We start from the raw sequence: 56,031 nt of genomic DNA on the forward strand, positions 1-56,031 counted from the left end.
CGCAAGCTCGACACCGCAACCCGATTGCAATCGATCCGATGTAAGTCCCTGCTCCCCATTCCTGTTGAAGCTCCCAACGAAGCAACCAGCTTTCTCGCTCACACTTTGCGCAATGCGCGCCAAGTGTCTGCCATTCTCGAATGTCTATTGAAGAAAAGCTGGTTGCTGCTGAGACAAATGCAGAGGCCAAAACCGTGAAGGGCGAAGCTGCTGTTGAGGAGGTCGCTGCGGCGACAGCCTGCCGCCGCGATATCGGCAAGGTTGAGTTTGATGACGCCCGATTTGCCGGCGACGAGCTTCGAGGGTGAGACGGAAGTCAGCTTATAGGTTGCCAAATCGTGCAAAAACCCCGCCCAATCAGTCATTCTGTCTCATCGGCCGTACGTCCACTTTCAGAGAATTTGGAATAAGACTGGACGACAAAATCGAGGGCACGGTCCAGCCAATAGGGCTGTTGGAACAGATAGGAAGTCCACATTCGGCCCTGCCGACTGAATATGAACTGCGGAAGGCACCTCCCGCAATTCAACTCAAGGCACGATGTCATCGCAGGCGCAAACTTTCCGCGTAAGCCATCATCAACGGCCCCACGCCTTTTGCATCGTCAGAGACAACCGGCTCAGTCAGATAATATTCCGGAGTACCGCTCCGGTAGTTGCCTTCGAAACCGCCTAGGCCAGCTACGTGCACGATGCCGGACAGCCTTGTGATGCCGTCCTCATCCTGCACCAGCTTCGTGTTGAGGAGTGCGTCGAGTGCACGTCGGCCAGCAACGATTACCGATTTCGCCTCGTCCCCATCGACAAGATCGAGACGGGCCGCTCTTAACAAGGCGTATGAGAACATCGCAGATGCAGAGGTCTCTTCATAGTTTCCGACCAAATCAGGCGCGTCGAGCACCTGCATCCAGAGACCATTACTCGTCTGCCGCGCCACGATATCCGCAAGAAGGTGACGTGTACGCTTGCGCAGGGACGCCGTTCCCGTATCGTCAGGCAAAATGGCAAGTACGTCGACAAGCGCCATCGACAGCCAGCCAACGGCACGTGCCCACAAAGCCGGAGAATGCCCGGTGATGGGGTCAGCCCAGCGCTGATCGCGGCTCTCGTCGTAGCCATGCACATAAAGCCCAGCGGGATTAGCGGTCAGGACGAGCGCTGTCGAGAACTGCTGCAAGGCATCAACGATGAGTTCGGGCCGGCCGGTCGCCTGGGCATATTCGATCTGGAATGGAAGCCCCATATAAAGCCCATCCAGCCAGACCTGATGCGGATAGCGCTTTTTGTGCCAGTAATTTCCCGAGCGGATACGCGGATGATTTGCCAGCTGTCCCGCCAGGTGCTCGGCAGCTGCGAGATAGCGTGGATCCTTTGTTTCTTCCGCCAATGCGAAGAGCACCCGACCGGCGAGAATATGGTCAATGTTGAACTCCTCCGGCGAATATCCCGTAAGCGTTCCGTCTTCGGCTATCTGCGCGTCTGCGAGGCGATGCAGGTGGCTCCTCCAGCGTGCCTCGCCCGTCGCATCGGCGAGAAACTGGAGACCGCGATAAACGCATCCGTCCTCGTAACACCAGCTCCCACCTTTGTAATGCTGGTAGCGATTGGCAAACTTGTCAAAATAATCAGTTGGTTTCATATCTTTGCTCAATCATTTTCTGATGTAACGGTGGCCGAACTTAGCAATGCGGGATCATCGCACCTGACCTCCGCCTGTTCGAAGACGATTGCCTCATGCTGCATTGGACGGATCCGGTCCGCCATGATGGGGGGCGTTGGTACAGCGGATGGGTCACGAGACAGAATGGTGAGGCCGCGAATATCGACGTTGCGAATGGGGGCTTCCGGAAGCCCGAGAAACGCACCCGCAGCGTGAGCGAGCTTTAGGATTTTGACATCCTCGATGACAATTCCGTCAATGACCGGCGTTCCCTTGCTGACTGCAGCCGGTTCTCTGGACTGTACCCAATCATCATGCCCGTCAGCATCGCAATGGTAATGCGCATTGGCCGACAGGGCAGTTTGCACACCGTTCAAGAGTACACGCCGCATGGCAATATTGGTAACAGAACCACCTCGCCCACGCCGTGTCTTGAGACGCAGGCCCCGATCAGTCCCGATCATTTCACAGTCCTCAATTGTCACGTCGTGGACACCGCCCGACATTTCCGAGCCAATCACGAGCCCGCCATGGCCACGCTCCATCAGGCAGTGCTTGACGTGCACACCGCGCGTCTCGGCCAGATGATCATCTTCGCCATTTGGCCCTCGCTTGCCTGCCTTAACGGCAATGCAATCGTCACCGACCGAGAAGCGAACGCCGGCAATCGTGACGTTACGGCAGCTCTCGGGGTTGAAACCATCCGTGTTGGGGCTGTCGTGAGGTGCCATAATGGACAGACCGGCCGCGGTAAGATCGTTGCACCCTTGGGGATGGATCGTCCACGAGGCTGCGTTGCGAATGGAAAATCCGAAAAGCTTTACGTTACGGCAGGAAACAAGGTGCAGTCCGCGTGGGCGGCGCGCGCCGTTGCGCGTTTCCTTTGGCCATTGCCACCAGTCTCCCTTATCGCCGGAGCCGTCGAGAACACCATGGCCTTCAATCGTAAGGTTCTCTGCGGCGATGGCATGAACGGGTGCGGCAAAACAGGCATCAGGAAGCCCTTCCCAGCTTCCAAGCATCCTGCCGTGTTCGTCGCGTGCCGCCAGAATTGGCCACCCGTCACGGAGAGACGGTGCGCGAAGCACGGCATCCTTTTCGAGCCGCAAGGTCATGTTGTTTTTCAGCCGGATGGGAAAGGCCGTCCAGTTTCCTGGGCCAAGGCAGAGTGTGCCTTGAGCGGGGACATTGGAGAGCGCCTCCTGAAAAGCTACTGTGTTTTTTCGAGCACCCTCAAGGTCATCGAGCGCGATATCGGATAGAATTCCAAAGTCTGTCGCATTGACAAGACCGGCGCAGGCCGATGTCGAAAAATCGAACGGCTCTAGCCCTTCCGCTTCGAACAGATATTGCGTCGACGGTTCAAGGTCATGCAGCAGTGTGATGACCGTGTCCGCCTCACCCAGCCGCTCCTCACTTTCTCGACCCGGCACGCTAAGCCGCCACGCCATTTTTGAAGGCAGGGTGTAGAGTGCACCAGGTACCGGTAGACATAGAGCTGCCGTTCGCGCGGAATGCGCGATTAAAGTAGGTCGAAGCATGATTTGGTCTCGTGTTTTCCCTTATGGGCTTCCACAGTCCCGCCACGGCTTCCCGTGGCGGGAGTGTTCTGCCTGTGTCAGTCGAACTTCGCCAGAACGTCGTTGACCGTATCGATGATCTGTTCAGCTGCCTCGTCAGCCGGAATCTGGCCGTATGCGTACTCCTCGAGCGTATCGATGAATGCGGACCGGATTTCCGGATGCTCGTTGAACGGTGAGACGGTTGGACCAGACGCTGCCATAACGATCGCATTTGCTGCGCGCACTTCCGGCTCGCCCTTGTCTCCGAGACGTGCAGCCGCAGCCTTGGAGGCTGGAAGGCCACGCGACGTCCCGAGTGCATCAATGCCCTCTGGTTCATTCAGCAGGCAGTTGAGGATCTGGGCCGCTGCTTCCTGGTTCTTCGAGTTTTTCGAAATCGAGAAGACCATGGATGGCTTGCGGTAGACGCCTTCCGTGACACCGTCTGTGAGTTTCAGCATTTTAACCGGCTTCAGCACCTGACCGTCCTTCAACGGGTCGGCATATTTCGAATAGGTCGAATCCCATTCATAGGATCCGGCGATCTTGCCCTCCGACCATGAGGGTTTTTCAAAGAGGTTGACGTTGCCGTCAGCGGCCTCTTCCTTTTGTGACCGGATCGCGCCGGTTTCGACCAGCTTGCCAAGGAAGGAAATGCCTTCTGCCAGCTCCTCAGGTGTCCAGGCAACACGGTTGGTCTTTGCGTCCACCAGATCCTTACCGGTCTTCTGGACGACTGCCAGCGTCACCAGAAGTTGCGCCGTTTCCTTCACGGCATTGAAGGTATAGTGGTCCTTGCCCAGCTTCTCTTTGATGGTCTTCGTTGCTTCAAAAAACTCGTCCCAGGTGGATGGTACGGCAACACCCGCTTTTTCAAAGGTTGTCGCGTTGAAGAAGAACACGCGACCCGTTGTCGAAACGGATACGCCCTGCAGGACGCCGTTCATCGATCCTGCGTCAAGATCGGAAGCATCCCACTGCGATAGATCCAGCGGTTTCAGCTGACGCAGATCGGCAAATCCTTCGCCATTCTTCGAAAAAAGCGGTAGCCATGGCCAGTTGACCTGCACAATGTCCGCCTCGGTCTTGCCTGCCATCTGTGTAGTCAGCTTTTCAAGGTAACCATCAAAACCCGTAAACTCACCTTTGACGGTATGACCGTATTTTTCGCCGCAAGCGGCTATCGCCTTCTGCGTCGCGACGTGGCGACTTTCGCCACCCCACCAGGACATGCGCAGCTCAGCTGCAGAGACGGGGCTGGACGCAGCCATTGCCGCATAGGCTACACCCGCAAGCATTGCCATCGTTTTTGCTATTTTCATTGTGTTTCTCCTCCACGAAATATCAGGCACGCAAGTCTCTTCCTCACAGCGAGACATTGCGGCCGTCGGCCTTGTCAAAAATATGCAGTTTCTCCGGGTCGGGTCGAAGGTGGACGACGCCGTCCGAGCCAAGCGCCTCGAATTCCGCTGCCCCGACGACGCTCACGAGCTTCTGGCCCTGTAGATCGGCATGCAGATAGACCTCATGGCCCATGAACTCTGCATTGGTCAGCTTAGCGCTGAGGACGGGACCATCGCCTTTTGCAGCAAGCGAAAAATGCTGCGGACGGATTCCGATGACGGCATTCGCCGGTCGACGCGACAATCGCTTTTCGAGGTGGTCCCCAATAGGCAGGCGTTGACCGGCAATAACGAATTCTCCGCCTTCGATCCCAATGTCGATGAGGTTCATTTCGGGGCTACCGATGAAACCTGCGACGAAGAGATTGGCCGGATGATTGTAGAGCTCTTTCGGCGTTGCGACCTGCATGATGCGCCCCGTCTGCATAACGCAGATACGGTCACCCATCGTCATGGCTTCGGTCTGATCGTGCGTCACATAGATGACCGTCGATGAAAGCCCTTCCGCCTTCAATTGACGATGCAGGTCGGTGATCCGCACCCGCATGGAGGCGCGGAGTTTCGCATCGAGGTTGGAAAGAGGTTCGTCGAAAAGGAAGACGCCGGGCTTCTTGATAAGCGCACGACCGAGAGCGACGCGCTGTGCCTGACCACCGGAGAGTTGCTTTGGTAACCGGTCAAGCAGCGGTTCAATCTCTAGAATGCGGGCAACATTGTCGATTGCCTTTTCTATGTCCGGCTTGGCAACGCCTGCGATCCTCAGGCCGAAAGCGAGATTTCCGCGCACCTTCATGTGCGGATAAAGTGCGTAATTCTGGAAGACCATGGCAATGGATCGCTTGCCTGGTGGCAGGTCGTTGACCCGCTGGTCACCGATGACGATATCCCCGCCGCTGATCTCTTCGAGGCCCGCGACCATGCGCAGTGTGGTAGACTTCGCACAACCGGATGGACCGACGAACACCATGAATTCGCCGTCCTCGATATTGAGATTTATGCCATGCACGGCCTTGAAGCTGTTGCCGTAGGTCTTTTCTAGGTTTTTGAGTTGAACGCGTGCCATTTTAACCTTTGACCCCGCCAGACGAGATCCCTTCAATGAAATACCGTTGGGCTGCGAAGAAGACGATCAGCGCAGGTGCGATCGTCAGGACCGACATCGCCAGGATGCGGTTCCACTCGAACGCCTCGGTGGTATCGATGGAGAGTTTGAGCGCGAGGCTCACCGGATATTTGTCGACCGAAGACAGGTAGATCAGCGGCCCCAGGAAGTCGTTCATCGTCCACATAAATTGGAACAGGCATACTGAAATCAGCGCCGGCGCCAGCATTGGCACGACAATGTAGACGAGGGTCTGCAGACTGTTTGCTCCGTCCACGCGAGCCGCCTCTTCCATGTCGGACGGGAGAGAACGGAGAAATTGCACCAGCATGAAGACAAAGAACGCGTCACCGGCCATTGCCGAGGGAACCCAAAGCGGAAGGAAACTGTCCAGCCAGCCGAGATCACGGAAGAGGATGTATTGCGGGATACGGGTGACGACATTCGGCAGAAGCAGAATGGCGATGACCGAACCGAACAGGATCTTCTTCAATGGAAAATCGAAACGGGCGAAAGCATATGCTGCCATCGTGCACGAAATCGCCGTTCCGATAACCTTCGGCAAGATGATCAGGAACGAGTTCCAGAAGAACCTGCCGAACGTATAGGGCGTCGAGGTTTCCCAGCCACGGATATAACCGTCGAGGGTCGGATTTTCAGGGATGAAGCCGGCTCCGGAGAAGATCTCCGAATTGGTCTTGAAGCTTGCTCCCACCAGCCAGATGAGCGGGTAGAGCATCAAAAGTCCGACCGCAAACAACAGCACATAGCGAATACTGGTGGAAATCAGGTTCAGCTTGGCGCGGCGGGCGGCCTGGACTTCGTTGAGGGTTAAAACATCCGTCATGAGATCAGTTCCGCTTGTCGCCGGCGTAATAGACCCACTTCTTCGAAGACCAGAAGGCAACGAGGGTCAGCACGGTGATGATGGTAAAGAGGACCCATGCGATGGCAGAGGCATAGCCCATGTTGAACTTCTTGAACGCCTCGTCATAGATGTAGAGGGGTAGAAGATAAGTGGACTTCAAGGGTCCGCCCTGGGTGATGATGTAGGGCCCGTTGAACTCCTGGAACGCCTGAACCATCTGCATGATGAGGTTGAAGAAGATCACCGGCGTCAGAAGAGGCAAGGTTATGAAGATGAATGTCCTGATCTTCCCGGCACCGTCGATCGCCGCCGCCTCATAGAGCGACTTGTCGATGGATTGCAGCGCCGCCAAAAAGATCACCATTGCCGAGCCGAACTGCCAGCAACGTAGAAGTGTGATGGTAAAGAGCGCGTTTGTCGGGTCACCGAACCAGTCGACCGGACCCAGTCCGACATAACCGAGCGCCATGTTGACGAGGCCTTCTGAGGCAAACATGTAGCGCCACAACACGGCAATCGCGATCGAGCCGCCGAGGATCGACGGGACGTAGAAGGCAGTGCGAAAGAAATTGATGAACTGCAATCTGTAATTGAGGATCGCAGCAATGAAGAGCGCAAAGGCAAGCTTGAGCGGCACGGTCAGAAAGACGTAGAACAATGTCACGTTCAACGACTTCATGAAGGTGCGGTCACGGGTAAACAGGCGCTCGTAATTGGCAAGCCCCGCCCAGGTCGGGTCGCTCATCAGATCGTAACGCGTGAAGCTGAGATAGAGAGAGCCGAGAAACGGAATTGCGGTAAAGACCAGCAGTCCGATGATATAAGGCGCGAGATACCCCAGCCCCAGAAGGCGTTGAGATTTCATAACGCTCCCCCCCGCGCCTCGAACAGGCACGTATTCCTGAATACAATTTCGTACAAGTGATTCTCCCGAAGAGGCCAGCGAAGCGCATGCCAATGCGCGGTTCGCCGCACTCCATCTCCTCCCGGATCGATGCAGCGCTGATAGGCGGTTTATGTTGTATAAAAACCAAAATTCGCTAGGAAGGTGAATTAACAAAGAGGAGGAAAAAGATGGACGAAATCGAAGGTGGAATTCTATCCACCATTCCGCCTGCCGCTCTCACGCTCAACCTGACGCGTGCCACGATCAAGATGGAACATTCACGTACCTGGCAAATCGACAAATCCAATCAGGTCGATGACCTCATCATCTGCCTTGAAGGACAGGGACATTATCTGGTGGACGGAGACCCGCGTGTGCTCGAGCCAGGTGACGCAATGTTGATTTCCAGAGGACAACGTTTTGTCGGCTGGAATGAAAAGACAACGACCTATCGGGGTATCGCCCAGCATTTCACGCTGGACATTTATGGCCGGCACAACCTGATCGCGCAGATGGATCTGAAGCCAAAGCTTCACCTCAGTCGCTGGCCACTGCTCGAACCACTTGCCCGCCATTATCGCCAAAGCGCACCGCCGTCCTCCGTCACCCTTCTCCAGCACCATCTGTTCATGGTGCTGTTGATCGCATTCATAGATGATGCGTTTCTCGGCTGGATCGACCGCCCGAGCTTTCAGCCGGAAGGGGCGGAAGCACTTGATCTCGCCGTCATGAAAGCTGTCACGATGATCTCGGCCAACCCTCTCGATCCGGACATCGCTTTAACTGCGACCGAGGCTGCACCCTACAACAGGGATTATTTCCTGCGGGAATTCCAGAAGCGAGTCGGGAGGACCCCGAGAAAATATCAGGAGTTCAAACGTATGGAACGTGCCATGCATTTCCTCGAAGCGGGGCTTTCAGTTGCTTCGGCGGGAGTGGAGGTCGGCTACACCGATCCCTATTATTTTTCACGTATGTTCAAGAGAACACTTGGGCTCAGCCCACGCGACCACATGAACAAGATCAGACGAAGCAGGCACGGTAACCTTTTGCAACTCGACGAGCGCGAACAGCAGGAAGCGCTGGCCCAACAAACCGAAAAAGCCCCGCTGGTTTAGCGAGGCTTCTGATTTGAAGAGGATAATGGCTTACCGGAAAAGTGAGGGAAGCCAGAGCGAAAGCGCGGGGATATAGGTGACGGCAAGAAGAACCACGATACTTGCCCCGAAGAACGGCCAGATGGTGCGCATCGCCTCGCGGATTGAAATGCCCCCCACGGCACATCCGACAAACAGAACCGTCCCAACGGGCGGTGTGTTAAGGCCAATACCGGCATTCAAGATCATGACGACGCCGAAATGAACCGGGTCAATGCCAAAGGCTTTGACGACCGGCAATAGAACCGGCGTCGAAATAATCACCATCGGTGCCATGTCCATGAACGTCCCCAGCAAAAGCAGGATCACGTTTATGACCAGGAGAACGATGATTGGATTGTCGGAGATCGCACTGATTGCCGCAATCATCAGTGTCTGCACCTGGAGGAACGCCATCAGCCAGCCGAAGGATGCAGCCGTGCCGATGACAAGCAACACCATCGCAGTTGTGCGCACGGCCCCCATGACGGCTTCGACAAAACCGTGCCAGTCCAACTCGCGGTACACAAGCATCGCGACGAGAAAAGCATAAAGCACGGCAATGCATGAACTTTCCGTCGCAGTGAAGACGCCGGAGCGTACACCACCGAAGATGATGCCAATCAGAAGGATTCCTGGGAAAGACGCCAGGAGATAATACATCAGCTTCGAAAAGCCCGGGAACGGCTCAGACGGATACCCCTTGCGACGCGCAACGATATAAGCCGTGACCATGAGCGCCAAAGCCAGGAGAAGCCCCGGAATGATGCCTGCCGTGAAAAGATCGGCAACGGAGACGTTACCGCCCGCGGCAATCGAATAGAGGATCATGTTGTGGGATGGAGGGATCATCAAGGCAATGATGGCGGCGTTAACAGTGACGTTGACGGCATAGTCGCGATCATAACCACGCTTGGCCATTTGGGGGATCATCAACCCACCAACGGCCGATGCATCGGCAACGGCTGATCCCGAGATACCGCCAAAAAGCGTCGAGGCCACGATGTTGACCTGACCAAGTCCACCTCGAAGATGGCCGACGAGCCCGGCTGCAAACCGTATCAGCCGGTGGGCGATACCGCCACGAACCATCAGGTCGCCTGCGAAGATGAAAAACGGGATCGCCATCATGGCAAAGACATTCATCCCGGAATTCATCTGCTGGAACACCACGATGGGTGGCAGCCCGAGATATAGGACCGTGGCAAAGGAGGCGATACCCAGGCAAAATGCGATCGGAGTCCCGATCAGCATCAGCAAGGTAAAGACACCGAAAAGGATAGCGTAGGCCATTATGCCGCCTCCTGCACGAGAACGTCAGCTGCAATATCTTCACCGATGGCGAGATCGACGAAACGTTCTGCCGCGAACAGCGCAATCAGGAAGCCACCGCCAACCAGGGGGAAGAAATCAACTCCTCCCGGCCAGCCCAGAACCGGGATCGTCGCCGTCCAGGTCCCCATGGAAAGCGACGTGCCGTACCACGCCATGCCGACGCCAAAAAAGAAGATCAGCGCCAGGCTTGTCATGTCCATGCCGACCTGCACGCGTGGCGGCATCAGATACCGGACGATATCCAGCCCCAGATGGACGCTCTCACGAACGCCGACAGCGGCACCCAGCATGATGAACCATGACATCAGATGCAGGGAGAGTGGTTCTGACCAGCTTGGAGAGTCATTCAGGATGTAACGCGCAAAGACCTGCCATCCGACGATCAGCGTCATGGCGATCATGCCGATCCCGGCAATATAAAGGGATGCTCGGCTAAGGACACCAAGCACCGGGCGTATCGCCCTCATAAAATGTCGCATTGTGTTTTTCCTCCTCTATTGAGGCACGCCAAGAAAAAACCGGCCCTGTCCCCAGAGCCGGCTTTTCTGTGATCACTTGACCGCTTTGACGCGTTCCAGAAGATCTTTCATCTTCGGATCGGTGACGAACTTGTCGTAGACCGGCGCCATCGCGGCGGCGAACTCCTCCTTGTTCACCTTGATGACGTTGGCGCCGCCGGCACGAACCTTCTCCTCGGACGCCTTTTCGCGGGCGCTCCACAATTCGCGCATTTTGCCGACAGAATCCTTGGCAGCCTGACGAACAAGCGCCTGGTCTTCCGGCGTCAGCTTGTCCCAGGTGACCTTGGAGATGACGAGAATTTCCGGATTAAGCGAATGTTCGGTCAGCGTGTAATTCTTGGCGACTTCATAGTGACGTGCGGACTCGTAGGACGGCCAGTTGTTTTCAGCACCGTCGACGACACCTGTCTCAAGCGAAGAATAAACCTCACCCATCGGCATCGGCGTCGGGTTGGCACCAAAAGCCTGCATCATCGAGATCCAGAGGTCTGACTGCTGGACCCGGATTTTCAGGCCCTTGAGGTCTGCCAGTTTCTCGATCGGCTTTTTCGTGGTGTAGAACGAGCGCGCACCGGAATCATAAAACGCAAGACCGATAAGGCCATGCGGTTCGAACGCTGCAAGGACCTCGTCACCGATCGGACCATCTACTGTGTTGTGCATGTGCTCGGTCGAGCGGAACAGGAACGGCAGACCGAGGACGGTTGTTTCCTTGACCAGGTTGTTGAAGGGCGCTGCATTGACACGGTTCATATCGATGACGCCGAAACGGGTCTGTTCGATCGTGTCCTTTTCACCACCAAGGACGGAGTTGTTCATGACCTGAACCTTGACGCGTCCCTTGGATCGCTCGGCAAGGAGCTCACCCATGTATTTCACCGCTTCGACGGTTGGATAACCGTCAGGGTGAATGTCGGCGGAGCGCAAGGTAATTTCCTGCGCCTGTGCCGAAATGCCGGAAAGCGCCATCCCCATGGCGACACAAAGCATGCCTGCTATCTTTTTCATTTTCTTCCTCCTCCGTTGTACGGCCAGACCCTCCCCAGGGTCAGTGACCGAATTTTCCCGCCCGTCCGGGCCGGTATGCAAAACCTTTCATAAAAATTCGCCGGTGGAATCCATTCCCCTTCCACCGGTATCAAAATCCATCAAACCGCCGAAAACGGCGGCAACTTGAACAACGCTTCTGGGTTCTCCACCAGTGCCAGATGTCGCGCCTTTTCATCCGGCAGCCATCCGAGGACGAGATCTGCCAAGCGCGCGTCATCAGGATAGAGCGTCGTCTCCCTGATCGAATTATGTGGCCAGTTGGTCCCCCAGACGATCCGCTCTGGTGCGTGGCGGGCGAGCCGGCGCGAAAACGCCGCGACATCGTCATAGGGCCAGGCCTGGCGTGCGCTCTCGTAAACGCCGGCGAACTTGAACCAGACATTTCCGCGGTCGATCAGCTTCAGAAGCGCTGCAACCTCCGGGCCATCCGGGTCGATCCCCTTGAAGAACTTGCCATGGTGATCGAACACCCAACGTGCACGCACTTTCTCCAGCCGCGGCAGATGTTCGAGAAGATTGTTGCCGTCGAACTGGATCGCAATCATCCAGTCGGCCGAAACCGCCCGTGCATCGACGGTTTCCAGATAGGAAAGATCTACCGCTCCTCCCGGCAGATCCATGATCCGGGCACCAACTGCGCCGGCAGCCGAAAGACGCTCGATATCGGTATCCGTCGTCGTGTCATCGATGATCACCACGCCCCGTGCAACATCCCCCATGGCCGCAACGCAAGCCAGAGTGTTGTCGTTGTTGCGCTGATGGGCGTTGCCCTGCGTGATAATCACCCGGTCAACACCGAGCCATGACATCAGCTTGCGATAATCGTCCGGCTGCGGTAACGCGCCCGGCGGGAGGCCTGGACCACCGGCAAGCGCCGGATATCCGGGAAGATACATATGCATCTGTGCGTCGACCGCCCCCCTTGGAAAGGCAGGGGACGGTGCGACGCCAGAGAGTTTGCGTTCGAGCGCGCTCATGCGTCAGGCATCCTGAACTGTTGAAGTGCCTCGCGATTGATCTCAATGCCGAGGCCAGGCGCATTCGGGATGGCGACAACACCGTCCACAGCCTCAATTGGGGTCTTCAGGATCGCCTGCCGGAAAGGATTATGGGTGCGGTCAAATTCCATGATTGGTTCGATCGGGTTAACGCGAACCGGGTCCGGCGTCATGGCTGCCATGAATTGCAATGCGGCGGCAATCTGCACGCCCGTGCCCCAGACGTGCGGCACGATACGCACGCCGTGAAGTGTCGCAAGTGTCGCAATTTTCTGCGTCTCGGAAAAACCGCCACATCCGCAAAGATCAGGCTGCAGAATATCGACGGCGCCGCTCGAAAGAGCCTGCCACATGCCGTAGCGGGAATGCCAAGTTTCGCCGCCTGCAACCGGAATTGGCTGTCCGACGCGAACGCGAGCATAGGCATCGAGCTGCTCGGGTACGACCGGCTCTTCAAACCAGTCAATGCCATATTCCGCTGCCCGGTTGCCAACCGTGATGGCTTCCTGAACCGTATAACCGTGATTGCCGTCGATCATCAGACGCATATCAGGTCCGATTGCTTCGCGCACAGCCTTGATCACCGCCAGATCTTCTTCAAGACCGAAACCGATCTTGATCTTGCAGGCATGAAACCCCTGTTTGCGGCGTTCGGCCATTTCGGCCGCGTTGTCAGAAACGCGGTCGACACCATCGCGCTTGAAGCTTCCGGTCGCGTAGGCCTTGACACTTTCACGCCAGCGACCGCCAAGCAGCATCGAAACGGATGCACCGTAATGTTTGCCTTTGATATCCCAAAGCGCGATGTCGATACCGGACAGCGCAGTCAAAGTCAGACCGCGTTGCCCCTGATCACGTAGGGCATTATAGAGGATTGCCCAGATCTTTTCTGTCTCGCGCGGATCCTTGCCGATCAGCCAGCCGGAATAGGCTGCGACGGTGGCCGCATTCGGACGCGCCGGACCGAGGCATTCGCCCCAGCCGACGGTTCCGTCGTCGCATTCGATTTCCACCAGGACATGGGCCCGCCGATCGAACCGCATGGATGCGCTTTCGAAAGGCGTATCCAGGCGGTGTTCGAGCAAATGCGTACGGACAGCGGTGATCTTCATGGGCTCTCCTCCCCTTTCACCCCTATCAGGCCTTGCGCTTGTGCGCGCCGATCAGCTTGTCGAGCATGCCGACCTCTTCTTCCGTCAGATCCTTGAGCGGCGAGCGCACTGGACCGGCATTGAAGCCTTGCAGGCGTACACCTGCCTTGATGGCGGAAACGGCATAACCCTTGGCGCGATTGCGGATCGCCATGAAAGGATAGAAGAAGTCAACGAGGATACGCTCGCACGTCGCACGGTCGCCGGCGCGAAGTGCCGCGTAGAACTCGTTGGCAAGACCCGGAACGAAGTTGAAGACAGCCGAGGAATAGGTCGTGAAACCGGCACCAAGATAGGCTTCGGCAAACAGTTCAGCCGTTGGCATGCCGCCGAGATACATCAGACGATCACCCATTTTTGCGGTGATCTGGCGCACCAGGCCGATATCGCCGGTACCGTCCTTGAAACCGATCAGGTTCGGGCATTCATCGCAAAGGCGGGCAAGTGTATCTGCCTGCAGCACCGAGTTGTCGCGGTTATAAACCATGACGCCGATATCGATCGACTGGCAGATCTTCTTGATGTGAGCGTAAAGACCTTCCTGCGGCGCATCGATGAGGTAGTGTGGCAGAAGCAGGATACCATCTGCACCGACCTTCTGGACCGATTGAGCAATATCAATTGCGATGTCCGTGCCGTAGCCGCAACCCGAAACGATCGCCGTTTCGCCTGATACTTCTTTTGCAGCCGAAACAATGCCAGGAATTTCGCTGGGCTTCAGCGAGAAAAATTCGCCCGTGCCGCCGGCAGCAAAAAGCACCGGCGCCTTGTAGCCCGCAAGCCATTCGACATGCGCCCTGTAGCTATCCCCGGCAAAACGGCCTTCAGCATCGAAGTGCGTTACAGGGAAAGAGAGGAGGCCGGAGCCCAGCGCGGCCTTGATCTGTTCAGGGGTCATTTCAGAAGTCCTTTGTAAATCCACTCGCCGCAATTAAGCAGCCTACCCTACCTTTGTCAACAACTCATCATACAACTTATATGATGAATTTTTTGGTTGGCGCATCAGCGCGCCAACCAGCCTCCGTCAACATTGAGAATTGCGCCGTGAATGTAGTTCGCAGCCGGCGACGACAGGAACACAGCCGCACCGGCGATATCTTCGGAACGCCCCCACCGGTTGGCAGGGATACGCTCGAGAATGGCCTTGCTACGCGCAGCATCGGCACGCAGGGCCTCGGTATTGTTCGTTTCGATGTAACCGGGCGCGATGGCATTGACGTTGATGCCCTTGCTCGCCCATTCGTTTGCAAGGAGCTTGGTCAAACCGGCGACACCATGTTTGGCAGCCGTATAGGCTGGAACACGGATGCCACCCTGGAACGACAGGAGCGAGGCAATATTGACCACCTTGCCGGTTTTTTCCGACGCCAGAAGTTCCTTTGCGAAGGCCTGGGTCGTGAAGAACAACGCCTTGAGATTGACGTCCATCACGTCATCCCAATCCGCTTCCGAATATTCGACCGAATCGGCACGCCGGATGATGCCTGCATTGTTGATCAGGATATCGAAACCAGCGCCTTCAAAGACATCCTTGGCCGCAAGCGGGTCAGCGAAGTCGATGAGGAGCGCGCTCGCCTTACCGCCCTCTTTGGCAATGACCTCGAGCGTCTCGTCGGGCGCACGGCGCGCAGCGCAGACCACCTCCGCACCGGCAGCCGCCAATCCGATTGCTATCGCTTGCCCAAGACCGGTGTTTGCACCTGTTACAAGCGCCTTATGCCCTTGAAGCGAAAAGGGATTTGTCATTTCAGGTCCCCTGGCTGAATGAAGTCCATGTCGGTATAGTCGACGTTATCGCCTGCCATGGCCCAGATGAACGTGTAGGAGCCGATGCCCGCGCCGGAATGAATGGACCAGGGCGGAGAAATCGCACCTTCTTCGTTGGAGATGAAGAGGTGCCTCGTCTCCTGCGGCTCGCCCATCAGATGCAGCACGCGAGACTTCTCATCCATGCCGAAATAGAGGTAGGCCTCCATGCGGCGATCATGCACGTGCGAAGGGATCGTATTCCAGACCGAGCCCTCTTCCAGCATCGTGTATCCCAGCACGAGCTGGCAGCTTTCCATGACGAGCGGGTGGATGAACTGGTTGATTGTACGCTTGTTCGATGTTTCGACCGCACCCAATTTGACTTCCTTGCTGTCAGCAATGGTGACGAGCTTGGCCGGAAGACTGCGGTGGGCGGGGCATGACGTGATGTAGAAGCGACCCTGGCCAGCAAATGTTACGGCACCGGAGCCTGCACCGAGATAAAGGACATCACCCCGGTTCAACGTATAGGTTTCACCGCCAGCACTCACGGTTCCGGTCTCGCCAACATTGACGATGCCCATTTCGCGCCGATCCAGGAATGACGGGGTCTTCGTTTCTTCGACCTTATCCAATGTCAGCGACGCACCATCTGGCACCGCGCCACCCATAACGAAGCGGTCGTAATGGGTATAAATAAGCCGGATTTCGCCCGAGCGGAACATGTCATTAGCGAGGAAATGCTTGCGAAGCCCCTCCGTATCGAGCGTTTTGGCAAACTCTGGATTGACGGCCTGCCGCGTTTCGACGGTTAGCATGAAACTCCTCCTTGGGGTTGTTGCAAGAAACACATAATATATGTTATCCACTTATTGTACGATATGTATGACAAGGTCAATAGGCCCACGGGACCGAATGACCGCATCCTGTTTGCTGGAGGAAAATTGCAATGAAACGGCTTCTTGTTACCGGAGCGGCAGGTCAGCTTGGCCAGGTTATGCGACAGCGCCTTGCACATCTTGCCGACGTCATCCGGGTTGCCGACATCGCACCTCTGGAAAAGCCGGGCCTGAATGAGGAATGTGTTCAATGCGACCTTTCCGATGCGGCCGCAGTCAAGGACATGGTGGCCGGTTGCGACGGCATCATCCATTTCGGCGGCGTTTCGGTGGAGCGCCCCTTCGAGCAGATCCTTCAGGGCAACATCATCGGCCTTTACAATCTTTATGAAGCCGCACGGGCGCACGGACAGCCCCGTATCGTGTTTGCAAGTTCCAATCATACGATTGGCTACTACGCGCAGACCGAGCGACTGACACACGACGTTCCGTTTCGCCCTGACGGACTCTATGGTGTTTCCAAATGCTTCGGCGAGGCGCTGGCGCGCATGTACTTCGAAAAATTCGGTCAGGAGACTGCACTGGTGCGGATCGGTTCGTGCACACCCGAACCTGCAAATCACCGGATGTTATCGAGCTGGTTTTCACACGATGATTTTACGTCGCTGATCGAAGCCGTATATCGCGCACCCATTCTCGGCTGCCCTGTCATCTGGGGCGCATCCGCCAATGACGCCAGCTGGTGGGACAATTCGCATATCGGTTATCTCGGATGGAAACCGAAAGACAATGCGGAAAGCTTTCGACAGCACATCGATGCAACTGTACCCAGACCGGCTGCAACGGACGCTGTGGCACGGTTTCAGGGCGGCGTATTTACCGACAATCCGATTTTTACGGAGAATTGAAACCATGAACCACACGCGTCTGCGGAATCGGAACGAAGACTTCAGTAAAATTTGCAGCGACTGAAGATTGCGCGTCGTGGCGCGATTGGCGTATCCGAAGGCTTCAACGAACCCTGTTCCTCCATGAAACGGCCCTGACCATGACAAAAGCGATCGTATCCGAACCAGTAGCACCGCAAGGCAGGACCCTTGTGGTGAAGGTGTCGGACGAACTGCGCAGCCAGATTGTCAAAGGCCGTTACAAAACCGGTGACCGCCTGCCGTCCGAGGCACAATTGACGCAGGAGTTTGGCGTCAGCCGGACCGTCGTCCGTGAGGCCATCGCCGCTTTGCGGTCCGATGGTCTGGTTGAGCCCCGTCAGGGTGCCGGAGTTTTTGTGCTGGAGCCGCCAGCTGCCGAACGCCGCCCGTTCGACAATGTGGACCTCGCTCGTGTCTCATCGTTGATTGAAATGCTGGAACTGCGGACAGCCGTGGAAGGTGATGCTGCAGGTCTTGCCGCAGTTCGCCGTTCTCCCGCGCAGGAAGAGAAGATCATCGAGGCTTTTGACGCCTTTCGCAGCAGCGCCGCAAAAGGATCGCCGACAGCAGAGGCAGACTTTGCCTTTCATCTTGCCATCGCGAATGCAGCCAATAACCCCCGCTTCAGCGAGTTCCTCGAAGTCCTCGGAGCGACACTAATTCCGCGCCGCGCCGTCTCCAAAGACGGCGCCGAAAAGGTGCTGTCACCTGAGGACCTCGAACGCCTCGTTGGCGAACATGAAGCTATCCTGATCGCCATTCAGGATGGCGATGAGGAAGCGGCCCGCGCAGCAATGCGCCTTCATCTGAAAAACAGCCAGATGCGGTATCGCGCCATGCTGCGAACACCGCGTTCGATTTGATCAGCATTTCTATAGAGGAGAATGAATATGCAGCTTCCCGCCTTCCCGACGGTGTCCCCGGATCAGGGTGTCCAGCGAACCGTACTCTCGGAAGCGGCCGAATTGATGGTCGTTTCGTTCCGTTTTGAAAAGGACGCCGAAGGCAAGTTGCACAGCCATCCCCATGTTCAGTCCACCTATGTTGCCAGCGGGCGCTTCCGGTTTTTCCGCAATGGCGAAGCCTACGAGCTGAAGCAGGGCGATAGCCTGGTTATCCCTGGCAATGTCGAGCATGGTTGCCTCTGCCTGGAACAGGGCGAACTGATTGACTGCTTCACCCCGCGTCGGGATGACTTTCTGTAAGACGTCATCGAAACTTAGCCTCAGCGCAGAGAAAGATCTCTCAGGCTACGTGGCAGGCTCGTCATGCATTCGGCCCCGGTGGCCGTTATGAGGAATTGATCCTCAATCATCAGGGCACCCAGCCCTTCGCCGTAAAAAGGCGCTTCAACAGCAACGACCATGCCGGGTTCGATGATCTCGGCGTTGTCGCTCGAGAAAAACGGCCACTCCTCGATACCAACGCCGCCGCCGACCGAATGGCCGAAATGCCCCCGGAAATACTCACCGAACCCATTGCTCCGCATGGCCGTCAGCATTGTGGCATGGACGGCGCCAAAACTGTTGCCTGGGCGGAGCGCATCAACGCCGTTTGCAAATGCATCTTCCAGTGCTGCGAAGACATCCGCGGCAAGAGAGCTGACCGGACCGAAAGAGAAGGTTCTCGCGCCATCCGACGAATATCCGTCGACCAGCGTTCCGACATCCGCCTTGATCAGCGCTCCCGGCGTGACAACTGCCGTCATGTCAGACAAGGCAGGTCCGACCGAAATATAATCCCAATGGCCACTCAACGAAAAACCGTTCTTGCTGGCATAGGCTTGCGCACCGGCTGTCCACGCGGCTGAAAGGCTGGAGAGCGTCGCACCTGGGCGGACTTCCTCTGCCAGGCTGACGAGACCCGCTTCTGCCGCACGCGCCGCGCGGCGCAGACGTTCTATCTCCACCGGCGATTTTATAACACGCAAACGGCGCAGTGTTTCTGATCCATCGACCCAAAGAACATCGGGGAGAGCACGTCTCAGCGCATCGAAATCAGCCGCTGGCATGAATTCGAGATCAGCCCCGATACGCCCCTTTGCAAGCCCACGCTCGTTGAGCACCTCGCGTAACAGCGTAAAACAAGCCGAACGGTCGAACGTCTCAGGCCGAAAGCCACCACTGTGGGAACGCCGGTAGGCATCATCGATCTGCGCCACCTCTTCAACACCGGAAAGGTCGACGATATCAATCCAGATGCGATGGCTGCGAATGTCGACGTTTGGCGCAACCTTTCGGACCGAAGGAGCAGCATGGTCGCTGACAATGGCTGCGAGAGGGGCGGTCGCATCGGAAGGAACGAGTGCAATGGCTGAGCCTGCCCTGCCCCACATGGTTGCAACACCAGCCTGGGCACCGATTGCATAACGGAAAGCCTCTGGCTGGAAGAGCACCAGCGCATCAAGCCCGGCTACGCGCATCACGGTTTCGGCACGGTCCCGGTTGATATCGCTCATGAAGCCTCCGCAAGCCTGTTCTACTCGCAGCGCGAGCAGAGTTCATCCGGCTTTCGCTTTAGCAGCCATCAGAAATATTAAAAAGGCGGGAGATCGCTCCCCCGCCTATTGTTTTAGGCCGCCAGGCGTTTGAGCTGATCTTCGGTTAGGCTGATGTCGAGTGCGGAAAGGCTATCCTCCAGCTCGGCAATAGTGCGTGGGCCGATGAGCGGGATGACCGGGAACGGCTGAGCAATCACATACGCCAAGGCAATGTGGATCGGCAGGCGACCGAGTTCCTGCCCAAGCTCGATTGCCCTGTCACGACGCTCGAAATTGCGATCCGAATACCAGACACGTACGATTTCCTCGTCGTCCCGCTTGTCTCGACCGGCCCGATCCGTAAAGAAGCCCCGCCCTTGGCTGGACCAGGCAAAATTGGGAACGTTGCGGGCGTTCAGCCACGATTTCCAGTCGTCGTTTGATGCGGCGACACATCCGGCCCAGATCGGGTCCAGCATCTCGGCAAGTGAAAAGTTGTTGGAAAGTGCGGCCGGCTGCTGCTTGCCATTCTTCTGGGCATAGGCAGCCGCCTCGTCCATCCGCTCCCGCGTCCAGTTCGAGCCACCGAAAATGCCGCGAATGCGTCCACGCCTTACCTCGGCGTCCATCGCATCGACGAATTCACCGACCGGCACCTCGAGATTATCGCGATGCATGAAATAGACATCGACGTAGTCCGTCTTCAACCTTTCCAGAGACTGATCGAGCTGCTTGGAGATCATGTCAGGATAGCAAAGCGGCGAATGGGCGCCTTTTCCGATCAGAACAATCTCCTCGCGCGGCACGTTCCGGCTCGTATGCCAATCGCCAAAGATCGCCTCGGTCTTGCCACCACCGTAGACGTAGGCGGTATCGAAAAGATTGCCGCCTGCCTCGTAAAAGGCATCGAGTGTCAGCGACGCGGATGCAAAATTCGGGAAAAATTCAAATCCGAGCGCAACGACGGAAGCCGGTTTCGAAATCCCCGGGATCTGGCGTTTCGGCACGGCGTTGCCTGCTTCGACCTTGCCTCCGGCGATATTGGTGGTCCGCATGGACGCCTTCTCGACGCCGTACTCAAGTCCAACGGCTGCACGCCACTGATCCATGACCCTGAGATTGCCGAGGGTGTCCGCCCATGTCATGCCGGGGGCTTCAAACTCCTGCCGGCCCTCACGGATCGCCTTGCCCGCAGCATCGACCTCAAATGAATAAAGCCAACGATCTTCCGGCACCTCGATGGTTTCGGTCTCCGTCCCCTTGATGATGTCGATCCGGCCAACGCCACCCTTATGACCCGAGGCAAACCAGAAATCCTTGACCTCGATGCGCCCCTCCGACCCGATGATCCGGAGAACGTTATCCTGTGAAGCCATGATCGAGCATGAGACTTCCGCGACAATTCCATTTGGAAATTTCAAAACCGCCGAGGCCCATTCATCAACGCCGGATTGGCCGAGATAAGCCGCGCCAGAAACTTTATCCGGTTCTGCGAAAGCTTTTCCGTCGGTAGCTCCTGCCACAAGTCTTGCCATCGACACGGGGTAGCCACCGACATCCAGGATACCTCCTCCCGCCATCTCGTTAGCAAAAAGCCTGTGGTCAGGCCGGAAGGTGCCCATATTGAAGCCGAAGCTCGACCGGACGATGCGGATGTCGCCGACAGCACGGTTCCTGATCAACTCGACCAATTTGGCGGTCTGTGGATGCAGGCGGTACATATAGGCCTCACCTGCAAAGACGCCGGCCTTTTTCGCCTCGTGGAAAATCGCGTCCGCATCATAGGCGGAAAGCGCAATCGGCTTTTCGACGAGGACATGTTTGCCCGCCCTGATTGCCTTGATTGCCCACTCCGCGTGGCCGGTATGGGGGGTGGCGATATAAACGGCGTCGATCAGAGGATCGACGAGCAGAGCCTCATAGCCCCTGACGATGCGGGCACCGGCGAAAGCCTCTGCGAGCCCCGGCTTATCGGGGTTGCGTGTCGCTATAGCCTCAAGCTTACCCGTCGTGGAGTGCGCGATACCGTCTGCAAAAGTCCGTGCGATGGTACCTGGACCAATAATGCCCCAGCGGATCGGTTGGTCGGTCGTCATGAAAAACCTCGTGTGTTCCTGGATGGTTCTTGGGAAAGATCAGCGCAAACGCGCGCCATGGCTGTCGAAAAGAAATGTTTTGCGAGCCATCAGGCCCACGGTCAGTTGATCGCGCTTGCCAACATCGCGCGATTCAGGCCGCTCGACGATGAGTGGCTCACCGCCTGCCGTACCGGCATAGACATAGCTGGTATTGCCGAGATGCTCGGCCACATCGACATGAAGCTGGAGGTCGGCATCGCCAGAACCGGCCTCGGTGAAATGTTCGGGCCTAATTCCCAATGCAACCTTTGTCCCCTCGGGGATTGGGCTTTCAACAGCAAGCGAAAGCCGCACAGTTGGGTCGCTCGTCAACGCGACGGTCGCATCATTCATGCCGCTGGCAATGACTGTCGCATCGAGGAAGTTCATCTTTGGCGAACCGACAAAACCTGCGACAAACCGGTTGGTGGGATCATCGTAAAGATCGAGTGGAGCACCCACCTGCTCGATATTTCCGGATCGCAACACGACGATCTTGTCGGCCAGTGTCATGGCTTCCGTTTGATCGTGAGTGACATAGATCATCGTCGTGCCGAGTTGCTTGTGCAGGCGCGAAATTTCCACGCGCATCTGGACGCGCAGTTCTGCATCGAGGTTCGATAACGGCTCATCGAAGAGAAAGACCTGCGGTTCGCGGACGATCGCTCTGCCAATCGCCACACGTTGCCGCTGACCGCCGGAAAGCTGCTTGGGCCGGCGTTCCATCAACTCGTTGATTTGCAAGATCTCGGCCGCGCGTGCGACACGCTTTTCGGTATCGGCTTTCGGATTGCCGTTCATCCTGAGGCCGAAAGAGAGGTTTTCCCTGACAGTCATGTGCGGATAAAGCGCATAGGACTGAAAGACCATGGCAATGCCGCGATCAGCCGGATCAGCATCGTTGACGGTCCGTCCAGCGATGCTGATATCGCCGTCCGAGATATCCTCCAAACCGGCAATCATGCGCAGCAGCGTCGACTTCCCACAGCCGGACGGGCCGACAAAAACCACAAATTCACCATCCTCGATTTCCAGATCGGCGCCATGAATGACTTCAAGCGCACCGTAGCGTTTGATGACCTTTTTGAGCGAAAGTTCCGCCATGCGGCCTCCTTCTTACTTGACCGCACCGGCGGAGATGCCGGCGATGAAATGACGTTGCAGAAAGACGAACACCACGAGGATGGGCGCGGTGAGCAGGACAGCCCCCGCCATGATGCCGCCCCATGAAACCTTGGTGAGCCCGATGAGGGTGCCAAGAGCCACGGGAGCGGTCATCATTCCTGGGCGGGAATTGATGAGGAGCGGCCAAAGGTAGTTGTTCCATGACGCCAGGAAGAGAATGATCGATAAGGCAGCCATGGTGGGCCGTGCGAGTGGTAGGGCAACGCGCAGGAATATCTGCCATTCTTTTACACCTTCGACACGCGCCGCATCGAAAAGCTCAGTCGGCATCATGGAGAAGGATTGGCGCATGAAGAGCACGCCAAGCGAGTTGAACAGAGGCGGTACGATCAATGCCACCCAGGTGTTGGCGAGCTTGAACTCGCGCGCCACCATGATGAACTGCGGGATGACGACAACGGCGAAGGGCAGTGTAATTGTCCCGAGAATAATTGCGACGACAACCGTCTTGCCTGCAAAGCGGTAGCGCGCCAACGCCCAGCCCGCCATTGATGTCAGGAAAACAGAAAGGATCGTATAGATCACCGCGACGGTGATCGAGATGAACATTGCCCTCAGAAAATTCGTATCTGCCTGAAGGTTTCTGAAATTCTCTATGAAGTTCGTGGAGGGCACCAGCACGATATCGGGGCTGAAAATGCCGTAGTCCGGCATCGTTGAAAACACGAACATCATCCAGAGCGGAAACAGCCAGATAATCGCAAGAGGCGTCAGAACCGCATGCAGACCGAGTTTCTGCCAGAACAGGGATTTCGACTTCGATCTCATTTCGGCTCCCTCCCGATCCATAGGTTGAGAAGCGAAATGGCAATGGCGAGCGCTGCCATGGTGTAGGCGATCGCAGACGCGTAGCCGAAATTCAAAGAGGTAAAGCCCTGTCGATAGAGGAAGAGCCCCAGCGTTTCGGTACCGCCGCCCGGTCCGCCACGATTGGTAATCAGGAATGGTTCGGCAAAGAGCTGCATCGTGCCGATGACGGAAAGAACCACGCAGAACAGGATGATCGGCTTCAAAAGTGGCAGCGTAATGTGAAAGAACTGCTGTCTCTTGCTGACCTTATCGAGTGTGGCTGCCTCGTAGACGTCGCCCGGGATGGATTGCAGCCCGGCCAGAATGATTATGGCGTTATAACCTGCCCAGCGCCACGTAACGGCAATAATAACGAGTGCCATGGCAGCGTTGGCATTGTCGAACCAGGAGATGGGTGACAGGCCAATGGAGGTGATCAGCTTGTTGACGATGCCAAAATCGGCGCTGAACATCAGCCGGAACACCGCAGCGTAGGCAACCTCACCGACGACGACAGGTGCAAAGAACGCGAAGCGATAGAGCGGACGCACTTTCAGGAGCGGCGAATTCAGCAGCACCGCCATGACCGTCGCCAGCGCGATCATCACAGGCACCTGAATGACGAGGATGATCAGAGTGTTGTAAAGGGCATTGTAAAAGGCCGGATCGGCAACGAGCCTCCCCCAGTTGAGCGAGGGCGCGAACCGCCATGGGTTTATGCGCGTGTTCTGGAACGACAGCAAAAACGAACTGATGATCGGCCAGAGCCAGAAAGTTGCGAAGATCAGAAGATAGGGCGCAAGGAACGCGTAAGCGATCCTGTTCCTTGACGGCATGACGACCTCCCGTTGCCGGTTCAGTAGATTGGGCCGGATGAATGACCTCGAGCACGGCGCCTGCCCGTATGGGAGCAGGCGCCGTCCAGTGTCATTGCGTCTGCGGGAGGCCTGTTGCCGTTTCTATCTGCTTGGCGGCATCGTCGAGTGCAGCCTTTGCATCGGGATAACCACCAGCGAAGTACTTCGTCTGTGTGGCCTTGTAGATTGCGTCGGCGTCAGACTGGAATGCCGTGCCTCGGCTCGGGACAATTTTCGGCAAGGTCGCTAGGATATCGGTCCAGACAGCCTGGCCGCCCCAATAGGGCTGCGCCTGTTTGACGAACGGATCATCAATGGCCGAGAGGAGCGATGGTACCAGACCGAACGACTTCAGCATCGTCACCTGGCCTTCGTTCGTGGTAAGTGCGTAGTCCACGAACTTCCAGGCTGCTTCCTTGTTTTCAGATACGGAACTGATGGCGAGTGAAGAGCCACCGAGATTGGCCGCATGCGGACCGTCCGCCGTCAGGCTGGGCATGAGATAGGTGCCCCATTTTCCGGAGAGATCGGGCGAGCCGGAACGCACCGTGCCCTCATACCATGCACCGTACATCTGGCTCGCTGCCTTGCCGGCAGTGTTCGCCTGGATTTTTTCGTCCCAGATTGCCGCCGTGATAATCCCGGCGTCTTTCATCTCCTTCACCTTTTCCAGCGTCGCAACGCAGGCAGGCTGGTTGATGGTGATGTTTTGTCCGTCAGTCGAAAAGTAACCGCAACCCTGCTCGTTGGCGATCATGCGAAACCATTCGCTGTCGCCATTGAAATCCGCCTGTGCCATGACCGTACCAGGATTGGCAGCCATGACCTTCTTTCCTGCAGCGATGAAATCGTCCCATGTCTTAATGGTTGCAGGGTCGACGCCCGCCTTCTCATAGAAATCGCGACGATAAAAAACAGCGACCGGGCCAGAATCCCACGGAACCGCATAGGCCACACCGTCGACCTCAAGTTCCGTTCGCTTGAAATCCGGGAAAAGGGCTTGTTTCTCAGGCGTGTATCCGAGTGCCGTTACATCGGTGAAACAATCCGGAAAGCGGCTCCAGAAGAGTTCGGCCTCAAAATTCTCAACCGTCACGATATCGGGCAGGCCATCGCCGCCAGCCGCACACGCTGCAAGCGTCTTATCGAAAACCTGATTGTTTCCAAGATCTTCAACAACGATCTTAATGTCAGGGTTTTGCTTATTGAACCCTTCGACGGTGGACTTCAACGCAGACGCGGCGACGTTCCAGCTCCAGATTGTAACAGTGGTCGATTGCGCAAATGCCGGAGCGGCCAGCAGCATTAGAGCTGTCGACGCGCCAAGAAATTTAGAGCACATTGAAAACCTCCCTTTTTCAATTGCCGTTCTTTAGCGAACGTGGGCAGATTAGCGACGGCAGGAAATCTGTCTCGTAAAAAGGGAACATCGATTTGGCGGAAAGTAAGATTGCCGAAAGAGCGGTTTATCAACCCGGCGCGAGCAGCATCGAAGGCATGCCGACAACACTGCAGTTCTTCCACAATCACCCGCCGATCATGCTGAGACCCCACTGGCATGCACAGGTTGAGGTGAATTACGTGATGGAAGGATCGGTCCATTACCGCATCGGCGACCACAATTTGAAACTGAACGCGGGCGAGATCTGTCTCTTCTGGGGCGGGCAGCCACATCAGATGGACGACTCATCGGACGATTCGCTTTATGCCGGGGCGCACCTGCCGCTCGTACACTTCTTTCGCATGCGGCTGCCTGCTGCGGTATCGGGCATGTTGATGGGAGGTGCGACGATGGTTACGTCAGCAACAGACGGAGCCGACCGGGAGAATTTTCCTCGTTGGTTCCGTTACGCGACGTCCGGCGATCCGGCCAAGGCGCAGCATGCGGTCGAAGAACTCCGGTTGCGCGTAGAGCGCATGTTCCTGGAGCCCTACTCCATTGTTTCGTCTGCGGCGGACGGAAAGCGCGCGAAAGACGATGAAGGCATGGCACCGTCGGCCGGAGTTGTGCGCATGTGCGACTATATCGCGGCAAATTTTCTCGACGATATCGATGCAGCAGATATCGCGCGCGCAGCATCACTGCATCCGAAATACGCGATGAACCTCTTTCGCAAATCGACGGGCATGACGCTGATCAAATACCTGACGCTGCTCAGACTTTCGCGTGCACAGGCAATGTTGATGAATGGCTCCGACAATATCCTGCAGATCGCCATGGAAAGCGGTTTCGGTTCTGTCAGCGCTTTCAACAAGGCCTTCCGGCAGATTGCCGGCATGTCTCCGTCAGATTTTCGTCGGGACATGCGTGCGACGGCGGCCTAATTTTCCCGTCTTGCTCGAGCTACTCAGGCATCCGTCATAGAGATTGTCTCACTTACTGTCCGTTTTCCGTAGGCGCGCGGGGAACTCCCCAGCATGCGCCGGAACATCGTGGTGAAGGCGGAGATATTTTCATAACCAGCGTCAAGCGCCACAGTTGTCACTGATTCCCCTTCTGCGAGCCGTGGAAGCGAAGCGAAAATACACGCCTGCTGGCGCCAGGTAACGAAACTTACGCCCAGCTCGCTACGGAAAAGCCGTGTAAACGACCGGCGGCTGATCCCCATTGCTGCCGCCCAGTCGTCAATCTCGATCTTCACGACGGGTCTCTTCAGGAAATCCCGGCAGAGCGCCGCCAAACGTGCATTTCGCGGGAACGGCAAGCCGAGCGGACGCTCCGGCAAACCATTGATTTCATCCAGCAGTAACGCCCTGACAAGACCTTGCCTGTGGAACGCCGACGGTTTTTGGTCTTCGCTCAGCAATTCGAGGATCAGGCTGGAAGCCAATCCGGTAATTTCCACGACCTTGGGCGTTTCCGGAAAGAAGAGGTCCGGATGCACGTAGATCGAATACATCTCCACAGTGCTGATTGCATCCGCCTCATGTTTCATGCCTGCGGGAATGATCAGTCCGTGGTCCGGTGGTATCATCCAGCGCCCGCCGGCAGTACTGACCAACACGACACCCTTGCGGGCACACCAAATCTGCGCCCGCGCGTGATGATGCAGCGGCGTATGGTGACCGCTCGGGTAGATCCGGTGCAACGCCAGCACAGGTTCATTCGTGCCCTCGATCAATCGCAGGCTGGTTTCGTGGTCAACAAGGGTCAGGTCTATCATATCGCGCGGCTTGATTTTCGTCATTTGGCCCACTCTCGAAGATAACAGTCCAAAACACAAAGGCAGGCCAGAAACAATAACGATAAAAGCAGATCGAAATAAAGATGTACTCCCGCCAACCAGGCGGGGAGCCGAAAGAGGAAATACCATGGCTACCGTGACCGGCACTGGGTTCAGCCCCCAACGCACGACGTTTTCCATCATTGCAGCGGCGAGCTTCTGCCACATGCTCAACGACATCATGCAATCGCTGCTGACGTCGCTTTATCCGCTATTGAAACAGAACTATGCGCTGGATTTCGTGCAAATTGGCCTTCTAACCTTCGCCTTCCAGGTTACCGCGTCACTTCTCCAGCCAGCTGTCGGTCTCGTCACCGACAAGTACCCCATGCCATTCTCCCTGCCGGTGGCAATGCTTTCGACCTGCGCCGGCCTGATCACACTGGCCTTCGCGCATAGTTTTGCTGTTCTGGTCGCAGGCGCCTGCCTGATTGGCATCGGTTCGGCAATCTTCCACCCTGAAGCCTCCCGTGTTGCGCGTGTTGCTTCAGGCGGCAGACACGGACTGGCTCAGTCGTTTTTCCAGGTCGGTGGGAACACCGGCACGGCAATTGGCCCGCTGCTTGCAGCCTTTATCGTCATTCCGCTCGGCCAGCAGAGCCTGAGCTGGTTTTCGTTGATTGCGCTGGCTGGTTTTGCCGTACTTTCCTGGGTGGGCGTCTGGTACAGCCGTCATCGCCGGACCACAGCCGGCAAGGCAACGATCAGCCGCGCATTGCCACTGTCGCGCGGAACCGTGATGATGACGCTCGGCGTTCTCGTGGTCCTCACTGCGACGAAGAATGCCTATCTTGCAAGTCTCTCCAGCTACTTCACCTTCTACACGATCGAGAAGTTCGGTATCGGCGTGCAGGACGCACAATTGCTTCTGTTCCTGTTCCTTGGAGCCTCTGCAGCGGGTGTATTCTTCGGTGGTCCCATCGGTGACCGATTTGGATCGCGCGTTGTCATCTGGTTCTCGATCCTCGGTGTCATTCCTTTTGCGCTGCTTCTGCCCTACGCAAATCTGTTCTGGACCGCGGTTCTCGTCGTTGTGATCGGCTTCGTATTTTCTTCGGCGTTCTCCGCAATCGTTGTTTTTGCCCAGGAACTGGTTCCAGGCCGCGTCGGTCTGATTGCCGGCATGTTCTTCGGCTTCGCCTTCGGCTTCGGCGGTATTGGCGCAGCCGTACTCGGTATCTTCGCGGATCGCGAAGGCATCGAATTCGTCTATCGCATCAGCTCATACATGCCTCTGCTTGGCTTGCTGACGGTGCTCCTGCCGAAGTTGCCGAGCCACCGCTAAAAAACGCGGGTAGGAGATCAAGTGTCTCCTACCCGATCTCCGTTCCTGTCGAAGAGATGAAGACGTTCCTGCGGGAAGCCCACCCGCAAAGACTTTCCTGGCTGAAGAAGTGCACGATCAGAAGAGAATAGCTTGAAGGGCAGGCCGTGCACTGTCAGGTGCAGGATAACGCCCAGTCCTGTCGGCTCGACGAGATCGACGGCCGCCTCGACGCCGTCATCAGAGGGCGCCACCGAAACATGCTCAGGCCTGATGCCGAGCGTAACCTGCTCCTCGTTGACGACCGGCACAACGCGACCAAGCGCCAGACGCGTGCCATTCGGTAGAACGACGAAACTTGTGCCTGCTTCGTGAATGCAGCGGCCTTCAAGAAAATTCATCCCGGGCGACCCGATAAAACCCGCAACGAAGAGATTGGCGGGACGATCATAAAGATCGAGCGGCGCGCCGATTTGCTGGACGTAACCTGCGTTCATGGCAACGATACGCGATGCGAGCGTCATTGCTTCGATCTGGTCGTGTGTCACGTAAACGGATGTTGCACCGAGGTCGGCATGCATGCGCTTGATTTCAGCGCGCATCTGTTCGCGAAGGCGGGCGTCGAGGTTTGACAGCGGCTCGTCGAAGAGAAATGCCTTCGGTTGGCGCACAATGGCCCGGCCCATCGCGACGCGCTGCCGCTGGCCTCCCGAAAGTGCCTTTGGACGCCGTGCGAGGTAAGGATCAAGCCCAAGCTTTGCAGAAGCGCCGGAGACGGCAGCGGCAATCTTTTCTTTTGGACTCCGTCGCAGCCGCAACGAGTAGCTCATATTGTCCGCGACGCTCATGTGCGGATAAAGCGCATAGGACTGGAACACCATGGCAATATCCCGGTCCTTTGGTTTGCGGTCGTTGACGCGTCGACCATCGATAGAAAGTTCCCCGGAGGAGATTTCCTCAAGGCCAGCGATCATACGAAGCAAGGTTGATTTTCCGCAGCCGGATGGACCGACAAGAACAATGAACTCGCCGTCATCAATCTTGAGATCAACTCCGTGAAGGACCGGATGGTCGCCATAGGTTTTGACGATCTTCTTCAACTCGATTGAAGCCATGGGTAATTATCCTTTCACCGCGCCGGCCGTCAGGCCCTGCACGAGGTAACGTTGAATGAGCAGGAAGAAGAGGCAGGCCGGAATGAGTGCCAGCACGCCCGCAGCCATCATCTGCCCGAAATCGACGGAGAATTTGGAAACGAAGGTCAAAAGTCCGACCGGGAACGTTGCGCTTTGGTTGCCTGAAATCAGCATCAGGGCAAACAGCAACTCGCTCCATGCGGCGGTAAAGACAAAACCAAGCGTTGCCGCAATCCCGGGAAGCGTGAGTGGAAGGATGATTTGCCGAAACGCCACGAAGCGGCTTGCACCGTCGATCATGGCCGCCTCTTCCAGATCCTTCGGAATGCCATCGAAGAACGATTGCATCAGGAAGGTGGCGAACGGCACGTTGAAGGCGGTATAAACGATGACGAGGCCGGTCAGACTGTTGGTCAATCCGAGCGGCGACAGCATTTTGAAGATTGGTGCAACGAGCATGACCAGCGGGAACATCTGCGTAATCAGCATCAGGGCGACGATCCAATACTTTCCCTTGAAGTGAAAACGAGACAGAGCATAGCCCGATAGCGACGAGAGTAACGTAACGGCAAGTGCCGTTGAGCCCGCAACAATGACACTGTTCTTAAAAAACGTTGGGAAGGCACTGTTTTCTATGACGAAACGGTAATGGTCCAGCGTCGCTTGCGACGGCCAAAGTCTTACTCCTTCGCTGTAGAGGAGGTCATTTGGCGTCACAGACACCTTTAGCAGCCAAAAAAGCGGGAAAAGCGCAAAGACGATATAGGCAAGAATAGCCAGGCGATGCGCCAGTGTGAGGAAAATCCTGCTAGCCATCGTCTAGTCCTTTTCAATCAGGCGCTGACGCATGATCACGATCACCATCGAGTATGCCAGCAAGAGCACCAGCAAAACGAGCGCGATTGCCGATGCGTAACCGAAGTCCAGGCGCTTGAAAGCCTGCGTGAAAATGTAACTTGCAACGATCTGCGTCCGGTCCGCTGGTCCGCCATTTGTCATAACGATGATGAGATCGGCGAAATTGGCGATCCATACGGTTCGAAGCAGGACGGTGATCGCAATCGTCGGCGCGAGAAACGGCAAGGTAATCGAGGTAAAACGCTGCAACGGATTGGCGCCATCGATTGAGGCTGCCTCGTAGAGATCGCGCGGGATTGCCTGTAGTGCTGCCAGAAGGGTGATTGCGAAGAATGGAATTCCCCACCAGACATTGGCGATGATCGGGCCCCACATGGCAAGCTGCGGGTCGGCAAGAATATTGTTGGGCGCTGACAGCAGACCAAGCGATACCATCCAGTGCGGCAAAGGTCCGATAACGGGGTTAAAAAGCCACGCCCAGTTCAGCCCGGCGAGAAATGTCGGGACGGCCCAGGGAAGGAAAACGAGAGCCTGCGCAATTCCCCTGCCCGCAAATGGCTTGTCCAGCAGCAATGCAAGGATGAGGCCAAAAAAGAACTGCAGGAAGACCGAAGCGCCCGTCCACCAAAGGGTGTTTTTCAAGGCGCGATAGAAAGCGGCATCCTGGGAGAGCGTCTTCAGGTGCTCGAGCCCGACAAATCCGCCGGAAAACGGGTTGAGGAGCTGCACGTCCCGGAAGGCATAAGACAGGCCCAGCACCAACGGTACCAGCATGACGGCAACGATCAACACAAGAACGGGCGCACTGTAGAACCAGGGCTCTGCCCAATCGGCAAAATGCTTGAGCGCCGGTTTGCGCGCGACCACCGGCCCAGCGCCAAGGGCATAAGACATAGTTTCGCTCCCCGATCGGCCATCGGTCGAGAACGACTGATCCAGCGATCAACCGTGCCGATCTACAAAATCTGGAAAATGAGGCCGATGGCCCGAGGGCCCCGGCGAGAGGGCCACACGGGGTTGGAAAACCCGTGCGGCCGTTATTGTCAGTTACTTGGACGCCAAAAACTTCTGTTGCGCCTTGGTCATGTAATCTGCCCACTGTTTGGCGAGGTCTTCAGGCGTAATATCGCCAAGCAGCGCTTCCTGCGACGTCTTGATCACGAGCGAATCCTTGAAGAAGGCAAACTCCTCCAGATAGGTCGGCATCGTGGTTGGCACGGCATTATTGTCAGCAAGCTCATCGAACCAGCCCTTGAACTGTTCGCTCGCATAGAAAGGATCCTTTTCAGCCGACTTGTGCACTGGCAGAGCACCCGTCTTCTTGTTCCACTCGATATTGCCTTCCGGCCCTTCGAGGGTTTCGATCAGCTTCCAGGACAAGTCCTTGTTCTCGGATTTGGCCATCATTGACCAGCCCGCAAAACCAATCGTCGGGAACGTCTTTCCGTCTGGGCCCTTCGGCATGGTCATCACACCGAAGTCCTCGGCCTTCATGCGCTGAGCAATTGCGATCAGTGCGTCAGGATCCTGATCGAGGAATGCGCAGGTGCCAGAGTAAAAACCGGCGACGATCTCGTTGAAGCCCCAGTTTACGCTGTCCTTTGGAGCATAACCGTTCTTGTAAAGATCAACCACATAGGTGAGACCCTTTACCCAGCCTGGGCTGTCGAAGGTCGACGTTCCATCCTTGGTAAAGAACTCATTGGAGCCAGCCATCGACGCGCCGAACATCACCCAACCGTTCAGTCCGCCAGGTCCACCGCGCATGCAGTATCCGTATTTGCCTGGCAGGGCGGCAACCTTCTTCGACGCGTCGGCAAATTCGTCCAGCGTCTTCGGCGGCTCTTTCACACCGGCCTGCTCCAGGAGTTTCTTGTTGTAGAACATGGCCCTCAGATAAAATCCGTAGGGCAGCATGTAGGCCGTGTCCTTTACGTCACGGCCAAGCTCAAGTGTCCGATCACTGAGGCCCGGCGTATGCTCCCATTTGGCTAGGTAAGGCTCCAGGCTTTCGAGCATGCCATTGTTGGCGTAGAGCGACAGCCAGGTATCGGGCATTTCCATGACATCCGGGACATCTCCGGCTGACACCATGGTTGCGAATTTCTGGAAGGCTTCGCTCCAGGGCAAGGAGATGATTTCGACCTTTGTCCCCGGATTGGCGGTTTCAAATTTCGAAACGATGCCTTTGAGCGTTTCCGTGCGCTCTGGGCTTGTAATGACCTCAACTAGTTTCAAGGTCGTGTCCGCCATAGCCGTTCCAGCCATCATGGCGGTGAAGAGTGCTGCGGTTACCAGTTTTTTCATGTTGTTCTCCCCTTTTGTCGTCAGTTTCAAGAAGCGGTCAGGCGGCTGAAGCCTCCTTGATCGCCGGTTCAAGGTCCTTCCAGAGCGCCTCGGTGCCTTCGAGCCCGACATGCAGGCGCACCGAACGTTCGCTAATGCCGAACGTGTGGGCAGAGTTTGGCTGCGCCTTCTGTTCGAGCACCACTTCACCGGGGACGATCAGGCTTTCGTGCCCTCCCCAGGAAACACCGAGTTTGAAAAGCTTGAGCTGGTTCGCGAAAGCGCGCACATCAACTCCAGGCTTGAAGATGAAAGAAAACAGACCCGACGTTCCGTTGAGGCCGGGCGGCAGACGGTTGGCGAGGCCTGGATGGCAAACCGTTTCAACCACATCGAGCGCCTGCAAGCGGTTGGCAATTTCGAGTGCCGATTCTTGGTGCGCCTTCATGCGGATAGGCAGTGTCCGTAGGCCTCGGATGAGGAGCCAAGCATCGAATGGTGACATTTTGCCACCGAGATAGGGGTAGGTTTCCGCACGAATGCGATCGATCATTGCCTTGGAGCCTGCAACCACACCGGAGACGACATCGCTATGGCCGCCAAGATATTTCGACGCCGAATGCAGAACGAGGTCGACGCCGAGCGAGATCGGTTTTTGGAAGATCGGGCTGGCCCATGAGTTGTCGATGACGGTTATAGCGCCGTGGCGGCGTGCGATGGCCGCAAGCGCGCCGACATCATGCGCTTCCATCACCCAGCTTGTCGGACTTTCCATGTAAAAGAGTTTTGCGCCCGGCATCGCCTTTTCAACGGCAGCCTCATCGCGACCATCAACATAGACGACCTCGATATTCATGCGCTTCATGTAGGTGCCGAAAAGACGGAACGCATCGGGGTAAACATGGCGAACCGCCACGATGCGATCACCCGGGGAAACAAACGACAGAACGGTCGATGAAATGGCCGACATGCCACTTGCAAAACCGAGCGCATCCTCCGCTCCTTCAAGCTTGGCGAGCATTTCTTCAAACAGCCGAACGGTCGGGTTAAGACCACGCGTGTAGACGGGACGCGTCTTTTCACCGCGATAGGTCGAGACCATCTCGTCATAGCTGGAGAAGGTGAATAGCGACGTCTGCACGAGCGGTGGCACCACGGCTTCGAAAGCATGGGTCTCATCGTGTGCAACGATCAGGGAGGCGGGATCAAAGAGATCGTTGCCTTGGCTCATTTCGACATGTCCTTGATATCTTCCTCGACCACGGCGAGGATTTTAAGTGTTTCTTCGCGCGCAGCATCAGCATTGCCAGACGCGATTGCGTTAAAGAGCGTCCGGTGGAACGGAAAGGATCGCCCTGCAAAATCAGGACGATCAAAAGGCTTGGACCAGAAGCGTTCGAACCCTTCACGCATCTGCTCAAGTAGCTGTTTGAAAAGCGGGTTGTGCGTGGCGTCATAAATCGAGAGGTGGAAGGCAAGGTCTGCTTTGCCGGAAGTTCCTTCTGCAAGATGGACACGTTCCATCTCGTCGAGCCGCGCTTCCATCGTCGCGATATCATCAGCCGTGCGCCGGCGCGCCGCTGCCATTGAGGCTTCGACCTCGATGCCACGCCGAACCTCGAGGGTCATCAGCAAGGCATCACGGAGGCTTTCGGCCTCAATGGAAATGGGCATATGCACGGTGGCCGCAGAGATCGGCTTGAGCAGGTAATTGCCGCTACCCTTACGGCTATCGATGACACCCAGCGCCTGAAATTTACGAATAACTTCACGGATTGTGGAACGGCCAACACCAAGTGCTGCCATCAATTCTCGTTCGGCTGGAAGCCGATCGCCGGCTTTAAGGTCAGCCCGCTCGACATAATCGGAAAGGGCAGCTTCGACCTGGCGCACACGGTCGCTCGGCGGTATCGGCTGCATCAATTCCCGGCTGCTGGTCCTGTCCAAGACGACTCCCTAAATTGGTCTGACATCTTACCATTTCAAACAGAAAATCGGTTGTCAACTGGCAAGCCTGATGCAGTAAGCAACTCTGGCTCGGCCCGAAACTCGGGTTTCGTGTCCCGAAAGGAAGTCTCACGTGCCACAAAGTGATTTCGGGTTGGTTTGCACGCAGAACTGATCCGGTTAAGCGCATAATTTCCATTGAGAATTGAGCCATGTGAAACTTCCCCCAACGCGGAGAGCGACGGGGGCAACGGAGTGATCCACATGGGACGTTCAAATGTCATCCGTTGGATGGCGCTGCGTGAGAAGCAGTCGATTTTCCGACAAGCTGGCGGCCTGACTGAATACGGAGGCCGGAATGTCGCGCAAGCAGCGACGAACATCGAAGCAGGTTCTTGCCGATCTGGTGGCTCTCGGCTTTACCGGCTTTTATGGTCGGGTTGCCGCCTTCGCCCGTGATTGGCGAGCAGAACGATAGCGTTAGCAGCAGACGACGGGCCGTCGGCATATTCGTTCCGCTGTCCTTCCGCGCCCATTCGCTCGAAATTTAACGACTTTCAAAATCTCAACGTAATCGCCGCCACCTATAATTGTGACCTGATTGATTTTTCACTTTTGGTCATCGCGTCTTCGGCGGCCGCCTTCCTTGCGGGAGGCGCATATTCTCTGGTTCCACGTGAATTGTATGATCCCGAATGCAATATCAAAGGCAACAATCATTCGTACTGAATTGGCGAGCGGTGGTTCTGTTCCGAAGCAGAGCGCGCGAGCGCTGGTTGGAGGAAAGCGTCGAGATGATAGTCACAAGGGGCACGATATTGCGAAGGGTCAATGGGTTCTTTTGTTTTATGGCAATTGCGTTTGGCGCTTTAACCCAAGTGAGGGCTGACCAGTCCCATTTTACAGGGGACTGGCAACAGATCGTTTCAAATGCCGGGCAATGCGACCGTTGCCAGATTGCCATCGAGCAGCAAGGCTCTGTGTTGCGAATAACGTCAAGTAATGGCTGGTTTGCTGTTGTTGATGTCGATCAGAGCGGAGCCTCTGAGACAGTGAGTGGTATAGGGCGATGGAAACCCGGGCATGGAGGCGTTTACAGCAGCGCGCCATTTACTGTTGATTTCACAATGACGGATGGACAGCTTTATATGAACATGAGCGTCCGGGACGCAGACAAGCGTACCCGTGTCATCAAGGCGATTTTTGATAAATTGCCACCAACCAACAGTGACCGTAGCCTGTCGATCAAGGCCTAATGGTCGGCCGTTAAATTGGCATTGTTTCACCGAGAAAACGTCAGCGTCGCCTGCGGATCGGTGATACGGGAGACTTTCGACAGTTTTCTCCAAAGGACCAAGCCTCAACCAGCGATTAGTGAGACCCGCGCTGGTGAGGATTTTCACCTACGCAGCGAGTTCAAACAGTCATTTTAACCTCCACACATTCCCTACTTCAAACCATGCGAACAGCCTGGTTTTCTTTGTCCAACCGTATTTTGGGACACCTGGGGTTCCTGATATCGCCTGAAAGGCGGGCTTTTTCTCACTTTTTTACCGACTGAGACTTACCTATTACAGCTGAGGTGCAGCTGTGTCACGTTTCCAGAAAAGCTCAAATTGAAATAACCGAGGAGGGCATCTCGAACATCGAGACCGCGCTGGCAGACCAGCCCAACCCATTGGAAAAGAATGATATCCAGCCACTCGGTGGAACCACGGCTTCGTTTGGCGAGCCCGGTCCCTATTAAACATCGCCAGTTGGCGAAATGGTTCGGACGAAAAACCATCTTGTGGGATCGTGGTGACTCGGAACCGAATGACCCACTATCCGTTCTGCCTTGAACGGATTTCTCGGGAGAAAAATCATGAAACTCAAGCTGGTTCTGAGCACGATAATCGGCCTCACCTGCGCGGCAACTATAGCCGAAGCACGGAACGACTGGCACCTTTACGGCGCGGTCCAAGTTGCCGGTGATCGCGTACTTGAGACGGCTTATCGAAACGCGCTTTATCAGTGCGGTTACGACGGGTATCCTTCAAACACTCGCATCGGCGCTTATCACATCCCGAATGGCTCTCCAGAAATGCGCATCTGCCTGTCCCGCATGGGGTTCATCCTGGAATACGGTGAGCCCTTCGCCTACCCCGTACGTAAAGTGGTTTACCACTCCACATATTGATCCACCGGATCACATAGGTTGGCTGCGTTTGAAGTGAAATGGTCCTGGCGACAGGCTGGGCTTTGCGCGTACAGCGCCAACGGCAACCGAGTGTCATCCTCCCTAAAGCCAGTCTGACTTGCTGAGCGCTGCTGCATATTGAAAAATGTGCCGGGAGTGCCGACCTACAGGATAGCCTGGAGGTCAAGATGTTTTACGTTTCCCTAGCACTATGCGCTGTCGTCACGGCATTTTTTGTTTGCCGATACTATGCCGCAAAGACACTCCTTGTCGAAAAAGATATCGAGAAAGCTATCGCGCGCAAACTTGCGTCGAGCGGGATAAAGCTTGAGCTGGCAAATGTCCAAGAGGAAAACGCCGTAATGCGGAACCTCTTGCTTGACCTTCTCGAGAACGAAGCAGCGTTACCGATGAAGCAATCCACTGTGTCTAGGGATGAGTTCGTTCGAATGAAAACAGCCAAGATCCAGCGGTACCGCGAGATACTGGCAGAAAGTGCACATGTTTTGCGACAGAGCCAGGCCAGCCATGTTGCCCAGCCCTCCAGTTCGATCAATTCCGACGATCGCAGCCCATGAAGTTTAGCGGATATTGCGGTGTCGTAGAGTGGTCAAGATGCAGGTCCCAAAGGCACCTAGGTTGCAATGGAGACATCATTCGGCGCCGATAGGTGGAGCCCAATATGAGCGAGTAGGATCAATACGCAGAAGAACGCAACCTCAGCTGCCTTCGAAACGAAGGCAACTAAAATCGTTCTTCTTTGCTCATCGCATTTGCAGCTACATCACTCAGAAAGTTCTGATGATCTTGCCCACTTTTGCTGTAAAATCGTCTAGAATTTTCCGCTGTTCGACCCGCTGCCCCTCGATTGAAGTGAGCTTGTCTTCCAGAAGGTTCAGCTGCTTGTCGAAGCGACTTTTCGTATCGCCGTCTCCAACAGCCTGCAGATTTTCGCGAACCCTCGCCTGCTCCTGCGATGCCCGGTCGTAGTCCTGATCGAGAACCTGCAGTCTCAGTTGAGCGTCATTCTCGCTCCGGCGCGCATCTGCCAGTTCTATGAGCTTTGCCTTCGTCTCGTCATCGACAGCAGCCTCTTGCCAGGCGACCAAAGTGAACGCGTCCGCGTCGACAAGGGAAATGGTTTCATCGTTGATCAATTCAAACCGTGTTGAGACAGTCTTCGTCTCGGCGGCTTTCAGTTTTGTCTTTATGCGATAATCACTGACGGTTGGATCATCCTGTCCCTCGGCCTTGAACGTCCAGCCGCTCCGTTTTGGAACCTCAATCACGACGGTACGCTCGCCATCCTGAGCGCCCGTGATAGTGTAGGTCGCCTCTTCAACGGTTGATGACTTTGCGTGCATCATGCCATCGATGACCTTGAGATTGACGATGTTCTGGCTGGTCTTAACCGTTGTGTCTACATTCACCTTCTGATCGACCGCAAAGCTCACCGATTGTTTTTCGTCCCGTGGCAGTCCATTTATTTGCGCGTCACCGACATATCCGACACTTTCATCATAAACAGTCATGATGCCGGGCGGCAGACTGATCCCGGCATTGTTTTCAATCAGTGCAGCCGCTACCGGGTGGTCACTCACCATTCCGGCTCGAAAAAGTGAAACCATGTCAGCCTTCACTCCCTGATCGATGATCGGAACCGAAATCGTATCGCCGTTCTTGATGTCGTAAGTGCCATTCAAAGCGAATGTCGACGTAACATCCTGTTCGGCAGCGCTCGCTTCTTGACCCGCAGCCATTGCGAAAGGAGCTGGCGCGGCCTCACCAGCCATTGCATCTGCCGCGGGCGAGGAAAGGAGATTTGAAATCTCAAAGTTGTGTCTAGCCATCATTGGTTTCGCCATAACTCCGCGCGGAAGTCTGGCTGCCGCCGTATCAACTGGCACCTCGGTGCGGTCACGCATGAAGTGTCGATGAAGCGCTTGCTTGAGGGTGACCGGCTTTCCGGAAGAAAGTGTCACGCCGACACCGTTCCAATCTTCTCCTGACGCATTTTCGAATACTGCCCACGCCTGCAGGCGGACTTCACCATCCTTGCTCGTTACAAGGCGGTATGAAGTCTTCCAGATCGGAGCTGGTACGACATATGAGATATCAACGTCCCGGGAAGCAGCGCCATCGAGCTTCAGCGTTACAGTGCGCGCTCCATCTGTATTACCTTTTGCAATCACGTCCATCGCGGTCTTGAGTTTGGCTCTGACAGAAGTGTCCAGAATTTCAACCTTGGTGCCCGGCAGCGGAACCATCGCAACTTCGCCGTTGTCCATCATCAGGGATAACTGCCAGCTTTTGGATGTTTTTTCATCTTCGCTGGCCGTAACACCAAGAATGACGCCATCTCTATCCCCTGCCCTGACCCGTGCTCCCTTGATCGCATCCAGCAGCTTGGGCATTGAGGTAAGGTCAGACGCCTTGAACGGCAGTGTACGGAAAGTCTCTTCAAGCGGGTTGGGTCCAGCAAGTGACAGGTTCTTGACCCTACCTTCCTTATCCCGGACAACGAGGCTTTTAAGAACGTCATCGATCTGGTCAAGCGGCACCTCGATGGTGACCTCGGAATCCTGCCCAACTTCAGCGGACCTGACAATTTCGGCTAGCCCGCCGGAAGACAGCGTTACGGATTTCACGGGTCCGTTCACGGCGGCAAAGGCAGTTGATGAAACGAGTAAAAAGAACAGTGCTGGCAGAACGCGCTTGGTGGTGGTCATAAGATCTCCCTGGCCGGCCTATGGAAGAGCGCCAGGCAACTCCCGGCTGCAATTCATCGACTATCGTCGTCGTTTTGGAGCAATTTGAGGCGCGCCTTGCATCGCTGCTGATTTTGCAGCGCTCGTTGCGAGACGATCCCCTGACGCGCTCGACGGCTAGATCAAAACAAGCGTCTTTTCATCACGTCTTCCGTGACAGAAGTGCTGGAGGGCTTGTTCGTACAATGATCCATCTCGACTGATGGCCGCGAACAAGGTCATAGATGAACAAAATTTCAAATCGTCTGGTGACCCGAGAATGGTGGTTGCGGAGCTACCAGAATGCCGCAGCATGGCCTGCGTACATTCGGCAAGCCGTGGTCCGAGGACAACGTGGTCAAGATAAGCTTGCGCTTCATCTCGGCCAGACAGCGCATAAAAGCGCGCAATATCAGAACGACCAAGACCCTTTATCTGCGGAAAGATGAACCACATCCAATGTGAGCGCTTGGAACCGGCCAGAAGCTCATTTAGGGCAGTGCTGTAAACGTCGCGCTGCGCCAGGACAAATCGCTCGAGATCAAATGACTGCACGCGCTCCTCCCACGTTTTGTCAGTCAAGCGACCAACACCAAGCCTCCTGCAAGCAGAAGACATTCAGGCCAATTTCGATAGAATAGCGACATGAGCACATTTAACGAGACTGAAACCGCGCTTTTCGAGCGACTTCGTGCACTGAAAGCGAAGCCGGAAATGGCAATCAATCTTTACGACATTGGCGTACCGATGACCGCTGCGGGCTTCACGGAAGACGAAATCATGAGCGTCCTCACAGCTCTTGAACAGGACAAGATCGTCGCATTCTCACCGGGGAACCGTCTGCTGATCCTGAAAGATCTTCCCGATACAGTATGAGAATACGTAAGTCGCAGCACAGGCCTGAAAGTCGGGCGACGCCGATCACTCAGAACTTGTAACGAACGCCAAAAACATTGGCATTCGTTGCCCCCTTCATGTTTCCAAGTGTCTTCCCCCCACCGGACCGATGATGGAGGCGCCAGAAGAACTCGGTCGAAGAATCCTCGCTAAAGGAGACGTTGATTTCCGGGCCGAGGTAGAAAAGGACATTAGCGTTGCCGTCGTCCTTGATCTCCTGCTCGCGTTCTCGGCCTGGTTGCGCATCCGTGACAAGACTGAGGCCTGCTGTAAAACTCGGTGTTATGAAGAGCCGTTCGCCAAGTTTGATCTGCTCATAGCGCGCAACGGGACCTGCCCAAATTTCGCCGGTAAACCCTTTGCCAAACCTCGCGGCTACTCCGATTTCCCCTCCCAGCCTCACATTGCCGATCTGATAGGGGTAGAACTGATAACCGCCGCCGAGGATGGCGTTGCGCTCGTAGTCGACCGGGACAAGGGCCGCACTCTTCAGCATGTCTTCCGTGGTCAGCGCGCCGGCAAAACCGAAAATTGCTTCTCGGGTCGGTTCGGCCATGTCCTCGGACGCAAAGGCTTGCGTTGTCGCCATCGTTAACATGGTTGCCAGCATCAAACCGTGCACAATCTTCATGTCTGTACTCCTGAACATCCCCGCATAGGCATGATCCAATAGGGACATTTCCATGATCCTAACATCCCGCAACCGAACACAAAAAGTTCAATGCCGAGCGAAGGCATGGTTTCACGATCCTAACTCCGTCGTGCCTCAGCGCAGGAATGTCCTGAAACGCCGCAGGGCAAGGTAGAACATGACACCACCGATCGCCGCAAGCGCCATGAGTTGCGGCCAGACGACGTCAATCCCCGCCCCCCTGAACAGAATGGACTGCGCAAGGATGACGAAATGGGTATTGGGTGCGAGCAGCATAATGTATTGAATGATGTCGGGCATGCTCTCTCGTGGGGTTGTCGCGCCTGAAAGCACCTGAAGCGGCAGGAGAACCAGGATCAGCAACATGCCGAACTGCGGCATGGAACCGGCCACAGTCGCCATGAAAATACCCATTGATGTCATGGCGAATAGTTGGAGCGCAGTACCCAAAAGAAAGAGCCAGAGCGAGCCCTCAATGGGGATACCGAGTAGCCCTTGGACCACGACGAAGAGAGAAAACGCCGATGCCACGAGGACGACAAGCCCCATCGACCAGACTTTGCTCAGCATAATCTCCAATGGCGTGACTGGCATGACGAGGAGATGCTCGACCGTGCCGTGCTCCCGCTCACGGATCAGCGCGGCTCCCGTCAGCACAATCGAGAGCATCGTGATGGCAGTGATGATGTTGTTGATCGACCCGAACCAGGATTTATCCAGTTCCGGGTTGAAACGCGCCCTTAATGTCAGATCTACGGGGACAGACGTTGCGCCTCTATAACGGTTCACATACTCCTGAACTTCGCTCGAGATGATGGTCTGGACATATCCACCACCGCTGAACGCTTGGCTCATACGCGTCGCGTCGATATTGAGCTGGATCGCCGGCTGCTGGCCTGCCATCAATCGGCGCTGAAAATCGGGCGGGATGTTCAGAGCAAACGTATCGAGGCCCGCATCCATACGCTTGTCCATTTCAGCAATAGAAATCTGTTTTGGAGGCGCAAAGTATGGCGGGTAGAACGCGGTGCTGATACGTCCGGAAAGCGGCGACTGATCCTCGTCGACAATGGCAATCGCAGCATTGTTCAGCGTTTCCGGCAGAGCACTCGAGCCGGTGTAAATCTGCAGGGTGAAGGCATAGACGATCAGGACAAGTAACATTCCGTCGCGGGCGAGACCACGCAACTCCTTGATGCCGAGCTGAAAGATGTTTGAGGATAGAAACGTCATGACGCCTGTTTCCTCAAAAGTGCAGCTCCGGCAACAAGCAGGACGGGCACGGCAATCAGGAGGGGCACAAAGGAGCCAGCCAGACCGGCAAAATCAAGTGCCTTGGAGAAAGTGCCGCGAGAGATCGTCATGAAGTACGTCGCAGGATAGATCTCGCCGATAACAGCGCCAGCTCCGCGCAATGACGAGACGGGATCTATCATGCCGGAATACTGGGTCGCAGGGATCAGTGTCAGAAGTGCAGTCCCGAAGATCGCGGCAATCTGGCTCTTCATGAACGACGACATGACGAGACCGATCGATGTGGCGATGATGACGAAGAGCAGCGCCCCTGTCGCATAGGCGAGATAGCTCCCGGTAAACGGTACCCGAAAAATAAAGATCGCAAAGGCTGTCAAAAGAAGGAAGTTCAGCATGCCAAGAGCAACATATGGAAGCTGCTTGCCGATCAGGAACTCTAGTCGCGTCGTTGGCGTGACGTACAAATTGACGATGGAGCCCAGTTCCTTCTCGCGTACAACGCTCAATGCCGACAACATGGCCGGAATGAGCATCAGGAGGAGCGGAATGACTGCCGGCACCATGGCCACCAGGCTCTTCACATCAGGATTATATCGGTAGCGAGTTTCGATGCTGAAGGAATTCTGTGTCGCAGCACTACCATAAAGTTCAGTCGCCTTGCGCGTCAGCCACCCCTGGTGCATTCCCTGAACGTAACCGCGCACGGTCTCCGCCCGTTGCGGCATGGCGCCATCGATCCACGCCCCGACTTCAACCGTTTTGCCGCGCAAAACGTCACGCCCGAAACCAGGTGGAATTTCAATGGCGAGGCTCAGTTCACCATCGCGCATTCGCCGGTCCATATCGGCATAGTCACGGATCGGCTCCTTCTCGATGAAGTACCGGGAACCGGCGATGTCCAGGACATAATCTCGGCTGATCGTGGAATCATCGCGGTCCAGAGCGGCAAAGGTCAGATCCTCGACATCGAGGTTGATGCCGTAGCCGATAACAAACATCAGTATCACGCTGCCAAGGACGGCAAGTGTGCCGCGGATCGGGTCGCGTTGCAGTTCCAGAGCCTCGCGACGGGTATAGCTGAACATCCGCCTGAAATCGAAAAACCGCTTTTTTGAAGGGGGTGCGTGGGTTGTCTGGACAACGGCGACCGGAGGCGCGGCAGCGGCGTCCGTTTTCTTGATGCCCGAGGCATCTTCGAGATAGGCGATAAATGCGTCTTCTAGCGTCGCTGCGTTGCGGCTTTTCGTGATCCCTTCCGGGGTATCACTAATCAGCACCTTGCCGGCATGCATCAACGAAATGCGGTCACACCGTTCCGCCTCGTTCATGAAATGGGTCGAGATGAAGATCGTCACATTGTCGTTGCGGGACAGCTCGGCAAGGATTTGCCAGAAACCGTCGCGCGCCACGGGATCGACGCCCGACGTCGGCTCGTCAAGGATCAGGATATCGGGCGAGTGGATCATGGCAACAGCAAGTGACAATCTCTGACGAATCCCGAGTGGCAGGTCATCCGGAAGATTTTCCATGACGTCACCAAGATCAAAGCGCTTCGCCATCTCCTCTATGCGGGGCCCAATGGTTTTTTCCGGCAACTTGAAAAGTCGCGCATGCAGATCGAGGTTTTGCCGTACCGTTAGCTCTGAGTAGAGTGAAAATGCCTGACTCATGTAGCCGACGCGGTGGCGGATCGCCATGTCGCTCGCATCTACGGTGTGGCCGAACAGCTTCGCTTCGCCCTCGCTGGCGGCAAGCAATCCCGTTAGCATCTTCATGGTGGTGGATTTGCCGCAGCCATTCGAGCCAAGAAAGCCGAATATCTCGCCGCGCGGGATTTTGAAGCTGACATTGTCGACCGCTGTAAAATCCCCGAAACGCATGCTCAAATGCGAGGCTTCAATCGCATAATCGCCGTCATCTGATGCCTGACGCGGTGCAATATGCACCTCCTGGTACCCCTGTCGCTTCGTCTCTGGCAGAAGGGCAATAAATGCTGCGTCGAGATTGGCGGCCGATGTGCGCTTGAGAAGTTCGTCTGGCGAACCCGTAGCAAGGATTTTGCCCGCATCCATCGCGACGAGCCAATCGAAGCCGGCGGCTTCCTCCATGTAGGCGGTGGCGACAATCACGCTCATGCCTGGGCGACCAGCGCGAATTGTGTCGATCAATTCCCAGAACTGCCGGCGCGAGAGCGGGTCGACACCTGTCGTCGGTTCGTCGAGGATCAAAAGGTCCGGATCGTGGATCAGGGCACAACAAAGACCGAGCTTCTGCTTCATGCCGCCAGAAAGTTTCATGGCTGGCCTGTCGGCGAACGGTTCAAGTCCGGTACTTTTCAGGAGATCGGCAATACGCGCCTGGCGCTCCTTGCCGTCCAGGCCAAAAAGCCGGCCGAAGAAGTCAATATTTTCGAACACCGACAATGTCGGATAGAGGTTTTTTCCAAGGCCCTGCGGCATGTAGGCAATGCGTGGGCAGGTATCTTCGCGGTGGCGGGCGCTCGACATATCACCGCCCAGCACCTCAACCTTACCTGTCTGGATAGCCCTCGCACCCGACACCAACGACAGAAGCGAGGATTTACCAACGCCATCGGGACCGATCAGGCCAATCATGCGCCCGGCTGGAATTTCGACGGAAATGCTGTCGAGCGCCACTGTATTCTTGAAGGCCAGCCGCACAGCACTCAGTCGCGCGACCGGTTCAATTTCCATTTTCGCTTCCAAACGCTCAGCCATGGCGGAAACCATCACTTGACGAGGTTGCGTTCAAGGTTCTCCGGCCAGGCGGCATTCGGATCAAGCCGGACGTAAGCCATGCCAGGCAGACCTGTTTTCACGTACTGGATATATTTCTGCAGCAGTTCCAGGGGAATCTGGGCACGGACGCGGAATGTCAGTTTCTGGCGCTCTTCTTCGGTCTCGACCGTCTTTGGTGTGAATTGCGCGACATCCGCCACGAAAGACACCTTGGCCGGGATCGTGTATTGCGGCGCGGCGTCCAGGATGAGGCGAACATCGGACCCGATCGATGTCCGGCCAGCCTCCGCTGTCGGCAGGAAAAACGTCATGTAGACATCGCCGAGGTCGACAAGATTGAGCACGCGCCCGCCTGCCGAAAGAACCTCACCGGGCTGGGCGATCCGGTACTGGACGCGGCCATCACGCGGCGAGACCAGCGTGGCATCCTTGATATCTGTCTCAATGCTTTCGATATCAGCCTGTGCGGCGTCAACGGCCGCCTCAGCATCGACAATCTGAGCCTTGGCTGCATTGATTGCGGCATCGGAGGCTGCAAGCGAGGCCTCTGCCGAGGCGAGCGTGGCACGGGCCGAGAGCTCGGCCGCCTCGTTATCATCGACAATCTGTTGCGAAACCGCATTACCGGTCAGCAACTGTCTGGAGCGCGTGTAAGTCTTTGAAGCAGAATCGAGCTGCGCCTTACGTTGCTCCACCACAGCCAAAGCTGATGTCTTCTCTGCTTCGCGCTGCGCAACAAGGCTATGGGCTGTATCGATCGCGATTTTCGCGCGGCGAAGCTGCGCTTCCGCCTGTCGTTTCTTGGCTTCGAGCTGGGCAGTATCCATTTGCGCCAAAACCTGACCGGCCTTGACGAAATCACCCTCGCGCACAACGATATCCTGGAGGCGTCCTGCGGTTTTCGTGGAAATGTCGATTTCGACTGCTTCGATACGGCCATTGCTGGCAATGAAGCCGGAAGGTAATCCCTCACCTGTCAATTTCGACCAGGAAACATATGCGACGGCAGCAAGAACGAGAACTGCCAGTCCAATGAGCAAGCCTTTTTTCGACATTCGTCTTCCCCAAAAACCCCTCGGAATTCAACCATAGTACGTTAAAATCCGAGACGCCAGCCACCATAGCTTTTAAAATCCGCCTCCAATTCCTCATCCTTTTCATGGTGAGGAAGGTCCTTCGGATTTTGTTTAAGCCGTGTTCTGAAGCACCACATTGACACAAGTCAAAATGGGCTGCGGTTTTTGAAAAGGATCAGACCGTGCTGATGGACGCCCTTAAGACGAGCGCATCAGGTAATGACCGACACCCCAGACGTTGCCGTTCTCATGACCGAACAATCCGGCCGTCGCGAGGAAGAACAGTCGCCACCGGCGGTTCCAGAGTGCAGCGTCTTCTCCGTAGGTTTTATTCAGTATTGGCTCGATCTGCGCTGCTTTCCGATCGAAATTTTCAAGCCAGTGAAGCGCTGTGCGTTGATAGTGGACGCCAGACCAGCGCCACTCTTCCTCGACGCGAAAGAGATCGCCAAACCGGCGGGGCAGATCAAAAGCGGGCATGATACCGCCTGTGAAGAAGTGGCGAGCAATCCAGTCTGCGGGATTGTTATGGTCGAACCGGTAGGACCGACTTCTATGGTTGAAGACGTGAAGGAAGAACTTGCCCTCCGGCTTCAGCCAGCCGCGCACCCGTTCGAACAACGCCCGCCAGTTCGACATATGTTCGAACATCTCGACCGAGACGACCCGATCGAATTTTCCCTCTGTTGCAAAGTCATTCATATCGGCCGTCACGACGGAAAGATTTGTCAGCCCGCGTGCCGCGGCAAGGTCGAGGATATAACGACGCTGGGATGTGGAATTCGACACAGATGTAATGCGGGCCTTTGGATAAAGAGCCGCCATGTAAAGCGACAGCGAGCCCCATCCACATCCAAGTTCCAGTATATCCATGCCGTCAGCGAGACCGGCGTGACCCACGGTCTCGGCCAGTGCCGCAATTTCGGCTTCGTCAAGGCTGGTGGTCGCATCCGCATAGAAGCAGCTGGAATATTTGCGATGCGTGCCAAGGACTAGCGAAAAGAACTCCGGCGGGACCTCGTAATGCTGCCGGTTCGCGTCATTGGTATGGGTCGCGACAGGAAAGCTCGCCATGCCGGCAACAAAAGCTGCTTCGGCTTCTGGAGAAATACGGGCTAGCCTTCGCTTAGTTCTTGCACAGAGATAATCTATTCCGGCAAGGGTCACGCTATCACTTAAGGGAGCGCGTTCAGCAGCGTTGATGGCAAAGGCAAGCATATTCATGGACGACCTCCGGTCTTGCGTGGTCCAGGGAAAAAGGCATTCACACGGCTTTGCAGATCACGAAACCTGGTGCCGCGGGATTTCAGCATATGCTCCTCCAGAGGCGGGATGCCGGAAACATGAACCAGCAGCCAGTACATCATCAAAGGAGCGGCGAGCGAAAGCCATGACAATGGCTGAGCACCGACTGCCAGAAGCGGAAAACTGCACCAGAACAACCATTCGAAAAAGTAGTTTGGATGGCGGGAATATCGCCAGAAGCCAGCCTCGCATATCTCGGTTTTTGCCTGCGGTGTTTTCTTGAAAGCCGATAGCTGGGCATCGGATGAAGCTTCGCCGGCCACAGCGAAGGCTCCAATCAGCAGCGCGGCGATATCGGTGAACCTTGGAAATGCGGCTGTGTTTGAAGCAGCGAGGTAGACAGCAAGGACCAGAATGAAGGCGGCCAGCGCCTGCACCTGCAGAAAGAAGAAGAGCCGCATGCTAGCTTTCTCGCCCCACTCCTCCAGCAAACGTGCATAACGTGGATCTTCGCCACCGCCGCTGGTGCGCGTGCCGATGTGACTTGCAAGCCTCAGGGACCAGACAATCACGAGCGCAAGAACAGCGAAATTACGCCAGTCCGCGCCTTCTGCAAGAACAGCAGCCAGAGCACCTGCGAGACCCACACCTGCAGACCAAATTGTGTCAATCCAACCGCTTGAGCCTGTGATCCGTTGAACCGCGAATGCCGCCGCCATGAGGAGCGACAGCAAAATCGCGAGAGATCCCAGTACCTGCCAATCCATTCCTTCACCACTCTACTTGGGAGCATTCGATACCGCTCTTGGTGCAACAAATACGGGAATGGGCGCTAACAGGTTTCAGCCAGCGCGAAAAAAAATCAAAAAACGTTCCGGCCCATGAAACTCATCAGACCGGTTCCTCGTAGTTGTCCTTGCATATGCGCAAACACTTTATGCGTGACCAAGAGGACCCCATGACCGAAACTGGAACGTCCGATCAGAAACGAGGCCTTAAAATAGCGGTCATCGGGACGGGTATCTCCGGCCTCTCTGCCGCGTGGCTGCTCTCCAAACGTCACCAGGTGACGGTGTTTGAGGCCGCGAGCCGGATCGGCGGCCACAGCAACACCGTTGATTTCGAAAGTGTGAGTGGCCCGGTTTCGGTCGACACAGGCTTCATTGTCTACAATGAGGTGACCTATCCCAATCTGACGGCACTTTTCAAAGAACTCGACGTCCCTACGACGGCATCCAACATGTCCTTTGCCGTGTCACTGAACGAAGGTGCGTTCGAATATGCTGGCGGAACCCGTTTTGGGCTCTTCGCACAAAAGAGCAATTTGCTGCGGCCACGGTTCTGGAACATGCTAGCAGATCTCTTGCGATTTTACCGCGATGCCCCCGGCGACCTGCCAGAGATGGGCAATATGTCAATCGACGAGTATCTCACACGCCATCGCTATGGCTCGGCATTTCGTGATGATCATCTCTATCCGATGGCAGCTGCCATATGGTCTACGCCTGCGATGGACGTCGGGCGCTACCCGGCAGCGCAGTTCGTGAAGTTCTGCCACAACCACGGCCTGCTATTGCTGCGCAACCGCCCCCAGTGGCGCACTGTTACCGGTGGAAGTCGCGAGTATGTCAGACGCATCACCACGGGTTTTAGTGACAGGATCCGGCTGTCGACCCGTGTGACGGAGATCCGCCGGACACCGGATGGTATTGCGATAACAGACGGTTTCGGACGAAGACATCAATTCGACGACGTGGTGATCGCAACCCACGCGGATCAGGCACTTGAGATGCTGTCGGATGCCACACACGCCGAAAAGAATATCCTTGGGGCCTTCAGCTACACAAAAAACCGTGCAGTTCTGCACACGGACGCGGAACTGATGCCCAAACGGCGGGCCGCGTGGTCGAGTTGGAATTACGTCACCCATACGAACAACACCAACCGCCAGCCGACCATCACCTACTGGATGAACAGGCTCCAACCTCTAGGCCACGCGCCAGAGACGTTCGTCACCCTCAACCCCGTTCGCGAACCCTCTGCGCAGAGCGTCGTTTGCGAAGAGATTTACGATCATCCCGTATTCGATGAACACACCGAGCGCGCACAACGTCATTTGTGGGCTCTTCAGGGCTACCGGAACACGTGGTTCTGCGGCGCGTATTTCGGCTCCGGTTTTCATGAAGACGGCATTCAGGCAGGTCTTGCCGTCGCTGAAGACCTTGGCGGCATCAGACGCCCCTGGCAGGTTAAAAACGAAAGCAGCCGCATTGTCCGGCGTCCCCTCGCTGGAAAGCCGAACCGCCAGGAATGGATGGAGGCACCGGCATGAACGAGCCTCTCGCCTCAGCGATTTTTCCAGGACATGTCACGCATGTGCGTTTCAAACCCAGGGAACACCGGCTTAGCTATCGGATTTACTCGCTCCTTATCGACCTCGATGAACTGGGCACACTCAACAGGCGTTTGAGGCTGTTCTCGGTTGACCGTTTCAATCTGTTTTCGTTCTTCCCTAAAGATCGAGGTGACAGAAGTGGCGATGACCTGCGCGGACAGATCGAAAATGCAATGAAAGCGGCGGGTATTGAGCCGGACGGCGGGCCGATCAGATTGCTGACCATGCCCCGCCTCCTCGGCTGGTCTTTCAATCCACTTTCTGAGTTTTTCTGCTACAGGCGCGACGGGTCACTGGCCGCAATTTTATGGGAGGTCGATAACACCTTCGGTGAGCGTCATTCTTACCTCATCCCGGTTGAGACAGATAATGGCAACGACATCGTCCAACGCTGCGACAAACGGTTTTATGTCTCTCCCTTCATGGAGATGGATCTTCACTACACGTTTCATGTAATCCCACCCGGTGAGACACTTAAAATCCGTATCGACACCTTCGACGCTGAAGGAATTGTCCTGACAGCGCGCCACCTAGCCCGCCGTGTGGCGCTGACCGATGGTGCACTTCTGAGAGCGTTTTTCATGATTCCGCTCCTGACGCTAAAAGTCATCGGCGGCATTCACTGGGAAGCTTTGAAAATCTGGCTCAAAGGCGTGACGTTGAAGAAGCGTCCTCCGCCTCCTCGTACCCCCATTTCCTTTATCCGCCCTTCACCAAACCAAACCGAGGCCAAAATCCATGACCCCGTTTGAAAACCTGACTGAAATATCTGCTGCAAATCCAGGGAGCACACGGCCAATCGGCATGGGTGGCTGGTTGATGAAGCGGCTCTTGAACAGGATTACCAATGGAAGATTGCGTGTCATCTTGCCGGATGGAGCATCGGTGGAAAAATGCGGTGAAAACTCCGGTCCGGAGGCCACCTTCATAATCCATCGCTGGCGCGCGCTGAGACGACTGGTGCTCAATGGTGATATCGGGTTCGCAGATGGCTACATAGCCGGCGACTGGACTACCCCTGACCTCACGGCCCTTATCCGTTTTGCCGCCCAAAATCGCCAAGCACTAAGCGGTTCAATGCGCGGCAGCCTGCCTATGCGCCTGGCAAACCGTCTCGCCCATAGTCTAAACGCCAATACCAAGAGTGGCAGTAGACGGAATATCGAAGCTCACTATGACCTCGGCAACGAGTTTTATCGCCAGTGGCTCGACTCCTCGATGCTCTACTCTTCTGCCGTTTTTGACGAGACCACATCGACACTCGAAGATGCTCAGGCCAACAAACTTCGGCGTATTGCGGAAAAGTTGCGCTTGTCCGGGGGCGAGACCATTCTTGAAATCGGTTGCGGATGGGGAGCGCTTGCGACGCACCTGGCACGCGAACATGACGCGAAGGTCACCGGTATCACGCTTTCACCGTCACAACTGGCTTTTGCCAACGATGCCGTTGCAAAAGCAGGTCAATCTGACCGCATTGACCTCAGGCTCCAGGATTATCGCGATACACATGGGCGTTTCGATCGCATCGTCTCAATCGAAATGTTCGAGGCTGTCGGCGAAGCATACTGGCCGAGCTATTTCGAAACGCTGAAAAGTTGCCTGAAGCCTGGCGGTCGGGCGGTGCTGCAAGTGATCTCCATTGACGAAGATCGCTTTGAAACCTATCGGCGCAAGGCTGATTTCATCCAGCGCTATATTTTCCCTGGCGGCTTCCTTCCATCGCAGAATGCTATTGAGAAATCAGTCGAGAAATCAGGCCTAAAACTCTGTGAAAAAGAACTTTTTGGGATTTCGTACGCACGAACTTTGGCTGAGTGGCGGCTCCGTTTTGATGCGAAATGGCAGACGATTGCGCTGCTCGGCTTCGATGATCGTTTCAGGCGTCTCTGGGACTATTATCTCTGCTACTGCGAAGCGGGTTTTGCAGAGGGAGCGATCGACGTCGGCTTTTACGTCATCGAGAACAGTGAGCGCTATCAGACTTCGTCAAGCGTTGAGCATGAGAGAGGCGTGTCATGAAACGCGTTGTCGTGATGGGAACAGTTACGATCCTGCTCGCGTCAGCCGCGACCAGCATCCGTGCTAGTGAACTTGATGGAGATTGGGCGCGTGGCGATGGCAATGCCAAAGTCCGCATTGCTCCTTGCGGCGAAAATATCTGTGCCACCAACACCTGGATCAAGCCAGGAACGCCTCGTGAAAAAGCAGGCGACCAGCTCATTATGGATATCAAGCCGGATGCCGGAGGTGGATATTCGGGAACTGCCTTCGATCCCCAGCGCGATAAATCCTACCGGCTATCCATCACCATTTCGGGAAGCAGCATGACGACAAAGGGCTGCATTGTCGCAGGACTTCTTTGTAAAGGGATCAATTGGACACGGATCGACTGAACGAAGGAGGACAAGGATGAAAACCGCTCTCGTAGCTTACGTCTCGACACTCATCGCCTTTCTGGTGATCGACTTCATCTGGCTTAGTGCCATGGCATCAAGGCTATACCGCCCGGCGATCGGCGACCTTTTGGCTGACACCTTCAGGGTGGGTCCGGCGATCGCATTTTATTTGATCTACGCCGCAGGCCTTGCTTTTCTCGCGGTAAAACCGGCGCTGGTTTCAGGGCAGTGGAATACTGCCTTGCTTTACGGCGCCATTGTCGGGTTCATGGCCTATGCCACGTATGACTTGACCAATCAGGCAACGCTGAAAAGCTGGTCAACGACACTCACCATCGCTGATCTGGCATGGGGGACGTTTGTCTCGGCAGCAGCTGCAACGATTTCCTATCTCATCACCATGCGCCTGGCCGCCCCAGATACAACTCCGGCAGGTCTATGATGACAGAGGCGCTCCCGCTTTCATGGCCATTGTCCCCTTTCACACGGAAGGGATGGGAGCTTACTTTTTCCTCAACCTTGCTTTCGCGCCAGAATGAATTCTATAAAGGAAAAACAGCAGGGTATATGCGAATGCAGGGTAATGAGATCGCTACTCTTATCAACCGCGTCGGGATGGGCGATCGCGCAGCATTCGCGTCACTCTATCGAGCCACCAGTCCTCGGCTCTTTGCAATCTGCTTGAAAATCCTGCGCGACAAAACAGATGCTGAAGAGGCTCTTCAGGAGATATATATCAAGGTGTGGCAGCGTGCCAAAACCTTCGCCGTCAGCGCCGGGACAGCGACAACCTGGCTGGCGACAATTGCGCGCAATCACGCGATAGATACGATAAGGGCGCGTAAACCTGAGGCCGACGACATCGATGAGGCCTACGATCTGGCAGACGATAGCATTCGCTCTCCCGAGCAACAGGTTGTTCTTGCGGATGAAGGGCGAAGGATTGACGATTGCATGCGGCAGCTCGACACCGCACATGCGCAAGCCGTACGCCGCGCCTATGTCGAAGGATTGAGTTATCTAGAGCTTGCCGACGAATTACGGGTCCCGTTGAACACCGTCAGAACATGGCTGAGACGTAGCCTCCTCAAACTGAGGGAGTGCATGCAGCGATGAGCGAGGGATCACACAGCGGCGGTATGGGGTCGCGCGACGAAATCCTCGCCGGAGAATACGTTCTTGGGGTCCTGCCAGTTGCGACGCGTCGCGCGCTCGAAGAACGGATGAAGGAAGACAAGGCGTTTGCACACCTCGTTGAGCGCTGGCAGCAGGAACTCGTTTCTTTCAACGATGAGTATCTCGATCAGATGCCAGACGCCGCGATTTTCGCGCGCATCGAGGCACGCCTCTTCGGCTCGAAAGAAGAGGCCGTCAAGCAAGGTTTATGGAACTCGATCCGGTTCTGGCGCTGGACTGCGCTCGGGACAGGCGCGCTTGCCGTAGTTGCGTTGGCTCTTGCTGTATTGCCTGTCATTCAACCCAAACCGACAGCGCTCGTGGCAGAACTCGCGACGACCGACAGTCAGGTTAATCTCCTTGCCTCTTACGATGCTGAGAGCGGGCGAATGCGCATTGTGCCTGTTGCGGTCGGCAAACCGGACGAGAAGTCGCTGGAACTCTGGCTTGTTCAGAAGAATGGCTCTACTCGTTCGCTTGGTGTGTTCCAGCCCGGCGCGAGTGGTGACCTGATCATCCCGGCTGACATGCGTTCCGACATCGCAGAAGGAACAACCTTTGCAGTGAGTGTGGAGCCGTTCGGCGGTTCGCCAACAGGTCAGGCTACCGGCCCCGTCATTGCTGTGGGTACGGCCCGACACCTCTAGTAGAGATGATCCACCATGGTGAGGCAACCTTCAGCGGCAGAATTCACGCCGCAAACAGGTTAGCTGCCATGAAGTCTACGAACGCCCTGACCTTCGGTGACAGATAGCGGCTGGTCGGCCACAACACGCGAAACTGACCAGTCCCTGCCAGATAATCATCGAGCACCGGTACCAGGCTTCCCCCAGCAATTTCGGATGTTACCGCGAAGGGGGGAAGACAGGTAATGCCGAACGAGCGCTGCGCGAGAAAGATCAGCGGCTCAAGTGTGCTGGCAACGGTGCTAACCGGCAAATCGAGTTTGATATCGCGACCGTCACGAACCAGCGGCCATGGTTCGAGCTTGCCGGAATTGGCAAAACGGTGGTGGAGGCATTGATGCTGAAGGAGGTCTTCAGGCAGCTGCGGAGCGCCGTTTTTCGCGAGATAATCAGGCGAAGCGACGATAACATGCCTGAACGTCCCGAGCTTGCGGCTCATCAGTCGGGTGTCTTTGACGTCCCCGGTTCGGATCACGGCATCGAAACCTTCTTCGATGACGTCAACAATACGATCCGTGAAATCGAGATCCAGGTTGACCTCAGGGTAGGTTTTCATGAAATCGGCGATCGTTGGCATCAGCAACATGCCCGCTAGCGGCAGGCTGACACGTAGTTGTCCGCGAGGCGTAGCGTGCGACCGGGACAGCCTCGCTTGTACCTCTTCATATTCTGCTTGAATGCGGCGGCACGTATCGAGAAAGAAGCTGCCTTCTTCCGTTAGCGCCATGCTGCGGGTAGAGCGATTGAACAGGCGAACACCGAGTTCATCTTCGAGCCTTGCTATTGCCTTGCCTACGGCAGAGCCGGAAATCCCAAGACGATGCCCGGCCGAAACGAAGCTTCCGACCTCTGCAACCTGCACGAAGATACTGAGCGTTCCGAGCTTGTCCACGGCCCCTCCATTGCGGAAATTTTTTCCGTTATATCAAGAATTAAAGCTCATTTATCCGACATTTGCATCGAGATATCCAGATCTTGCACGCCAAACAAGGCGGCAAATTTCAGTGGAGATTTCGATGGTAACGAGCACATCAGCCGGTTTTGCAATCCAACCCGTACCGACGACTTTCATCGTCAACGTCATCCAGGTTCACCCGGGAAAACAGGATGAAGCGTTTGAAATCATCCAGGACGTTGTCCACTACGTTGCTGAACGCAAGGAAGGGTTCTTATGGAGTAGCCTCGCAAAAAGCACCGACGGGCTGACGGTCGTCAATATTGAAGCGATCCAGGGTGCCG

The 56,031-nt window shown here is 55.9% G+C and carries 55 protein-coding genes and 1 pseudogene (1 of these 56 cut by a window edge); 20 read left to right on the plus strand and 36 right to left on the minus strand.

Annotated elements, in window-relative coordinates:
* Positions 1–140: 140 nt before the first annotated feature.
* Complete coding sequence (locus ACIQT8_RS22155; RefSeq protein WP_400969835.1) at positions 141–308, plus strand: hypothetical protein; 168 nt, start codon at positions 141–143, stop codon at positions 306–308.
* A gap of 235 nt (positions 309–543) precedes the next feature.
* On the opposite strand, the gene ACIQT8_RS22160 is transcribed toward ACIQT8_RS22155, so the two are convergent.
* The 6 genes from ACIQT8_RS22160 to ACIQT8_RS22185 all read right to left on the minus strand — a co-directional run bounded on the left by ACIQT8_RS22160 (position 544) and on the right by ACIQT8_RS22185 (position 7,459).
* On the minus strand, positions 544–1,638 hold the full coding sequence (locus ACIQT8_RS22160) for a glycoside hydrolase family 105 protein (protein ID WP_400969838.1): 1,095 nt from the start codon (positions 1,636–1,638) through the stop codon (positions 544–546).
* Positions 1,639–1,646: 8 nt separating this feature from the next.
* On the minus strand, positions 1,647–3,200 hold the full coding sequence (locus ACIQT8_RS22165) for a glycoside hydrolase family 28 protein (RefSeq protein ID WP_400969840.1): 1,554 nt from the start codon (positions 3,198–3,200) through the stop codon (positions 1,647–1,649).
* A 77-nt stretch (positions 3,201–3,277) separates the two neighbouring features.
* Positions 3,278–4,543: an ABC transporter substrate-binding protein gene (locus ACIQT8_RS22170; RefSeq protein ID WP_400969843.1), complete on the minus strand. Its 1,266-nt coding sequence runs from the start codon at positions 4,541–4,543 to the stop codon at positions 3,278–3,280.
* A 43-nt stretch (positions 4,544–4,586) separates the two neighbouring features.
* Positions 4,587–5,687 (minus strand): ABC transporter ATP-binding protein, encoded by a 1,101-nt coding sequence (locus ACIQT8_RS22175; protein WP_400969846.1) that lies wholly within the window; start codon positions 5,685–5,687, stop codon positions 4,587–4,589.
* Between the two features lies 1 nt (position 5,688).
* Positions 5,689–6,573, minus strand: a complete 885-nt coding sequence (locus tag ACIQT8_RS22180) for a carbohydrate ABC transporter permease (protein ID WP_262526427.1) — start codon at positions 6,571–6,573, stop codon at positions 5,689–5,691.
* A gap of 4 nt (positions 6,574–6,577) precedes the next feature.
* Positions 6,578–7,459 (minus strand): carbohydrate ABC transporter permease, encoded by an 882-nt coding sequence (locus ACIQT8_RS22185; RefSeq protein ID WP_400969850.1) that lies wholly within the window; start codon positions 7,457–7,459, stop codon positions 6,578–6,580.
* Positions 7,460–7,668: 209 nt separating this feature from the next.
* Between ACIQT8_RS22185 and ACIQT8_RS22190 the strand changes: the two genes are divergently transcribed.
* Complete coding sequence (locus ACIQT8_RS22190; protein WP_400969853.1) at positions 7,669–8,598, plus strand: helix-turn-helix domain-containing protein; 930 nt, start codon at positions 7,669–7,671, stop codon at positions 8,596–8,598.
* A gap of 30 nt (positions 8,599–8,628) precedes the next feature.
* On the opposite strand, the gene ACIQT8_RS22195 is transcribed toward ACIQT8_RS22190, so the two are convergent.
* The 8 genes from ACIQT8_RS22195 to kduI form a co-directional block, all read right to left on the minus strand.
* Positions 8,629–9,909 (minus strand): TRAP transporter large permease, encoded by a 1,281-nt coding sequence (locus ACIQT8_RS22195; RefSeq protein WP_400969856.1) that lies wholly within the window; start codon positions 9,907–9,909, stop codon positions 8,629–8,631.
* A complete protein-coding gene (locus tag ACIQT8_RS22200; RefSeq protein WP_400969859.1) occupies positions 9,909–10,430 on the minus strand; it encodes a TRAP transporter small permease in 522 nt (173 codons plus the stop codon). The genes ACIQT8_RS22195 and ACIQT8_RS22200 overlap by 1 nt, the downstream gene beginning before the upstream one ends.
* Positions 10,431–10,502: 72 nt before the next feature.
* Complete coding sequence (locus ACIQT8_RS22205; protein WP_400969862.1) at positions 10,503–11,480, minus strand: TRAP transporter substrate-binding protein; 978 nt, start codon at positions 11,478–11,480, stop codon at positions 10,503–10,505.
* A 140-nt stretch (positions 11,481–11,620) separates the two neighbouring features.
* The gene (locus ACIQT8_RS22210; RefSeq protein ID WP_400969865.1) at positions 11,621–12,499 is read right to left on the minus strand and encodes an amidohydrolase family protein; all 879 of its coding nucleotides are present in this window, start codon (positions 12,497–12,499) and stop codon (positions 11,621–11,623) included.
* Positions 12,496–13,632, minus strand: coding sequence for a mandelate racemase/muconate lactonizing enzyme family protein (locus tag ACIQT8_RS22215; RefSeq protein ID WP_400969868.1), 1,137 nt, complete (start codon positions 13,630–13,632; stop codon positions 12,496–12,498). The genes ACIQT8_RS22210 and ACIQT8_RS22215 overlap by 4 nt, the downstream gene beginning before the upstream one ends.
* Before the next feature lie 25 nt (positions 13,633–13,657).
* Positions 13,658–14,569, minus strand: coding sequence for a 5-dehydro-4-deoxyglucarate dehydratase (kdgD, locus tag ACIQT8_RS22220; RefSeq protein ID WP_138792643.1), 912 nt, complete (start codon positions 14,567–14,569; stop codon positions 13,658–13,660).
* A gap of 104 nt (positions 14,570–14,673) precedes the next feature.
* Positions 14,674–15,417: a 2-dehydro-3-deoxy-D-gluconate 5-dehydrogenase KduD gene (kduD, locus tag ACIQT8_RS22225; protein WP_400969871.1), complete on the minus strand. Its 744-nt coding sequence runs from the start codon at positions 15,415–15,417 to the stop codon at positions 14,674–14,676.
* The gene (kduI, locus tag ACIQT8_RS22230) at positions 15,414–16,238 is read right to left on the minus strand and encodes a 5-dehydro-4-deoxy-D-glucuronate isomerase (protein ID WP_262526439.1); all 825 of its coding nucleotides are present in this window, start codon (positions 16,236–16,238) and stop codon (positions 15,414–15,416) included. The genes kduD and kduI overlap by 4 nt, the downstream gene beginning before the upstream one ends.
* Positions 16,239–16,369: 131 nt before the next feature.
* Here kduI and ACIQT8_RS22235 point away from each other — a divergent pair, with 131 nt between their 5' ends.
* The 3 genes from ACIQT8_RS22235 to ACIQT8_RS22245 all read left to right on the plus strand — a co-directional run bounded on the left by ACIQT8_RS22235 (position 16,370) and on the right by ACIQT8_RS22245 (position 18,393).
* On the plus strand, positions 16,370–17,167 hold the full coding sequence (locus ACIQT8_RS22235; RefSeq protein WP_400969875.1) for an NAD-dependent epimerase/dehydratase family protein: 798 nt from the start codon (positions 16,370–16,372) through the stop codon (positions 17,165–17,167).
* A 140-nt stretch (positions 17,168–17,307) separates the two neighbouring features.
* A complete protein-coding gene (locus ACIQT8_RS22240) occupies positions 17,308–18,051 on the plus strand; it encodes a FadR/GntR family transcriptional regulator (protein WP_138792647.1) in 744 nt (247 codons plus the stop codon).
* Positions 18,052–18,078: 27 nt separating this feature from the next.
* Complete coding sequence (locus ACIQT8_RS22245; RefSeq protein ID WP_138792648.1) at positions 18,079–18,393, plus strand: cupin domain-containing protein; 315 nt, start codon at positions 18,079–18,081, stop codon at positions 18,391–18,393.
* Between the two features lie 20 nt (positions 18,394–18,413).
* Here the strand turns inward: ACIQT8_RS22245 and ACIQT8_RS22250 are convergent, their stop codons facing one another.
* The 6 genes from ACIQT8_RS22250 to ACIQT8_RS22275 form a co-directional block, all read right to left on the minus strand.
* Positions 18,414–19,646, minus strand: coding sequence for a M24 family metallopeptidase (locus ACIQT8_RS22250; RefSeq protein WP_400969879.1), 1,233 nt, complete (start codon positions 19,644–19,646; stop codon positions 18,414–18,416).
* A gap of 113 nt (positions 19,647–19,759) precedes the next feature.
* Entirely contained in the window at positions 19,760–21,763 is a 2,004-nt protein-coding gene (locus ACIQT8_RS22255; RefSeq protein ID WP_400969882.1) for an aldo/keto reductase, read from the minus strand.
* 39 nt (positions 21,764–21,802) lie between these two features.
* Positions 21,803–22,888, minus strand: coding sequence for an ABC transporter ATP-binding protein (locus ACIQT8_RS22260; protein WP_400969885.1), 1,086 nt, complete (start codon positions 22,886–22,888; stop codon positions 21,803–21,805).
* A gap of 12 nt (positions 22,889–22,900) precedes the next feature.
* Complete coding sequence (locus ACIQT8_RS22265) at positions 22,901–23,737, minus strand: carbohydrate ABC transporter permease (protein WP_400969888.1); 837 nt, start codon at positions 23,735–23,737, stop codon at positions 22,901–22,903.
* On the minus strand, positions 23,734–24,594 hold the full coding sequence (locus ACIQT8_RS22270) for a carbohydrate ABC transporter permease (protein ID WP_400969891.1): 861 nt from the start codon (positions 24,592–24,594) through the stop codon (positions 23,734–23,736). Before ACIQT8_RS22270 ends, ACIQT8_RS22265 begins: the two co-directional genes overlap by 4 nt.
* 91 nt (positions 24,595–24,685) lie before the next feature.
* Positions 24,686–25,957, minus strand: a complete 1,272-nt coding sequence (locus ACIQT8_RS22275; protein ID WP_400969893.1) for an ABC transporter substrate-binding protein — start codon at positions 25,955–25,957, stop codon at positions 24,686–24,688.
* A 92-nt stretch (positions 25,958–26,049) separates the two neighbouring features.
* Between ACIQT8_RS22275 and ACIQT8_RS22280 the strand changes: the two genes are divergently transcribed.
* Positions 26,050–26,940 (plus strand): helix-turn-helix domain-containing protein, encoded by an 891-nt coding sequence (locus ACIQT8_RS22280; RefSeq protein WP_138792655.1) that lies wholly within the window; start codon positions 26,050–26,052, stop codon positions 26,938–26,940.
* 23 nt (positions 26,941–26,963) lie between these two features.
* Here ACIQT8_RS22280 and ACIQT8_RS22285 read toward each other — a convergent pair whose 3' ends face one another.
* The gene (locus ACIQT8_RS22285) at positions 26,964–27,803 is read right to left on the minus strand and encodes an AraC family transcriptional regulator (protein WP_400969896.1); all 840 of its coding nucleotides are present in this window, start codon (positions 27,801–27,803) and stop codon (positions 26,964–26,966) included.
* Positions 27,804–27,927: 124 nt separating this feature from the next.
* On the opposite strand from ACIQT8_RS22285, the gene ACIQT8_RS22290 reads away from it, so the two are divergent.
* Positions 27,928–29,124, plus strand: a complete 1,197-nt coding sequence (locus ACIQT8_RS22290; protein WP_138792656.1) for an MFS transporter — start codon at positions 27,928–27,930, stop codon at positions 29,122–29,124.
* 17 nt (positions 29,125–29,141) lie between these two features.
* Here the strand turns inward: ACIQT8_RS22290 and ACIQT8_RS22295 are convergent, their stop codons facing one another.
* The 6 genes from ACIQT8_RS22295 to ACIQT8_RS22320 form a co-directional block, all read right to left on the minus strand.
* Positions 29,142–30,218, minus strand: coding sequence for an ABC transporter ATP-binding protein (locus ACIQT8_RS22295; RefSeq protein WP_400969900.1), 1,077 nt, complete (start codon positions 30,216–30,218; stop codon positions 29,142–29,144).
* 6 nt (positions 30,219–30,224) lie between these two features.
* Positions 30,225–31,055 (minus strand): carbohydrate ABC transporter permease, encoded by an 831-nt coding sequence (locus ACIQT8_RS22300; RefSeq protein ID WP_138792658.1) that lies wholly within the window; start codon positions 31,053–31,055, stop codon positions 30,225–30,227.
* 3 nt (positions 31,056–31,058) lie between these two features.
* The gene (locus ACIQT8_RS22305; protein WP_400969902.1) at positions 31,059–31,991 is read right to left on the minus strand and encodes a carbohydrate ABC transporter permease; all 933 of its coding nucleotides are present in this window, start codon (positions 31,989–31,991) and stop codon (positions 31,059–31,061) included.
* Between the two features lie 153 nt (positions 31,992–32,144).
* A complete protein-coding gene (locus ACIQT8_RS22310) occupies positions 32,145–33,404 on the minus strand; it encodes an ABC transporter substrate-binding protein (RefSeq protein ID WP_400969904.1) in 1,260 nt (419 codons plus the stop codon).
* Between the two features lie 37 nt (positions 33,405–33,441).
* Positions 33,442–34,614 (minus strand): PLP-dependent transferase, encoded by a 1,173-nt coding sequence (locus ACIQT8_RS22315; RefSeq protein ID WP_138792661.1) that lies wholly within the window; start codon positions 34,612–34,614, stop codon positions 33,442–33,444.
* Positions 34,611–35,303, minus strand: a complete 693-nt coding sequence (locus ACIQT8_RS22320) for a FadR/GntR family transcriptional regulator (protein WP_400970139.1) — start codon at positions 35,301–35,303, stop codon at positions 34,611–34,613. Before ACIQT8_RS22320 ends, ACIQT8_RS22315 begins: the two co-directional genes overlap by 4 nt.
* Before the next feature lie 367 nt (positions 35,304–35,670).
* Here ACIQT8_RS22320 and ACIQT8_RS22325 point away from each other — a divergent pair.
* The 4 genes and pseudogenes from ACIQT8_RS22325 to ACIQT8_RS22340 form a co-directional block, all read left to right on the plus strand.
* Positions 35,671–35,857, plus strand: a pseudogene (locus tag ACIQT8_RS22325) (IS21 family transposase); the annotation flags it as partial.
* A gap of 267 nt (positions 35,858–36,124) precedes the next feature.
* Positions 36,125–36,586, plus strand: coding sequence for a hypothetical protein (locus tag ACIQT8_RS22330; RefSeq protein ID WP_400969906.1), 462 nt, complete (start codon positions 36,125–36,127; stop codon positions 36,584–36,586).
* Between the two features lie 608 nt (positions 36,587–37,194).
* Positions 37,195–37,509, plus strand: a complete 315-nt coding sequence (locus tag ACIQT8_RS22335) for a hypothetical protein (protein ID WP_400969908.1) — start codon at positions 37,195–37,197, stop codon at positions 37,507–37,509.
* 188 nt (positions 37,510–37,697) lie between these two features.
* Positions 37,698–38,087, plus strand: a complete 390-nt coding sequence (locus ACIQT8_RS22340; RefSeq protein WP_400969910.1) for a hypothetical protein — start codon at positions 37,698–37,700, stop codon at positions 38,085–38,087.
* 210 nt (positions 38,088–38,297) lie between these two features.
* On the opposite strand, the gene ACIQT8_RS22345 is transcribed toward ACIQT8_RS22340, so the two are convergent.
* Complete coding sequence (locus tag ACIQT8_RS22345) at positions 38,298–40,238, minus strand: DUF4139 domain-containing protein (protein WP_400969912.1); 1,941 nt, start codon at positions 40,236–40,238, stop codon at positions 38,298–38,300.
* 156 nt (positions 40,239–40,394) lie between these two features.
* Positions 40,395–40,811 (minus strand): DUF1810 domain-containing protein, encoded by a 417-nt coding sequence (locus ACIQT8_RS22350; RefSeq protein WP_400969914.1) that lies wholly within the window; start codon positions 40,809–40,811, stop codon positions 40,395–40,397.
* A 90-nt stretch (positions 40,812–40,901) separates the two neighbouring features.
* On the opposite strand from ACIQT8_RS22350, the gene ACIQT8_RS22355 reads away from it, so the two are divergent.
* On the plus strand, positions 40,902–41,132 hold the full coding sequence (locus tag ACIQT8_RS22355; protein WP_138792668.1) for a hypothetical protein: 231 nt from the start codon (positions 40,902–40,904) through the stop codon (positions 41,130–41,132).
* A gap of 49 nt (positions 41,133–41,181) precedes the next feature.
* On the opposite strand, the gene ACIQT8_RS22360 is transcribed toward ACIQT8_RS22355, so the two are convergent.
* From ACIQT8_RS22360 to ACIQT8_RS22385, 6 genes are all read right to left on the minus strand, one after another.
* Positions 41,182–41,784: a hypothetical protein gene (locus ACIQT8_RS22360; RefSeq protein WP_400969918.1), complete on the minus strand. Its 603-nt coding sequence runs from the start codon at positions 41,782–41,784 to the stop codon at positions 41,182–41,184.
* 135 nt (positions 41,785–41,919) lie between these two features.
* The gene (locus ACIQT8_RS22365) at positions 41,920–43,038 is read right to left on the minus strand and encodes an ABC transporter permease (protein WP_400969920.1); all 1,119 of its coding nucleotides are present in this window, start codon (positions 43,036–43,038) and stop codon (positions 41,920–41,922) included.
* Positions 43,035–45,773 (minus strand): ribosome-associated ATPase/putative transporter RbbA, encoded by a 2,739-nt coding sequence (gene rbbA, locus ACIQT8_RS22370; protein WP_400969923.1) that lies wholly within the window; start codon positions 45,771–45,773, stop codon positions 43,035–43,037. Before rbbA ends, ACIQT8_RS22365 begins: the two co-directional genes overlap by 4 nt.
* Before the next feature lie 35 nt (positions 45,774–45,808).
* Positions 45,809–46,873, minus strand: a complete 1,065-nt coding sequence (locus ACIQT8_RS22375) for an HlyD family secretion protein (RefSeq protein WP_138792671.1) — start codon at positions 46,871–46,873, stop codon at positions 45,809–45,811.
* Positions 46,874–47,092: 219 nt separating this feature from the next.
* Positions 47,093–48,118 carry an SAM-dependent methyltransferase gene (locus tag ACIQT8_RS22380; protein ID WP_400969926.1) on the minus strand — a complete coding sequence of 342 codons (1,026 nt, stop codon included), beginning with the start codon at positions 48,116–48,118 and terminating at the stop codon, positions 47,093–47,095.
* Positions 48,115–48,906: a DUF1295 domain-containing protein gene (locus ACIQT8_RS22385; protein ID WP_400969929.1), complete on the minus strand. Its 792-nt coding sequence runs from the start codon at positions 48,904–48,906 to the stop codon at positions 48,115–48,117. The genes ACIQT8_RS22380 and ACIQT8_RS22385 overlap by 4 nt, the downstream gene beginning before the upstream one ends.
* A 191-nt stretch (positions 48,907–49,097) precedes the next feature.
* Here ACIQT8_RS22385 and ACIQT8_RS22390 point away from each other — a divergent pair, with 191 nt between their 5' ends.
* The 7 genes from ACIQT8_RS22390 (at position 49,098) to ACIQT8_RS22420 (ending at position 54,753) form a co-directional block, all read left to right on the plus strand.
* Positions 49,098–50,471 (plus strand): NAD(P)/FAD-dependent oxidoreductase, encoded by a 1,374-nt coding sequence (locus ACIQT8_RS22390; RefSeq protein WP_400969932.1) that lies wholly within the window; start codon positions 49,098–49,100, stop codon positions 50,469–50,471.
* Complete coding sequence (locus ACIQT8_RS22395; protein WP_400969935.1) at positions 50,468–51,286, plus strand: DUF1365 domain-containing protein; 819 nt, start codon at positions 50,468–50,470, stop codon at positions 51,284–51,286. Before ACIQT8_RS22390 ends, ACIQT8_RS22395 begins: the two co-directional genes overlap by 4 nt.
* Positions 51,273–52,553: a class I SAM-dependent methyltransferase gene (locus ACIQT8_RS22400; RefSeq protein ID WP_400969938.1), complete on the plus strand. Its 1,281-nt coding sequence runs from the start codon at positions 51,273–51,275 to the stop codon at positions 52,551–52,553. The genes ACIQT8_RS22395 and ACIQT8_RS22400 overlap by 14 nt, the downstream gene beginning before the upstream one ends.
* 14 nt (positions 52,554–52,567) lie before the next feature.
* On the plus strand, positions 52,568–52,927 hold the full coding sequence (locus ACIQT8_RS22405; protein WP_400970142.1) for a DUF2147 domain-containing protein: 360 nt from the start codon (positions 52,568–52,570) through the stop codon (positions 52,925–52,927).
* A 16-nt stretch (positions 52,928–52,943) separates the two neighbouring features.
* Positions 52,944–53,372, plus strand: a complete 429-nt coding sequence (locus ACIQT8_RS22410) for a DUF2177 family protein (protein WP_400969941.1) — start codon at positions 52,944–52,946, stop codon at positions 53,370–53,372.
* Between the two features lie 131 nt (positions 53,373–53,503).
* Positions 53,504–54,046: a sigma-70 family RNA polymerase sigma factor gene (locus ACIQT8_RS22415; protein ID WP_138792680.1), complete on the plus strand. Its 543-nt coding sequence runs from the start codon at positions 53,504–53,506 to the stop codon at positions 54,044–54,046.
* Positions 54,043–54,753 (plus strand): anti-sigma factor domain-containing protein, encoded by a 711-nt coding sequence (locus ACIQT8_RS22420; protein ID WP_400969944.1) that lies wholly within the window; start codon positions 54,043–54,045, stop codon positions 54,751–54,753. The genes ACIQT8_RS22415 and ACIQT8_RS22420 overlap by 4 nt, the downstream gene beginning before the upstream one ends.
* 43 nt (positions 54,754–54,796) lie before the next feature.
* On the opposite strand, the gene ACIQT8_RS22425 is transcribed toward ACIQT8_RS22420, so the two are convergent.
* Positions 54,797–55,684: a LysR family transcriptional regulator gene (locus ACIQT8_RS22425; RefSeq protein ID WP_400969947.1), complete on the minus strand. Its 888-nt coding sequence runs from the start codon at positions 55,682–55,684 to the stop codon at positions 54,797–54,799.
* Between the two features lie 124 nt (positions 55,685–55,808).
* On the opposite strand from ACIQT8_RS22425, the gene ACIQT8_RS22430 reads away from it, so the two are divergent.
* On the plus strand, positions 55,809–56,031 hold the 5' portion of the coding sequence (locus ACIQT8_RS22430; protein WP_400969950.1) for an antibiotic biosynthesis monooxygenase. The gene runs 143 nt beyond the window's last position; only the first 223 of its 366 coding nucleotides appear in the window; it begins with the start codon at positions 55,809–55,811; the stop codon falls past the right edge of the window.

This window comes from Agrobacterium sp. NPDC090273, from assembly GCF_044772305.1.
GTDB lineage: Bacteria > Pseudomonadota > Alphaproteobacteria > Rhizobiales > Rhizobiaceae > Agrobacterium.

What these genes read in the sequence shown, in the direction of transcription:
- ACIQT8_RS22365 (WP_400969920.1), bottom strand. Translation starts at nt 43,038, where the DNA reads ATGACGTTTCTATCCTCAAACATCTTTCAGCTCGGCATCAAGGAGTTG.
- ACIQT8_RS22255 (WP_400969882.1), bottom strand. Translation starts at nt 21,763, where the DNA reads ATGACGACCGACCAACCGATCCGCTGGGGCATTATTGGTCCAGGTACC.
- kduD (WP_400969871.1), bottom strand. Translation starts at nt 15,417, where the DNA reads ATGACAAATCCCTTTTCGCTTCAAGGGCATAAGGCGCTTGTAACAGGT.
- ACIQT8_RS22375 (WP_138792671.1), bottom strand. Translation starts at nt 46,873, where the DNA reads ATGTCGAAAAAAGGCTTGCTCATTGGACTGGCAGTTCTCGTTCTTGCT.
- ACIQT8_RS22290 (WP_138792656.1), top strand. Translation starts at nt 27,928, where the DNA reads ATGGCTACCGTGACCGGCACTGGGTTCAGCCCCCAACGCACGACGTTT.
- ACIQT8_RS22420 (WP_400969944.1), top strand. Translation starts at nt 54,043, where the DNA reads ATGAGCGAGGGATCACACAGCGGCGGTATGGGGTCGCGCGACGAAATC.
- ACIQT8_RS22360 (WP_400969918.1), bottom strand. Translation starts at nt 41,784, where the DNA reads ATGAAGATTGTGCACGGTTTGATGCTGGCAACCATGTTAACGATGGCG.
- ACIQT8_RS22180 (WP_262526427.1), bottom strand. Translation starts at nt 6,573, where the DNA reads ATGACGGATGTTTTAACCCTCAACGAAGTCCAGGCCGCCCGCCGCGCC.
- ACIQT8_RS22395 (WP_400969935.1), top strand. Translation starts at nt 50,468, where the DNA reads ATGAACGAGCCTCTCGCCTCAGCGATTTTTCCAGGACATGTCACGCAT.
- ACIQT8_RS22300 (WP_138792658.1), bottom strand. Translation starts at nt 31,055, where the DNA reads ATGGCTAGCAGGATTTTCCTCACACTGGCGCATCGCCTGGCTATTCTT.
- ACIQT8_RS22355 (WP_138792668.1), top strand. Translation starts at nt 40,902, where the DNA reads ATGAGCACATTTAACGAGACTGAAACCGCGCTTTTCGAGCGACTTCGT.
- ACIQT8_RS22405 (WP_400970142.1), top strand. Translation starts at nt 52,568, where the DNA reads ATGGGAACAGTTACGATCCTGCTCGCGTCAGCCGCGACCAGCATCCGT.
- ACIQT8_RS22295 (WP_400969900.1), bottom strand. Translation starts at nt 30,218, where the DNA reads ATGGCTTCAATCGAGTTGAAGAAGATCGTCAAAACCTATGGCGACCAT.
- ACIQT8_RS22265 (WP_400969888.1), bottom strand. Translation starts at nt 23,737, where the DNA reads ATGAGATCGAAGTCGAAATCCCTGTTCTGGCAGAAACTCGGTCTGCAT.
- kdgD (WP_138792643.1), bottom strand. Translation starts at nt 14,569, where the DNA reads ATGACCCCTGAACAGATCAAGGCCGCGCTGGGCTCCGGCCTCCTCTCT.
- ACIQT8_RS22345 (WP_400969912.1), bottom strand. Translation starts at nt 40,238, where the DNA reads ATGACCACCACCAAGCGCGTTCTGCCAGCACTGTTCTTTTTACTCGTT.
- ACIQT8_RS22415 (WP_138792680.1), top strand. Translation starts at nt 53,504, where the DNA reads ATGCAGGGTAATGAGATCGCTACTCTTATCAACCGCGTCGGGATGGGC.
- ACIQT8_RS22305 (WP_400969902.1), bottom strand. Translation starts at nt 31,991, where the DNA reads ATGTCTTATGCCCTTGGCGCTGGGCCGGTGGTCGCGCGCAAACCGGCG.
- ACIQT8_RS22205 (WP_400969862.1), bottom strand. Translation starts at nt 11,480, where the DNA reads ATGAAAAAGATAGCAGGCATGCTTTGTGTCGCCATGGGGATGGCGCTT.
- ACIQT8_RS22155 (WP_400969835.1), top strand. Translation starts at nt 141, where the DNA reads ATGTCTATTGAAGAAAAGCTGGTTGCTGCTGAGACAAATGCAGAGGCC.
- ACIQT8_RS22235 (WP_400969875.1), top strand. Translation starts at nt 16,370, where the DNA reads ATGAAACGGCTTCTTGTTACCGGAGCGGCAGGTCAGCTTGGCCAGGTT.
- ACIQT8_RS22260 (WP_400969885.1), bottom strand. Translation starts at nt 22,888, where the DNA reads ATGGCGGAACTTTCGCTCAAAAAGGTCATCAAACGCTACGGTGCGCTT.
- ACIQT8_RS22385 (WP_400969929.1), bottom strand. Translation starts at nt 48,906, where the DNA reads ATGGATTGGCAGGTACTGGGATCTCTCGCGATTTTGCTGTCGCTCCTC.
- ACIQT8_RS22340 (WP_400969910.1), top strand. Translation starts at nt 37,698, where the DNA reads ATGTTTTACGTTTCCCTAGCACTATGCGCTGTCGTCACGGCATTTTTT.
- ACIQT8_RS22285 (WP_400969896.1), bottom strand. Translation starts at nt 27,803, where the DNA reads ATGACGAAAATCAAGCCGCGCGATATGATAGACCTGACCCTTGTTGAC.
- ACIQT8_RS22185 (WP_400969850.1), bottom strand. Translation starts at nt 7,459, where the DNA reads ATGAAATCTCAACGCCTTCTGGGGCTGGGGTATCTCGCGCCTTATATC.
- ACIQT8_RS22250 (WP_400969879.1), bottom strand. Translation starts at nt 19,646, where the DNA reads ATGAGCGATATCAACCGGGACCGTGCCGAAACCGTGATGCGCGTAGCC.
- ACIQT8_RS22160 (WP_400969838.1), bottom strand. Translation starts at nt 1,638, where the DNA reads ATGAAACCAACTGATTATTTTGACAAGTTTGCCAATCGCTACCAGCAT.
- ACIQT8_RS22165 (WP_400969840.1), bottom strand. Translation starts at nt 3,200, where the DNA reads ATGCTTCGACCTACTTTAATCGCGCATTCCGCGCGAACGGCAGCTCTA.
- ACIQT8_RS22215 (WP_400969868.1), bottom strand. Translation starts at nt 13,632, where the DNA reads ATGAAGATCACCGCTGTCCGTACGCATTTGCTCGAACACCGCCTGGAT.
- ACIQT8_RS22175 (WP_400969846.1), bottom strand. Translation starts at nt 5,687, where the DNA reads ATGGCACGCGTTCAACTCAAAAACCTAGAAAAGACCTACGGCAACAGC.
- ACIQT8_RS22410 (WP_400969941.1), top strand. Translation starts at nt 52,944, where the DNA reads ATGAAAACCGCTCTCGTAGCTTACGTCTCGACACTCATCGCCTTTCTG.
- ACIQT8_RS22380 (WP_400969926.1), bottom strand. Translation starts at nt 48,118, where the DNA reads ATGAATATGCTTGCCTTTGCCATCAACGCTGCTGAACGCGCTCCCTTA.
- ACIQT8_RS22200 (WP_400969859.1), bottom strand. Translation starts at nt 10,430, where the DNA reads ATGCGACATTTTATGAGGGCGATACGCCCGGTGCTTGGTGTCCTTAGC.
- ACIQT8_RS22210 (WP_400969865.1), bottom strand. Translation starts at nt 12,499, where the DNA reads ATGAGCGCGCTCGAACGCAAACTCTCTGGCGTCGCACCGTCCCCTGCC.
- ACIQT8_RS22310 (WP_400969904.1), bottom strand. Translation starts at nt 33,404, where the DNA reads ATGAAAAAACTGGTAACCGCAGCACTCTTCACCGCCATGATGGCTGGA.
- ACIQT8_RS22330 (WP_400969906.1), top strand. Translation starts at nt 36,125, where the DNA reads ATGATAGTCACAAGGGGCACGATATTGCGAAGGGTCAATGGGTTCTTT.
- ACIQT8_RS22315 (WP_138792661.1), bottom strand. Translation starts at nt 34,614, where the DNA reads ATGAGCCAAGGCAACGATCTCTTTGATCCCGCCTCCCTGATCGTTGCA.
- ACIQT8_RS22390 (WP_400969932.1), top strand. Translation starts at nt 49,098, where the DNA reads ATGACCGAAACTGGAACGTCCGATCAGAAACGAGGCCTTAAAATAGCG.
- ACIQT8_RS22170 (WP_400969843.1), bottom strand. Translation starts at nt 4,543, where the DNA reads ATGAAAATAGCAAAAACGATGGCAATGCTTGCGGGTGTAGCCTATGCG.
- ACIQT8_RS22275 (WP_400969893.1), bottom strand. Translation starts at nt 25,957, where the DNA reads ATGTGCTCTAAATTTCTTGGCGCGTCGACAGCTCTAATGCTGCTGGCC.
- rbbA (WP_400969923.1), bottom strand. Translation starts at nt 45,773, where the DNA reads ATGGAAATTGAACCGGTCGCGCGACTGAGTGCTGTGCGGCTGGCCTTC.
- ACIQT8_RS22195 (WP_400969856.1), bottom strand. Translation starts at nt 9,909, where the DNA reads ATGGCCTACGCTATCCTTTTCGGTGTCTTTACCTTGCTGATGCTGATC.
- ACIQT8_RS22190 (WP_400969853.1), top strand. Translation starts at nt 7,669, where the DNA reads ATGGACGAAATCGAAGGTGGAATTCTATCCACCATTCCGCCTGCCGCT.
- ACIQT8_RS22400 (WP_400969938.1), top strand. Translation starts at nt 51,273, where the DNA reads ATGACCCCGTTTGAAAACCTGACTGAAATATCTGCTGCAAATCCAGGG.
- kduI (WP_262526439.1), bottom strand. Translation starts at nt 16,238, where the DNA reads ATGCTAACCGTCGAAACGCGGCAGGCCGTCAATCCAGAGTTTGCCAAA.
- ACIQT8_RS22270 (WP_400969891.1), bottom strand. Translation starts at nt 24,594, where the DNA reads ATGCCGTCAAGGAACAGGATCGCTTACGCGTTCCTTGCGCCCTATCTT.
- ACIQT8_RS22240 (WP_138792647.1), top strand. Translation starts at nt 17,308, where the DNA reads ATGACAAAAGCGATCGTATCCGAACCAGTAGCACCGCAAGGCAGGACC.
- ACIQT8_RS22335 (WP_400969908.1), top strand. Translation starts at nt 37,195, where the DNA reads ATGAAACTCAAGCTGGTTCTGAGCACGATAATCGGCCTCACCTGCGCG.
- ACIQT8_RS22320 (WP_400970139.1), bottom strand. Translation starts at nt 35,303, where the DNA reads ATGCAGCCGATACCGCCGAGCGACCGTGTGCGCCAGGTCGAAGCTGCC.
- ACIQT8_RS22245 (WP_138792648.1), top strand. Translation starts at nt 18,079, where the DNA reads ATGCAGCTTCCCGCCTTCCCGACGGTGTCCCCGGATCAGGGTGTCCAG.